Below are 47,473 nucleotides of genomic sequence, written 5' to 3'. Positions count from 1 at the left end.
AACAAATGCGGATTCGGATGCGGGGAGACCTGACGCGCGCAGCGCGTCAGGTCGGACCACGGGACCGTCATGTTTGCACGCGCTTGCAGCACACGCGGCCAAATGAAGTCCCCCTCCATCGCCCAGCGGGGCGAGGGAGGGGCTAGGGGTGGGAGTGGGGAGTTAGACCCTACTGTCCAGAGCAGACCCGAGACGCAGCGTGACGCCGACAGCAGTCACAAGGTATGCGTTCTATCCCCAACCCCAAACCCCATCGCCTGCCACCCCCTCCAGGGGTTGCCAGCGGAGTTCACGGCAAAACCGATCACCTTGAACAGCTCTCCCATCTCGTGCTCATTGACCAGCTTCTGCACCATGGCCCGCTCTGCCAGCGTGGCTTCCTCCATACCATCCAGCAAGCCGCAGTTCAGCAGAAAACGCGCCTGGCTGGTGTAGCCCAGTACCTGCAGACCGGCCTCTTGTGCGGCCAGCGCTATGCCGCTGAAGTTGACATGCGCGGTGATGTCTTTCTCGCCCACATCCCGCAAGGCATCGGTATCCGCCACATGCCCCCGGTGGCACATGAGGGTGCCCATGCTGCGCTGCGGGTGGTAATACTCGTGCTCGGGGAAACCGTAGTCGAGCAGAAACACCGCACCGGCCTGCAAGCGGTCGGCCAGGGTGGCGACAAAACCTTCGGCCTGGGGATGGATTTCGGTCAGGTAGTCGTGCTCTCCGGTCACTTCCAGCGGTGGCCGCAGGGCCGTCGGCTGGTCTGCGTGCACAAAAACACCGTCCTGAACGGCGACACCGCGTTCATGCCAGATGCCATTCACGCGGGCCAGCAGCTGAACCGGCATGGCGTCCAGCACCTCGTTGCCAAGCACGACGCCGTACATCTGCGCCGGCAGTTCACTGACCCAGCGGACCTTGTCGCCCCAGGCCGCCAGGCGTTCGCCTTGCCTGGCCTGCAGCGCGCCGGACAGATCGACGATGGTGTAACGCGTGATCTGCGGCCCCAGGGCTTCGAGCAATTGCCCCGCCAGGGCGCCGGAGCCAGCGCCAAACTCCCAGATCTCCTGGGTATCCGTGGCCTGCAGGGCCTGTGCCACCTGCCGCGACAGCGCCAGGCCAAAACGCGGCGACAGCTCTGGCGCGGTCACAAAATCGCTGCCCGAGCCCGGCATGAGGCCGAATTTGCGCGAATCGTGGGCGTAGTAACCGAGGCCAGGGGTGTAAAGCGCCATCGCCATGAAGCGGTCAAAACCCATCCAGCCGCCTGCGGAGGTGATGGCCTTTTGAATCTGCCCGGCGAGGGCGCTCGTTAAACTAGGGGGTGTCGTCATGCGGGGGTACTCACCTCCGAATTGTCGGCGATTGCCGTGCCGCCAAGCCCCCAACTGTCCAACTCATGCCTGTAGCGTCTCCTGCCCCTGTTGTTCTTGTCACCGGCGCCGCCAAACGGCTGGGCCGTGAGATCGCGCTGGCGCTGGCGGCGGGTGGCTGGCGAGTGGCCGTGCACTACCGCAGTTCAGCCGAAGATGCTACTAAAACAGTAGCTGATTGCGCAATGCTGGCAGGGGCTGCAGCACCTTTTCATTGCGAACTTGACGATGAGGATGCGGTCCGTGAGCTGTTGCCACAGGTCATCAGCCATTTTGGCCAGGTGGATGCGGTGGTCAACAATGCCTCCACCTTTGAACACGACAGCGTGGCCAGCTTCAGTTTTGCAGCGCTTGAAAAACACATGCGCAGCAACACCGGCGCCGCCATTGTGCTGGCCCAGGCATTACACGCGCATGTGCTGGCGCGGCAGGCCACAGGTACGCTGGCCGAGCAAACCGGCCGGTTTGCGGTGATTAACCTGCTGGACCAGAAACTCTGGAACCCCAACCCCGATTTTTTCAGCTACACCCTGTCCAAGGCTGCGCTGGAAGCGGCCAACACCATGCTGGCCATTGCGCTGGCGCCGCAAGTGCGCGTGGTGGGCGTGGCCCCCGGCCTGACGCTGACCAGCCATATGCTGAGCGATGAAAAATTTGAGGCGCTGCATAAACTTTCGCCGCTGGGGCGCTCTTCCAGCCCGCTTGACGTGGTCGCCACCGTCAAATTTGCGCTGGAAAACAGCTCCATTACCGGCACCACGCTGTTGGTCGATGGAGGCCAGCACCTGATGAAATTCGAGCGCGATTTCTCACTGATGTGAGCGCGCATTCCTACACACGTACTGCAGGCCGCTAGCCATCATGTTCAATACCCGGGGTAACCAGATACTGACGCTCACAGGTTTGCGCTTTGACGCGAATCTGGGCATTCTCGACCAGGAGAAAACCGCGCCGCAACCAATTCAGGTTGATGCTGAACTGAATCTGGGCACGCAACCCCTGCTGCCCAGCGACGATGACATTCACCATGTGCTGGACTACCGCAAGGTGCGGCAGATCATCATCAACGAATGCCGGGCCGAACATGTGAACCTGCTGGAGACGTTGATCGGCAAGCTGGCGCACAGGCTGATGCAGTTGCCCGGTGTGCTGGGGGTGCGCGTGAAAATTGCCAAACTTGAAATTTTTGACGACTGCGAAGTGGCGATTCGCGTCGAAACCGGCCAGTGGTGAACCTGATGGATGAAAACTTATGAGTGCTGTATTGAATGACTTGAAGGGCAAGGTCCTGAATGACGCAGAGGCTCCGGCCAAAGGCGGCGTCAAGATCGAGCGTGAAGAACACAAGCTCGAAAAGCGCCTGTGCCGAGAGGTGGGCCGCGCGATTGTGGACTTCAACATGATCGAGGAAGGCGACAAGGTCATGGTCTGCGTCTCGGGCGGCAAGGACAGCTACGCCATGCTGGACATCCTGCTCAAGCTGCAAAAGCGCGCACCCATCAACTTCGAGCTGATTGCCGTCAATCTCGACCAGAAGCAACCGGGTTTTCCTGATCACATCCTGCCGCAGTACCTGGAAAAGCTCGGTGTGCCTTTCCACATCGAAACCCAGGACACCTACAGCATCGTCAAGCGCGTGATTCCCGAGGGCAAGACCATGTGTTCACTTTGCTCGCGGCTGCGCCGCGGCATTTTGTACCGCGTGGCAGAAGAGTTGGGCGCCACCAAGATTGCGCTGGGTCACCACCGCGACGACATGTTGCAGACTTTTTTTCTCAACATGTTTTTTGCCTCGCGTCTGAAAGGAATGCCGCCCAAACTGGTCAGCGACACCGGCAAACATGTGGTGATCCGGCCCATGGCCTATGTGCCCGAAAAAGATCTGATCAAGTGGGCGCAGGTGCGCGACTTTCCCATCATCCCCTGCACCCTGTGCGGCAGCCAGCAAAACCTGCAACGCGTGCAGGTCGGCAACATGCTGCGCGAATGGGACAAAAAATTTCCAGGCCGCCTGGAGAACATGTTCACTTCGCTGCAGAACGTTGTGCCCTCGCACCTGATGGACGGCAAGCAGCACGACTTCAAGGGCATACGCAGCACCGGCATGCCGGACCCGGAGGGCGATAAGGCCTTTGACGCCGAAGAATTTTTTGAGCCAGTGCGGCCTGGCCTGGGTGTCATCACACTTCAGTAATTTCAAGCCATTTATGCCAGGAGTCCCATGAAACGTGCGCTGACAGCTATTGGTTTAATAGCAACATTGATGGGGGTGACCGGTTTGCTGGGCGGTTGTGCCAGCACCCGCGTGGTCGAAAGCGAGGTCAGCAGCTTCGCCCGCTGGTCGCCAGCACCCCCTGTACCTGGCAGCACTTACCGCTTTGAGCGGCTGCTCTCGCAGCAGCAGCCAGACGCACCTCAGGCGCGTCTGGAAAACCTGGCACAGGCCGCGCTGGCCCGAGTCGGTTTGCAGCACAATCCGCAGGCCGCCGCCTTCAGCGTGCAGATCTCGGCCAGTTCACAACCGGTGCCGCGCTCTCGATGGGGCGGCGGTGGCTATCCCTTTGGGGGCCCCAACATCTTTGTGGGTGGCGGCATCGGCAGTGGAGCGGGTGTCGGCTTCGGATTTGGTTTTCCGCTGGGCGGCATGGACACGCCGCTGTACCGGCGCGAGGTCGGTGTGGTGATGCGCGAGTTGCGCAGCAACCAGACGGTGTACGAGACCCGCGCCGTCAGCGAAGAGCCCTGGCTGGACACCGACCCGGTGCTGGCCGCCATGTTTGACGCCGCGCTGCGCGGCTTCCCGGTGCCTCCGGCCGGGCCGCGCCGCGTCAACATCGAGATCAAGCCTTGAGCGAGGCGGCGCGCGTACTGGCGATCCGCCACGGTGAAACCGCCTGGAACGTGGACACCCGCATTCAGGGACAGCTCGATGTGGGCCTGAACGACACCGGGCGCTGGCAGGCCGAGCGGCTGGCGCAGGCACTGGCCGGCGAGCCCATCAGTGCCATCTATGCCAGCGACCTGGGCCGTGCCCATCACACCGCACTGGCCATCAGCCGCGTAGCAGGTGTCACTGTGAATTCTGAGCCGGGCTTGCGCGAGCGCCACTTTGGCGAGTTTCAGGGCAAGACCTACGCCGAGATTGAAACCCTGCTGCCCGAACAAGCCAGGCTGTGGCGCACCCGCGACCCCGCTTTTGCGCCGCCCGGTGGCGAATCCCTGCTGCAGCTGCGTGAGCGCGTGGTCAGCACCGCCGCAAAACTCGCAGCGCGCCACCCCGGCCAGCTGATTGCGCTGGTCGGCCACGGCGGGGTGATGGACGTCTTGTACCGCGCCGCCACCCGGCTGGACATCCAGGCACCGCGTACCTGGGCGCTGGGTAACGCCGCGATCAACCGCCTGCTCTGGACACCCGAAGGTTTCACGCTGGTCGGTTGGGCCGATACCCAGCATCTTCATGCAGACACTCTGGATGAAAGCAGCGCCTGATGTATCTGCTGTCTGACATTCTGGGCCGCCCTGCCGCCGACATCGACACGCCTGCCCTGGTCATCGACCTGGACGCGATGGAGCGCAACCTCGCGCGCATGGCGGCCTTTGCCGCGCAGCATGGCGTGAAGCTGCGACCCCACGCCAAGATGCACAAAAGTGCCGCGCTGGCCAAGCTGCAGATGGCGCATGGCGCCGTGGGCGTTTGTGTGCAGAAGACGGCAGAGGCAGAGGCACTGGCCGCGCTGGGCGTCAGCAACATCTACATCAGCAACGAGGTGGTCTCTCCCTTCAAGCTCAAACGTGTCGCGGCGCTGGCGCGTGAGCTTGAAGCACTGGGTGGGCAACTGGCGATTGCGGTGGACAGCCCGGAAGGCCTGTGGCGGCTGGCGCAGGCCATGCACGGGCAGCATTGCATCGTCCGGGTGTTCATCGAGCTTGATGTGGGCCACGGCCGCTGCGGCCTGGCCCCGGGCGTGGCCGCCGTGCCGCTGGCGGCAGAAATCGCCAGACATGCGGCGCTGAAGTTCGGTGGCCTGCAGGCCTACCATGGCCGCGCCCAGCATTTCCGCACGGTCGTCGAAAGGCGAGAGGGTATTGCCCTAGTCATCGCGCACGTCGAAGCCACCAAAGAGGCGCTGCAGGCGGCAGGCTTTGAAGTGCCACTGGTTACGGGCGCCGGTACCGGCACTTTTGCGCTGGAGGCAGCCAGCGGGGTGTATGGTGAGCTGCAGGCCGGTTCTTACCTCTTTATGGATCGCGATTACGCGGACAACGAAGCCGACCCGGCTCAACCGGTGTTTGAACATGCCTTGTTTGTCAAAAGCCAGGTCATGAGTGTCAGCGCGAGCCACGCGGTGGTGGACGCCGGCCACAAAAGCCACGCGATCGATTCAGGCCTGCCGGCGGTCCACGGCCTCGCGCTGGACTACAGCAACGGCGGCGACGAGCACGGCATTGTGCGCGGCGCGGTGTTGCCGGCGCTGGGTGATACGGTCTGGCTGATTCCCGGCCACTGCGACCCGACCGTCAATTTGCACGACCACCTGCTTGGCGTGCGCGGCGGCCTGCAGCACGGCACGGTAGAGCAAATCATCAAAGTGGATGCCAGAGGCGCGTTGACCTGAACACGCGGGTCTGCAAGCCGGAGCAGGACCCTGCCGTGCAAGAAAATGCGCTTGCTTGGTTCTGCCCTCGGTTTCACGCTTGAAGTACGAACCCCCGCCGCAGCTCAGTGATGGTGCCCATGCTCGCCATGTACATGGCGGTGCGCAATTTCTTCGTCACTGGCTTTACGCACTTCGGTCACGGTCAGGTTGAAGCGCAGGGCCTTGCCGGCCAGCGGGTGGTTGCCGTCCAGCAATACGGTGTCGCCTTTTATTTTGGTGACGGTGAAGGCATGTGTTTGTCCGTCATCGCCGCGCCCCTCGAGTTGCCCGCCGACCTTCACGCCGGGGGGGAACTGTGTTTTGGGGATGGTGCGCACCAGGCCTTCATCGCGCAGGCCAAAGGCATCTGCGGGCTGCAGCTCCAGCGTGGTCTGGTAACCCGCAGTTTTTCCCTCGAGAGCTTCTTCTATCTTGGGCAGCGTGTTGCCATAACCACCATGCAGGTAAACCATGGGCGCCTTGCTTTCTTCCAGCAGCTTGCCTTGCAGGTCGGTCACCTTGAAGCGCAGGGTAACGGCGGTGTCTTTTTCGATGTTCATGGGGGTGGGGATTTGATGGGAAACCAGCATTTTCGCGCAAAGTCGGATCTGCGCCGGGGCGGCGCCCGGTTTCAATTCAGCAGCTTGCCGGCTTCCGACGCCAGAGCCGCCGAGATCGAATCGAGCACGGCGGACTCCAGGTTCCAGCAATGCCAGAACAGCTGCACCGGCAGCACATGTTTTGACGCCACATTGACCAGACGGCCGCTTTTGATAAGGTCGCGTACCAGCAGCTCGGGCAACACACTGACACCCCAGCCGGCCAGGGCGGCGCGCAGTTGGCCTTCCGAACTCGGTACAAACAACTGACACAGCGAGATCCGCTTGAGTCCCACGGCCTTGGCGACAAACTCGCTTTGCATGTCGTCCTTGCGGTTGAAGGCCACGTAGGTCAGGGCGCGAAAATTCGAAGCGTCCAGACCCCCCGGCAGATGGGTTTTGGCGTAGGCCGGTTCAGCCACTGCGACATAGTTCATCGCGCCCAGGTGCGCCACCTTGCAGCCGCGCAGGGCCTGCTTCAGGGTGGTGACGCAGCCCAACACATGGCCTTGGCGCAGCCAGTCGTGCGTGAAATCCTGGTCATCCACAATGATCTCGACTGGCAGGCCTTGCCGGACCAGGCCGGTCAGTGCGTCCAGCGCCCAGCTGGCAATGCTGTCTGCATTGATCGCAATCGAGACACGTTCTTCCTCGCGCACACCACCCGACAAACCTGGCGCCAGCTCTTTCAGGTCACGCTCGAGGTCGGCGCGTATCAGGCGCAGCTGGCGTGTGTGTTTGAGCAGCAACTTGCCGGCCGACGTGGCTTTCAGGGGCCGGCTGCGCACAATCAAAATCGCACCGACCTGTCCTTCCAGCACGCGCAGGCGCTGGGAGATCGCCGACTGGGTGACGTTCAGGCGCTGCGCGGCACGCTCAAACCCGCCTTCTTCAACAATGGCAGCCAGGCATTCGAGGGCAAGGGGGTCGTACATAAAAATATTAGCCCATCTAATGGTTTGCCAAAGAGTTTAACGAGGCTGTTAATTTGCGGCAAGCTCGGCCAAACTCCCGAGCATGAAAATTATTGTCATGGGCGCCGGCATCATTGGCGTCAGTACCGCCTGGCACCTGGTGCAGCAGGGGCACGATGTGACGGTGGTGGATCGTCAAGGCAGTGCCGCCATGGAAACCAGCTTTGCCAATGCGGCGCAGATATCGGTGAGTTACTGCGAGCCCTGGGCGAATCCGCAGGCGCCGGCCAAGCTGCTCAAGTGGATGTTGCGCAACGATGCGCCCCTGCTGTTTCGGCCGCGGCTGGACTGGCGCCAGTGGCGCTGGGGGCTGCAGTTTCTGGGCCAGTGTACGGATGCAGCCTTCAGGCGCAACGTCGAGCAACTGGTGGCCCTGGGCGCCTACAGCCATGAAGCGCTCAAGGATATTGTTCAGGCCACCGGCATTGTGTACGACCGGCTGGAGCGCGGTATTGCGCACTATTACACCGACCAGCAGGCGTTTGATTCGGCCGCAGAAGCAGCGGCGCTGATGCGAAACTTCGGCGTCAACCGCCGCGTGGTCAGCCGCAGCGAACTGTTCCAGATAGAGCCCGCTTACCGCTCTTTTGCGGACCACATTGTGGGCGGTACCTACACCGCCAGCGACGAAAGCGGCGATGCACGTGTGTTCACTCAGGAGTTGGCGCAAAGGTGCGAAGCTGTTGGTGTGCGGTTTGTCTACGGCCATGACATTGTCCGGCTGGAAAAAGCCGGCGATGCCATCACCTCTGTGCAGCTCAGAAAGCGCGACACCGGCGAACAGCTGCCCTGGCAGGCCGACGCCTATGTCGTTGCCTGTGGTTCCTGGTCGGCGCCCTTGCTCCGCACTGCGGGCGTGGACCTGTCCATTTACCCCGGCAAGGGTTACAGCGCGACCTTCAAATTATTGAAACCCGAAATGGCCCCATGGGTCAGCGCCATCGACGATGAGCTCAAATGTGCGATCAGCCGGCTGGGCGACACCTTGCGTGTGGCCGGCACGATTGAAGTGGCAGGCTACGATTTGTCTCTGGATACCCCGCTGGCTCAGGCCCGCTGCCAGATGCTGGCCGATCGCATTGAGCAGGTTCTGCCGGGTGTTTGTGACACGCGCACGGCCGGGGAGGGCGGGCAGCCCAACTTCTGGGCCGGCCTCAGACCCGCCACGCCGACCAACATCCCCTATATCGGCAAAACCCAGGTCGGCAAGCTCTGGGTCAATGCCGGCCATGGCACTCTGGGCTGGACCCACGGCGCCGGCTCGGGCAAGGCGCTGGCTGAACTGATAGGCGGCAACAGTCCCTTGTTGCCGTTCAAGTTTCTCGGCACCGACTGAGTTTTGTCGGGGCTGCTCGCGATCGCGGCATGGAGGCCGCGCTCAGCCGCTGCGTTGATACCAGCCAATCACTTTCAGCCCTTGCCCAGGGGCGGTCGACCAAACAAGGTGGATGCGTTGCTGATAGGGCCGAGCTGCGCGGCCGAGTCCAGCAGCGCAGGCGCGAGTTCGTGTATTCGTTCGGTGCCCAGGCGCGAGCGGGGGCCCGCGATGCTGATGACGCCTATCACTTCCCTGCGCAGAAACACAGGCGCCGCCATCGCGGCCATGCCCGGCGCAAATACCTCGTCGATCATGGCGTAGCCGCGCACACGCGCCGCATGCAGAAAGCCCAGCAAGGCCTTGAGGGTGGTCGGGGCCTTCGGGCCATACGCCGCAGGGGTACCAAATCCCTGGCGCGAGACCAGTTCCAGTGCGCGCTCGTCGCTCAGGGTCATCAGCCAGGCGTGACCTGACGCCGTGCAGGACAGGCGCGCGTCCATGCCCATGTCCGGGTCGTAGCGCAGCCCGGTTTGCCGCATGCCCTGCGACTTGGCCACCCAAGTCAGGCGATCACCATCGACGATGGACAGGCGCACTAGCTCGCCCGAGCTTTGCGCCAGCCGTTCCATCAGCGGCTCGGCGACGTCAACAATCCCTGCGCTGCTCAAAAACCCGAGTCCCAGCGATGCCATCTTGAGGGTCAGCACATAGTCGCCCTGCTTGCGCGCCTGACGCACGTAACCCTGCTGCTGCAGGTCTGCAAGCAAGCGGTGGCAAGCGCTGAGCGGAATATCGAGTTCCGAGGCGATCAGCGAAAGCGGTAGACCTTCGGGGAACCGCGTGAGGTGTTCCAGCAAGGACAAGCCGCGCTCAAGTGCGATGTTCATTTTGAATTATGAAATGTGTTTCCAGTTTGGAAACATTTTCCCATGGGGCTCGCAGAATTGCCACCACCCCAATAGGTCGAAGCAGACTTGGAGACAACAGCGCTATGAGCAACCGTCCTGATTTGACCCGCGCCAAATGACCGGCACCATTTACGTTCTCAACGGCCCCAACCTCAATCTGCTGGGTGTTCGGGAGCCGCAGCTGTATGGCAGCACCACGCTGGCAGAGGTAGAGCAACTGTGCCGGCGCGTGGCTGGCGAACTGGGCCTTGGCTGTGAGTTCCGTCAGACCAACCACGAAGGCGTCATGGTCGACTGGGTGCAGGAAGCGCGCGAAAAAGCCGCCGCTCTCGTGATCAATCCGGCCGGGCTGTCGTTTCGCTCCATCCCCTTGCTGGACGCGCTCAAGGCGGTTGATTTGCCAGTTGCCGAAGTCCACATCACCAACATTCACAGGCGCGACGCGCTGTACCAGCATTCGCTGGTGTCGCTCGCCGCCACCGGGGTCATCTGCGGCTTCGGCGCCTTCGGTTACGAGCTGGCTATCCGCGCCCTGGCCCAGCGCCCGGCGGCTGTCCCGGCAGTCTGAGTTCCCCGTTTTTTCATCACGACCCCACAGGAGACCACCATGAACCATTCGATCGATCGCCGCAAACTGTTGGGTGCCGCAGGCGTGCTTGCTGCCGGCACTGTATTGCCGGCATGGGCCCAGAGCCCGCCCACATTGCGTTTTGCCGCCGTGTTCTCCGACAAGGACATCCGCGCGGAGATGATGAACCAGTTCGCCAAAGAGGTCGCCGCCGACTTCAAGATCGAGCTGCATCTGAACTCCACCCTGTTCCGCCAAGGTACGGAACTGGTGGCCCTGCAGCGCGACAACCTCGAAATGGGCAACATCGCGCCGCAGGACATTTCCAAACAGGTGCCGGCCTGGTCGCTGCTGACCTCGGCCTACCTGTTTCGCGACGCCAACCACTTGAACACTTTCTTTGCCAGCGACATGGGCGCGCAGATGAAGAAGATGGTGGAAGACCAGGTGAAGGTAAAAATTCTCGGCCCGACCTTCTTCGGCACCCGTCACGTGGGTCTGAAGTCGAAAAAGAAAATCAATGTGCCAGCCGACCTGGCCGGGGTCAAGCTGCGCATGCCGCCTGGCGAAACCTGGCAGATGCTGGGCCGCTCGATTGGTGCGAACCCCACGCCGATGGCCTATGCAGAAACCTATACCGGCCTTCAGACCGGCGCCATCGACGGCCAGGACAACCCCTTGCCCAACGTGCAGAACATGAAGTTCTACGAAGTGATGTCGCAGATCGCGCTGACCTCACACCTGGTGGCGTTTGATTTGCTCACGGTCAACATGAAAACCTGGCAGTCCATGACACCGGCCAAACAGCGCAGCTTCCAGGCTGCCGCCGACAAGGCCATCGCCTGGAGCGCAGCGGAACACCAGAAACGCGAGGCTGAACTGGCCGAGACTTTCCGCAAACAGGGGCTGGACGTGTATGTGCCCAACATCAACGCCTTCCGCGACCATGCCCAGAAGATGTACCTGGCGTCCGACGAAGCCAAGACCTGGCCAGCCGGCATGGTCGACAAAATCAACGCCCTGAAGTGAGCCTTGGCGCCATGCTGCAGCGGGTGACGGCCCCGCTGCATCGATTTGCCGAAGGGGTTGCCGCGCTGTTGCTGGCGGTGATTTTTGTCGCCTTCATCGTGCAGATCACCATGCGCTACCTGTTCAACGCGCCGGTGGGCTGGACCACGGAGGTGTCCCTGGCGGCATGGCTGTGGCTGGTGCTGTGGGGGGCGGCGTTTGTCCTGAAGGATGACGAGGAAATCCGGATTGACCTGGTTCCCGCGCGAGCGGGTCGGCGGACCCGCCGGGTGATTGGGGTCATTGCGGCGCTGGCTGTGATCGTGCTGTTTGGCATGTCGCTGCCTGCTTCGTGGTCTTACGTGAGCTTCATGAAGGTGGAGAAGAGCGCCACCCTGGGCATCCGCATGGATGTCATGTATTCCATTTATCTGGTGTTTGTGGTCGCCGTCATCGCACGCGCCCTGCGACATCTGGTCCGCGGTCCTGTAAAGGCCTCTACAGACTTGCCCTCTTCTGGCTCCGCGTCCGCTTTATGAACTTCACCAGTCCGTTCTCACTGGCGGTGGGCGCCATTGTGGCGCTCAGCCTGCTTGGCGTGCCAGTCGGGCAGGCCATGATCGGTGGCTCTGTGCTGTACCTGTACCTCAAGGGCATGGACATGGGTACAGCGGCCGAACAGTTGCTCAATGGCACGTACTCCAGCTTTCTGCTGCTGGCGATTCCGCTGTTCATCCTGGCCGCCACCATCATGAGCACTGGCAGCATCCTGGACCGGCTGCTGCGCTTTTGCAACGCGATCGTCGGGCGCTTCCCCGGCGGTCTGGCCCAGGTCAACGTGTTGCAAAGCGTGGTGTTTGCCAGCATGTCGGGTTCTGCCCTGGCAGACGCAGCAGGCTCAGGCAAGGTGATGCAGGCCATGATGACGAAGAACGGCAAGTACACGCCGGCTTTCGCCGCTGCGCTGAGTGCCGTGTCCGCCGTGATCGGGCCCATCCTGCCGCCATCCATTCCGCTGGTGCTGTACGCCCTGGTGTCCGGGACGTCCATCGGGTATCTGTTCATCGCCGGCGTGCTGCCCGGCTTGCTGCTGGGTGCCGTGCAGATGGTGCTGATCTACCTGCTGGCGAAACGGCGCGGCTTTCCGCTGGAGCCAAAGGTGCCGCTGCGCGAGATGCCCCGCATCACACGCGAGGCCTTTCCCGCGCTGTTGCTGCCGGTCATTCTTCTGGGCTGCCTGTACAGCGGCATCACCACGCCGACCGAAGCTGCGGGCGTCGCCGCCGCGTATGCGCTGCTGATCTCGGTCGGGCTGTACCGCAGCCTGGGTTGGGGCGATCTTTACGACTCCTTGTTGTCCAGCGCCAAGATGAGCATCTCCATCGGCATGCTGATTGCCGGTGCGCTGGTGTTCAATTACGTCATCACGTCGGAGAACATCCCCGCGACCCTCAGCGTGGCCATGAAAGGCCTGGATCTCTCGCCCCTGACCTTTCTCCTGCTGGTCAATCTGGTCCTGCTGGTGGTGGGTGCCTTCCTCGAAGGCTCGACCATCATCCTGATCATCCTGCCCGTGCTGCTGCCCACGGCGGTTGCCTTGGGTGTTGATCCGGTGCATTTCGGGGTAATGGCGGTGCTGAACATCATGATCGGGCTGGTGACGCCGCCCTATGGCCTGCTGTTGTTCATGATGATGAAGATTGCCAATGTCTCGCTGACCGAACTGATGCGCGAGGTCCTGCCCTTCCTGCTGGTGATGCTGGGTGCGCTGGCGCTGGTGACCTTCTGGCCAGGGATGGTGCTGTGGTTGCCCCGGCTAGCGGGCTACACGGGATGAACGCGGGCGCCGGCAGGTTCCTCGTCGGCCTGATAGGCGCCGGCATTCAGCGTTCGCTGACCCCCGCCATGCAGGAGGAAGAAGCGCGCCACCAGGGCCTGCACCTGCATTACCAGCTGATTGACCTGGACCGCACACCGGGCGCACTGGAGCAGTGGCCCTCCTTGCTCAGGGCCGCGCAGGTCATGGGGTTCACCGGCCTGAATATCACTTACCCGTGCAAGCAGGCGGTGCTTCCCTTGCTGGACGAATTGTCGCCCGATGCGCAAGCCATGGGCGCTGTGAACACGGTGCTTTTTAGAGACGGAAAACGGGTGGGGCACAACACCGACGGATCGGGCTGGGCCTGGGGCTTTGGCCGCGCGCTCCCCCACGCCGACCTGGGCTGTGTGGTGCTGCTGGGGGCTGGCGGCGCAGGCTCGGCGATTGCCAACGCAGTGTTGCGGCTGGGCGCAGGGCAGCTGCGCCTGGTGGACAGTGACCATGTGCGTGCGCAGGCCTTGGCCGACGCGCTCAATGCGCGTTTTGGCGGCAGAGCCATGGCCATCCGCGATGCGGCGCAAGCGCTGGACGGCGCCACCGGCCTCGTCCACGCCACGCCAACCGGCATGGAGAAGTTGCCCGGTCTGCCGGTTCCAGCGACCTGCCTGCGGCCATCGATGTGGGTGTCCGAGGCGGTTTATTTCCCGCTCCGGACCGAGCTGTTGGAAGCGGCTGAAGCCATGGGTTGCCTCACGGTCGATGGCGGCACCATGGCTGTGGGGCAAGCGGTGGGTGCCTTCGAGTTGTTCACCGGCCTGAAGGCTGACGCAGGGCGCGTGGAGCGGCATTTTCGAGGTCTTCTGGCCGCCACTCGGGTTGCGGGGCGATAAGCAAGCGCACAAGATGCTATCAAAACAGTAGCTGCCTGCGCATGTCTCGCATGGGATGACGGCCATTTTGGCCTATAAGTTTCGGCCGCGTGCCCGGAGCGTCCAGGATGTCAACGCCCAGTGGTGATGTCTTTGTTCGCCATCTCGCAGGGCGCTGCGCGATTTTTTCGGCGCCTCGCTTATCGCCATGATGGCGTCAAAAGGGAAGCGGGGAGGTGCACGTGGTTTCGTCGAAAGGCCCGCCAAGGCCAGGGACGGGAAAGCCAGCGGCGGTGCGGTCCGCTTTTCGCCAGTATGCTGACTGGGTCTTTCAGTTTTCAGCCTAGCCTTCACATCCATGAATACCCCTGTCTGCCGGCTGTTCATCCCCGGCGCCCAGATTGCCCTGGCGTGCGCGCTGGGTATGCCGGTGGCGGCTCAAACCCTGCCCGCTGTCAACGTGACAGCCACACGCACCGAGTTGCCCCTTTTTGAGGTGCCTGCCTCGGTTGATGTGCTTGATGGCGAATACATCCGCGGCGATGGCCGGGCCCAGGTCAATCTGGCTGAAAGCCTGACGCTGGTGCCCGGCCTCTTGGCGCGCGACCGGCAGAACCAGGCGCAGGACCTGCAACTGTCGATTCGGGGTTTTGGCGCCCGTTCCACCTTCGGGGTGCGCGGCGTGCGGCTGTACGTTGACGGCATTCCGGCGACCATGCCGGATGGCCAGGGACAGCTCTCGCACATCGACCTGGGGTCCGTCGGGAGGCTGGAGGTGTTGCGCGGCCCGTTTTCCGTGCTGTACGGCAATTCGTCGGGCGGGGTCGTGCAGGTGTTCACCGAAGAAGGGCAGGGCAGCCCGGTACTGGGCGCTAGTGTCGCGGCCGGCTCTTACGGATTGCGGCGGGCCGACATCAAGGCCAGCGGATCAGCCGGTCCACTTGGCTATGTGCTGAGCGCGGGGCGCCTGAGCAGCAACGGTTTTCGGGCGCACAGCGCGGCTGAGCGCGAGGGCGCCAATGCGCGTCTCGACTGGGCGCTGGGCGATGACAGCAAGCTGACCCTGCTGGCCAATACGCTGGCGGTAGTGGCCGAAGACCCGCTGGGACTGAGCCGCGCCCAGTTTGATGCCGCGCCGCGCAGTGCCGACGCTGCGGCGATCACCTTCAACACCCGCAAGACCGTCAGCCAGCGGCAGATAGGCGCCATCTACGAGCGAAAAGTCGATGCCGACAACCAGTTGCGGCTGATGCTTTACGGCGGTGAACGCGCCACCACACAGTTCCAGTCGATTCCGGTGGCGGTGCAGGCGGGCGCGCAGCATCCCGGCGGCGTGATCGGCCTGGACCGCAACTACGGCGGGCTGGACGCGCGCTGGACCGCCCGCAGCGCGCTGGCGCAGCGCCCGCTGGAGATCGTCACCGGCCTGGCGTACGACGCCATGAGCGAGCGGCGGCGCGGCTGGCAGAATTTTCAGGGCGCGGCGCTGGGCGTTCAGGGCGCTTTGCGGCGCGACGAAGACAACCGCGTCACCAGTCTCGACCCCTATGTGCAAGCGACCTGGAAGCCTGATGCACGCTGGACCTTGAACGCCGGCGTGCGTCACAGCCTGGTGCGCTTCAGCTCGGCCGACAACTACATCGTCGGTGCCAACGGCAATGACAGCGGCAGCGTGTCTTACAGCGCGATTTTGCCGGCGGCTGGCGTGACCTATGCCCCGGCGGCGCAGTGGCGGGTGTACGCGGCGGCCGGGCGCGGTTTTGAAACGCCGACCTTTAATGAGCTGGCCTACCGTCCCGTGGGCACCGGCGCCGGGCTCAACTTTTCCCTGCGTCCTTCGCGCAGTGACAATTTCGAAACCGGTGTGAAATGGCGTACCGCTCCCGGTGCCGCCACACGCATGGAGGCGACAGCCGCGTTATTTCACACCGCCACCCAGGACGAAATCGTCACGCAGTCCAATGTGGGTGGCCGCAGTACTTTCCAGAACGCAGGTGCCACGCGGCGGCGGGGTCTGGAGCTGGCGACCAGCATCGTGCCCGCGCGCCATTGGCTGGCACAGCTGTCTTACACCCTGCTCGACGCCCGCTACCGCGATGCCTTTGCCTGCCCCGTCAGTGCCAGCATCTGTCCGGCCGGCCAGGTCCCGGCGGGCAATCGCATTCCCGGGACGGCGCGCAAGGCGCTGGCAGCCGAGCTGGGCTGGCGCCCGCCGACCGGCTGGCGGGCGGGTGTTGATGCGCGTTATCTCGGCAGCGTCGCTGTCAACGACATCACCAGCGATGCGGCAGCGTCTTTTGTCACGTTGGGCAGCCATGTGGGTTATGTGGCCGAGATCAATCGCTGGACCTTGTCTGCAAGCGCACGCCTGGACAACCTGACCGACCGCAGATACGCGGGTTCGGTCATCGTCAACGAAGGCAATGGCCGTTACTTTGAACCGGCGGCCGGGCGCAACTACGTGCTGTCGCTGGCGGCCAGTTACCGCTTTTAAGTACCCGGGCACAATAGCCGCTTTGCCCTCGGTCTGATTTTTTCAGCATGCACACCACCGCCCTCGTTTTGTTCTCCGGAGGCCAGGACTCCACCACCTGCCTGGCGCAGGCGCTCTCGAAATATGAGCGCGTCGAAACCGTGGGTTTTGATTATGGCCAGCGCCACAGCGTCGAATTGCAGGCACGGCTGGTGGTGCTGCAGCAAATCCGTCTGCAGTTTCCGCAGTGGGCCCAGCGGCTGGGCGAAGACCATGTGCTGGACCTGGCCGTGCTGGGCCAGGTCAGCGAGACTTCGCTGACGCGCGACACGGCGTTCAAAATGGAAAGCTCGGGCCTGCCCAACACCTTTGTGCCGGGCCGCAACCTGCTGTTTCTGACACTGGCTGCGGCGCTGGCCTACCGGCGCGGCCTGCAGGTGCTGGTGACCGGTGTGTGTGAGACCGACTTTTCAGGCTACCCCGATTGCCGCGACGACAGCATGAAAGCCATGCAACTGGCCTTGTCGCTGGGCATGGACAAGCGCTTTCTGATTGATACGCCGCTGATGTGGATCGACAAGGCCGCCACCTGGGCGCTGGCCGAGGCGCTGGGCGGCCAGGCGCTGGTGGACTTGATCATTGAGCACACCCACACCTGCTACCTTGGCGACCGCGAACACCGCCATGACTGGGGGTATGGCTGCGGTCAATGCCCGGCCTGCGAGCTGCGCGCGCGCGGGTTTGTTGCTTACAGTGCGGGGCTGCCGAAGCCGTAGTCGCGCTCGACTTTGGCGATGCGGGTTTTGTACTGGCTGTACCAGTCGCTGCGCCCGGTTTGCTGCGCCACCAGATGTTCGGTGTTGGCTTTCCAGGCCTTGATGGATTCAAGATCGCGCCAGTAACTCACCGTGATGCCCAGGTCTTCACGCGCCGACTCCACCCCCAGAAAGCCGGGCTGCTGCGCGGCGAGTTCGACCATGCGGTCGGCCATGGCGCCGTAGCCTTCGTCCACCTCGGTGCGCAGGGAAGTGAAGATCACGGCGTAGTAGGGCGCGGGCGGGGTGGCGGCGATCATGCCGAGGTCTCCTTGAGCTGGTACAGCGCTGACGCGCCCTCGGGCAGTTTTTCAAGCTCCCAGCGTTTGTCGTGAAAGGCCGCTACGGCAGGTCGATGCGCTATTGAAACAATTGCCCCTCCCGCTTGCCGGGTCTGGGCCAGCAGCCGTTCATACAGGGTTTTTTCGGCCACCTCGTCGAGCGCGCTGGTGGCCTCGTCGGCAAACAACCAGGCCGGTTTTTTCAAAAATACGCGGGCAATCGCCAGGCGCTGCTGCTCGCCACCCGAGAGTTTCTGACTCCAGGCGTCTTCATCGTCCAGTCGGCCTGTCAGCTTGGGCAGCAGGGCGTCTTCCAGTGCTTGCCGCAGTTGTGCATCACTGTAGCTGCTGGCTGGCTGCGGGTAGGCCAGCGCATCGCGCAGGCTGCCGTTGGGAAAGTAGGGCCGCTGCGGGATAAACATCGCGTTCGCGGGCAGTGCGGTGCGGCCGCGGCTGAAAGGCCAGATACCGGCCAGCGCGCGGAATAGCGTCGATTTGCCGCTGCCCGAAGGCCCCTTGACCAGTACGCTGTCGCCCGGCCCGGCGTGCAGCGAGAGCCCGGCCAGTAACACTGCGCCGGTGGGCAGGGCCAAGCTCAGGTCCTGCGTTTCCAGGTGGCTGGTGGTGCCGCCAGTTGCTACGATATTGATAGCTGCTTGCGCATGTTGCGCATGGGCCAGGGCCATAAAACTCTCATCAAAACTGGTCAGGCGATCGGTCGTGGCACGCCAGGCGGCCAGGCTGCTGTAGTTGTCCACAAACCAGCTCAGCGAGTCCTGCACGCGGCCAAATGCCGACGCGATCTGCATCAACTGCCCGAGCTGGATGGCGCCGCTGAAAAAGCGCGGCGCCGCCACGATGAAGGGGAAAACAACGGCCGCCTGGCCGAAGAAGTTGGTGAACCAGATCAGGTTTTTCTGTTTCTTGATCAGGGACAGGTAGTTGCCCAGCACCGTCGAAAACCGCGTGTCCAGATGCACCCGCTCGACCGCTTCGCCCTTATCCAGTGCAATCGATTCGCTGTACTCACGCACCCGCACCAGATGGTGGCGGAAGTCGGCCTCATAACGCTGTTGCAGAAAGTTGAGCCTGATTTGCGGCCGCCCGATGTAGTGGGTGATCAGACTGCCGACGGCGCAGTACAACACCGCCATCCAGACCATGAAGCCCGGGATGTTGAAGCTGCTGCCGCCGAGCGTGAAGGCAAACGGCCCCGACAGGCCCCACAAGATACCGACAAAACTCAGCAGCGTCACCACTGCATTGAGCAGCCCCATGCTCAGTGAGACCGTGTAGGTGGTGAACAGGTTCAGATCCTCCTGGATACGCTGGTCCGGGTTGTCGGGGGCGGCGGGCTCGTTACCCGACTGCGCATAACGCGCCAGTTCCATCTGGTAGAAGGCATGGTTGGCCAGCCAGCGCTGCAGGTAGTGCGCCGTCATCCAGGCGCGCCAGCGCACCTCCAGCAGCTGCGTCAGGTAAAACCGGTACACCGCGATGATGATGAAGGCAAACGCCAGGTAGGTAAAGCGGCCCAGTTGTTCCCAGAACACCGGCTGGTTCTTGTCCTGCAGCGCGTCGTAGAACACCCGGTTCCATTCATTGAGCAGCACCAGCATGTACACCGCGCCCAGGTTCAGCAGCACGATGGCCAGCAGCAGTCCGCGCGCCCTCCATTTGTCTTCTGACTGGAAGTAGGGCTTGGTCAGTGCCCAGGCTTTGCGGCGGAAGTCCTGGAAGGCGGCAAACTTGCCGGGCGCGGGGGTTGGCAAAGGCGTCGATGGCATGGGTGTCATCCTGAAGAAGGGGAACAAAAGCCAGTGTAGTGCGCTGCCTGTCGCTTGCGCGAATGCCTGAAGGCCGCCACATGGCTAGGATGTCTCCATGAACACCACCCTAGCCCCTGAGTCCGAAGGCAGCATTGAGTGCACGGTGCGAGGCCCGCTGCTGCTGATCGCCATCAACCGCCCGGCCAAACGCAATGGCTTCACGCCGAAGATGTTCCGCGAGCTCGGCGAGGCCTACACGCGGCTGGACGATGACCCGGCCCTGCGTGTCGGTGTGTTGCACGCGCTCGGCGACCACTTCACGGCCGGGCTGGACTTGCCCACGATTGCGCCCCTGATGCAGCGCGGGGAAAAAGCCGTGCCCCTGGGTCTGGTGGATCCGCTGGACGTCGGCATGGAAGGCTATCGCCGCAGGACCAAACCCATGGTGGTCGCGGTGCAGGGCATCACCTACACCCTGGGCATAGAGCTGATGCTGGCGGCAGACATCGTGGTGGCGGCCGATAACTGCCGGTTCTCGCAGCTGGAGGTCAAGCGCGGCATCATGGCGACCGGTGGCGCCACGCTGCGCATGGCCGAGCGCGCCGGTCTGGGCAACGCGCTGCTGCACCTGCTGACCGGTGACGAGTTCGGCAGTGACCAGGCCCTGCGGCTGAACTTTGTGCAAAAGGTGGTGCCTGCCAGCCAGGTGCTGGACGAAGCGCTGCGCATCGCTGAAGTGATTGCCGCGCAGGCGCCGCTGGCGGTGATCGCCACGCGCAAAAACGCCCTCAAGGCGGTGGAGCAGGGCCCGGTCGTGGCCATGCAGGAGTTCATCGCGGTGCAGCAGCGCCTGTCGCGCAGCGAAGACGCGGCCGAAGGTGTGCGCTCGTTTGTGGAGAAGCGGCCAGCCCGGTTTGAGGGGCGTTAGGCTTTGCGAAAAATATCAGGACAGCTGGTTCGACACGCCGCTGACCACATGGCCTGAAGGCACATGCTGCGACGCTGAATCGACGTGGCCGGTCTGGTCGTCAAAGAAAAAGTCGGGCTCAAACTCGCGCAAAAATTCGCCCTTGGCCAGGCCACCCAGAAACATGGCTTCATCGACCTCGATGTTCCAGTCCATCAGCGTGCGGATGGCGCGCTCATGCGCTGGCGCACTGCGCGCGGTGACCAGTGCGGTGCGTATGCGCATGTGGGAGGTGCCGACCTGCTGCAGCCGGTGCAGCGCTTCGAGCAGCGGTTTGAAGGGGCCGGCCAGCAGGGGCTGCGCGGCCTTGTCGCGCTCATGCGCCTGAAAAGCCGACAGGCCGTGCGACTGGAACACACGTTCGGCTTCGTCGGAAAAAATCACCGCGTCGCCGTCGAAGGCAATACGCACTTCATGCGGGTGTTTGTCGCTGGCATGGGCCGACTGCGGGTAGACCTGCGCAGCCGGCACACCGGCCGCCAGTGCGTCGCGCACGTCGCTGAGGTGGGCCGACAAAAACAGGTTGGCGTGCAGCGGTTTCAGGTAGCGCCAGGGCGCTTCGCCGCGGGTGAAGGTGCCGCGCTGGATGTTCAGGCCGTAATGCTGGGCCGAGCGGAACACCCGCATGCCCGAGACCGGGTCGTTGCGCGAGAGGATGACGACCTCGACCCGTTGCGCCAGTTTGGCTGCACCGTCGGCGGGGTCCAGGCTGTCGGGTGCGTCGTTGAAGGCCAGCAGCTTTTTGACCAGCGAAAAAGCCACACCGGGTTTGGCCGGCACATCCAGGCGGTCCAGCTGTAGCTGCATGTAGGCGGCGTCTTTTTTGGCGCCGGGCACAGGCACCTGCGCCAGGCCGTCTTCAAACACGCGGTTTTCTTCCTCAAAGTCAAACAGCGCGCGTGACGAGATCGCCACCACCAGTTGTCCGTCCAGAGTTGCTGCCATGGTCTTGCCTGTGTTGCTTCAGCGGGAAGGGTTGAACGATAGCTCAAGTGTGCGCCATTGGCCGCAGGCTGTCGCGTCCAGCGGCCACTGGTCAGCGCGGGAGACCTGCCTGATGCCCTGGGCCAGCAATTGTGCGGCGCGGATGATGCCGGCGTGGGTCACCCACACCGCGTCGGCATCATGGCGTAATTCGTTGAAAGCCTGGCCCACGCGCGCCATCACGGCCTGCACGGTCTCGCCATGGCCGCCCACCGCATGGCCGGCAAAGTCCGTGGTCCACGCGTCGAACTCGCTTTGGGCAATCGCATCCCAGCGCCGTCCTTCCCAGTTGCCGAAGTTCATTTCGCGCAGCCGTGCATCTGTTTTGATGATCAAATCGGGCCGAAGCCCTTGTAAAGCCTGCGTGAGCTGCTCACATCTTTGTAGCGGAGATGTGCTGACATGCATTCCCTGGGGCAGCAGCATTGACAATTTCTGGGCACATCGCTGCGTGGCCTGGGGTTCGGCAGGCACATCGAGCGCGCCGTAACAACTGCCCGGCGCCAGCAGCACAGGCGCGTGGCGCACCAGCCAGAGTTTCATGCCAGACCGATGGCCAGGCCGAGGTAAAAGGCAACTTCACAAACCTGCTGCGTGGCGCCCAGGCAGTCACCGGTGAAGCCCTGCAGCCGGCGCGAGAACAGCCGCCCCATCCACAGCAGCGCCACCACGGCGAAGCTGCAACCCGCTATCAATGCGATAGCGTCCAGCACATAACTGGCAAGGGCCAGGGCCATAAAACACCATAAAAATGCGGCACCCAGACTGGCCAGGCTGATCTGGTCGGCCAGCGGCTTGGACTTGGAGGTCGCGGTGTCGCCTACATGCGGCAGCACACGAATCAGCAGCAGGGGCAGGCCGCGCGAAACGACGTGAGCCGCAAACAATGCGGCGGGCACCAGCCAGGGGTTGAGGGCCAGCTCGGCTTCCTCGCTGTCGCCAAGCAAGGTTTCGACAGAACCCAACAGGGCGATCAGCGCCAGCTTGCAGGCCAGCACAAGCACCAGCGCGAGCGCTCCGAATGCGCCTACGCGCGAGTCCTTCATGATCTCCAGCGCGCGCGGGGCATCGCTGCTGCCGCCGAGGCCGTCGCTGACATCGGCCAGCCCGTCTTCGTGGAAGGCGCCCGTCAGCAGCGCGGTCGCCACCGTGGACAGTGCCGCAGCCACCAGCGGGGTAAACAGAGTCAGCGGCAACACGGCCATGAACAGGGCATACGTGCCCGCAGCCGCGGCGCCGACCAGCCAGCCGATGCCCGGAAAATGCGCGGCGCTGGCGCGCAGCATCGCCGGGCTGTAACCGGTCCACGCGGCCAGCGCGCCGGTCACCGGGATGCGGGTGAAGAACTGTACGGCGAGCAGGTAGTGACGAATGAACTGGACCATGGCTAGTTTTTACCGCTGACCCCAGCGGAATCAAAACTTGCCATCTCCGCCATGAACAGCGCGGCAGATTGCAGCAGCGGCCAGGCGAGCAGGGCGCCGGTGCCTTCGCCGAGGCGCATGTCCAGGTCCAGCAGCGGTGTGGCCTGCAGATGCGCCAGAAGCAGGTGGTGGCCGCGCTCGGCCGAGCGGTGGCAAAACACCAGGTAGTCATGCGCTTGCGGCGCCAACGCGCACGCCACCAGAGCCGCGGCACCGGCAATAAAACCATCGACCAGCACCACGCGGCGCTCGCTGGCGGCTTGCAACATGGCGCCAGTCATCATGGCGATCTCAAAGCCGCCCATTGCGGCCAGCACAGCCAGTGGCTCGCGCACATCGGCGTGGCGCGCCAGCGCCCGCGTCAGAACCGCTTGTTTGTGCGCCAGTTGTGCATCGTCCAGACCGGTGCCGCGCCCGACCACCGCGCTGATCGGCAGATCGGCCAGCCGGGCCAGCAGCAGCGCCGCTGCCGAGGTGTTGGCAATACCCATTTCGCCAAAGGCGACCACATTGCCGGGCAGGCCCTGCACCACGTCCATACCGGCCTGCAGCGCCTGGCCCGCTTCTGCCAGTGACATGGCCGGGCCGACGCAGATGTTGTGGGTGCCGGCGGCGATTTTCCGCTTCAGCAATTGCGGGTGGTCGGCCAGGTCGGCGGCAACACCGGCGTCCACCACCTGCAAGGCAAAGCTGTGCTGGCGCGCAAACACGTTGATAGCAGCGCCGCCCGCCAGCATGTTGCCCACCATCTGCACGGTGACGGCCTGCGGAAAGGCGGAGACTCCCTCAACAGCGATGCCGTGGTCCGCAGCAAACACCACCATCTGTGGCGCGTCGAATCTCAAGCTGTCGCTGCGCTGTATCAGTCCGATCTGCAGCGCCAGACGCTCCAGCTGGCCCAGCGCGCCCTGCGGTTTGGTTTTCTGATCGATCTTGTGCTGCAAACGGGCTGCCAGCGCGGTATCCGCAGTGGCTTCAATTTCGGGCAGGCGGAGTTTTGTGTGGACGGTCATCGGTGATTTTTTGGAGACAGGCGGGGCAGAAGCAGGAGGCTCCCGTGGTGCTGGGTGTTGTTGGGGAGCTGGCGGGCACCGGCATCACATGGGGCAGCTTGACGCACCAGCATTGCGCGTCTGCACCGACCATGCCGCAGCGAAAAGCCGCACCGCAGGCTGGGCAGGCTGAATTGGACGATGCTGTAGTCATGCAGGGCCGGCCTCAGGCCTGCAAAAACAGGCGGTACACCGGGTTGTCGGTTTCTTCCACATGCGGGTAGCCCAGGGTGTCCAGAAAGGCCTTGAAGGCCTTGTTGTCGGCCTTGGGCACCTGCAAGCCGACCAGTATGCGGCCGTAGTCGGCGCCCTGGTTGCGGTAGTGAAAGAGGCTGATGTTCCAGCCCGGCTTCATCGTGGACAAAAACTTCATCAGCGCGCCGGGCCGCTCGGGGAACACAAAACGTAGCAGACGCTCGTCTTTGGACAGCGCGGTGTGACCACCCACCATGTGGCGAATGTGCTCCTTGGCCAGGTCGTCGTGCGTCAGGTCAAGTGTCTTGAAACCGTGTTTGCCGAAGTTGTTGGCGATTTTTGTGCTTTCGCCCTTGCCGTGTGTGGTCAGACCGACAAACACATGCGCCTGACTGGCGTCGCTGATGCGGTAGTTGAACTCGGTCACGCTGCGCGGTCCGCCGGGCAACTCGCCAATCAGCTCGCAAAAACGGCGAAAGCTGCCGCGCTCCTCGGGAATCGTCACCGCAAACAGCGCCTCGCGCTCTTCGCCGACCTCGGCGCGTTCGGCAACAAAACGCAGGCGGTCGAAATTCATGTTGGCACCGCACAAAATGGCGGCGTAGGTTTCGCCTTTGGTTTTGTGGGTGGCCACGTATTGCTTGATGGCCGCCACGCTCATGGCGCCGGAAGGCTCCACGATGCTGCGCGTGTCAATGAACACGTCCTTGATGGCGGCACAGACGGCGTCGGTGTCCACGGTGATGAATTCATCAACCAGCTCGCGGCTGATGCGGAAGGTTTCCTCGCCCACCAGCTTGACCGCCGTGCCGTCGGCAAACAGACCCACATCGGGCAGCGTGATACGTTTTCCGGCGCCGACCGACTGGGCCATCGCGTTCGAATCGTTCATCTGCACACCAATGACCTTGACCTCGGGCCGTACCGCCTTGATGTAGTTGGCCACACCCGATATCAGGCCACCGCCGCCGATGGCGACAAACACCGCGTCCAGCGAGCCTTTGCCTATGGTCTGGATCTGGCGCAGGATTTCCATGGCGATCGTGCCCTGGCCGGCAATCACGTCCGGGTCGTCAAATGGGTGCACAAAGGTCAGGCCCTTTTTTTTCTCCAGCGTGACGGCGTGCAGGTAGGCGTCAGAGTAGCTGTCGCCGTGCAAAATCACGTCGCCGCCCAAAGCCCTGACCGCATCGACCTTGACCTGCGGCGTGGTCACCGGCATCACGATCAACGCGGGCGCGCCCAGCTTGTGTGCGCCCAGCGCCACGCCTTGCGCATGGTTGCCGGCCGAGGCGCAGATCACGCCTTTTTTGAGCTGCGCCGCACTCAGATGCGCCATTTTGTTGTACGCCCCGCGTAGCTTGAAGCTGAACACCGCCTGCTGGTCCTCCCGCTTGAGCAGCACGGTGTTGTGCACACGTTTGCTCAGGTTTTTTGCGGGCTCCAGGGCAGATTCCACCGCCACGTCATACACGCGCGCCGTCAGAATTTTCTTCAGGTAATCGGCAGGGCTCAAGCCTGCGGCTGAGGACGCGCGTGAGGTCACGCGGGACGTACGGGAGGCGGGTTTGTGGGGGGTGGGCATGTGTTTTTCTCGCAACCCGACATCATAGTGGGCGAGAAAAAAGGCCCAGACCTCGCGATCTGGGCCTGTAAATCCACCCTTTCAGGGATGGAGGAGACAAGCGGTGGCATGAAGCAAAGCAGTGTTCATGCGATGATTTCAGTATAGCGGAGGCATGCTGCACCGCAACAATGTTTTGTTGCGAAAAATAAACAGCTGCCTCTAATTTTCGACAACGATCTTGGGTTCGAGGGGTGATTGATGGAATGCACAGTGAGCTGGACGGGCGCCCAGGCAAGCGCGGGCAATGCCGCATCGGGTTCGCCCATGGGTTTTATGGCCACCACGGGCAGCGGGCACACCCTGTTGATGGATGGTGCGCCGGACGCCGCCAAACCTGAAAACGGTGGCGCCAACCTGGCGCCGCGCCCCATGGAAACGGTGCTGGCCGGCACCGGCGGTTGCACGGCCTATGATGTGGTGCTGATCCTGAAACGGGGCCGCCATGATGTGCGTGGCTGCACGGTCAAGCTGACCTCAGAGCGGGCAGAGACCGACCCCAAGGTATTCACCAAAATCCATATGCATTTCACCGTGACCGGACGCGGCATTGCCGCCAGTGCGGTGGAGCGGGCGATTGCCATGAGCCATGACAAATACTGCTCGGCCACCATCATGCTCGGAAAAACCGCCGACATCACCACCAGTTTTGAGCTGATCGAAGCCTGATTCGGGGTAACTACTCAGACCCCCACACCGTTCGGGCTGAGCTCGTCGAAGCCATGCTGCTCATCACCAAGCCCTTCGACAAGCTCAGGGCGAACGGGAGTTGGTAGTTACGATTCAAGTGCTGAATAGGGCTGCAGCCCTTATGTGACATGCGCAAGCAGCTATTAAAAAAATAGCAAACTAGATGTAGTGCGCAGTCGTGGTCATGACTTTGGCAGAGGCCCGCATCAGCGCCTTGACCGGGCCCGGCAGCGCCAAAGCCCCAGCGCCTTGCGCCTCCTGCGCATGCCTTGCCTCGTCATCCTTCATTTGCGCCACGATGGCGCGCGAGGCATGGTCGCCTTCGGGCAGGCGTTCCAGGTGGCTGGCCAGATGCGCCTCGACCTGGCGCTCGGTTTCCACCACAAAGCCCAGGCTGGCCCGGTCACCCAGACGGCCTGCCAGCAGGCCCAGCCCGAAAGCGCCGGCGTACCACAGCGGGTTTAACAGCGAGGGCCGCGCGCCCAGCTCGTCCAGCCGCTCCCGCGTCCAGGCGAGGTGGTCGCCTTCCTCCTTGCTGGCTGCCAGAAACTGCTCCCGCAGCACCGGATTGCGGGTACTGAGGGCTTGCGAGGCATACAGCGCCTGGGCGCAAACCTCACCGACGTGGTTGACCCGCATCAGCGCCCCCGCCAGCGCCTTGTCCGCAGCGCTCAGCTCGGTGCGTTGCCCGGCCACGGTAGGGCAGCTGCGGCTGGCGTGTGGCTTTGCAAACAAGGTGCGCAGGGCGCTGTCGGCCGCGTTGAGAAAGGTGTCCATGAGAGTAGTGACCGGTGGATTGGCGAAAATGCAGGAAAGATCCGAGTTTACCCAGCGGGACCAAGGGCACGCAGAGGGGGGTACTTGCAGATTCCCCCAGCGAATCGCCTTTTGCGGTCGCGGGCCGAACGTCATCCCGGTCGGGACCTGAATCGTGATTTGTTGCAGTGGTGCAACGGAAATGGATTTATCAGGCTATTTCCTTTGCGAAAGCTCTCAGCCTCTGGTGCAATACATACAACTTCCTAAATGGAGGTTGGCCCGGGGATCCAAATCCTGGAGCCCTATGTTTAACCTTGGAGAAACTCGCAATGAAAAAATCCCTAGTCGCTTTGGCTATTCTGGCTGCTGCCGGCGTGGCTTCGGCCCAGTCTTCTGTGACCCTGTTCGGTGTTGTTGACGCAACTTACGCGCACGGCTCCGGCTCTGGCGTTGGTTCTTCCAGCAAGAGCCAGATCACCAACTCCGGTTACAACTCCAGCCGTCTGGGCTTCCGCGGTACGGAAGACCTCGGCGGCGGCATGTCTGCTTCGTTCTGGCTCGAGGCTGGTGTCAACAACGACAACGGTTCCGGCGCTAACACCAGCACCAACAACCAAACAACTGGCGCAACCGGCGGCGGCGGCTTGACCTTCAACCGTCGTTCGACCGTCAGCCTGGCCAGCGGCATGGGTGAACTGCGTCTGGGCCGTGACTACACGCCACAGTTCTGGAACCAGACCGTGTTTGATCCGTTCGGCACCAACGGTGTTGGCACGACTCAGACCCTCCTTTCCGGTCTCGGCGGTACAACTGCTGTTCGCGCTTCCAACAGCGTTGGTTACTTCCTGCCAGGCAACCTGGGCGGCTTCTACGGCCAGTTCCAGCATTACCTCGGTGAGAACAACCAGACCGGTGTTGCCACTGAAGACGACGGCAAAGGTTCTGCCATTCGCCTCGGTTACGCCAACGGCCCTGTGAACGTTGCTATCGCAACTTCGCGTACGAAGTTTGCTACCACTGCTACCACTGGTGACATCAAGTCCACCAACCTCGGCGGTTCGTACAACTTCGGCGTGGCTCAATTGATGGCTTTGGTTACCCGCGACAAAGTTGAGCAGACTGCCAACGTGTCCGGCAAAGGCGCTTTGATCGGTGCTCTTGTTCCGCTGGGCGCTGGCCAGATCCGTGTGGCTTACTCCACCTACAAGACCAACGCTGCTTTGACTCCCAAATCCAAAAAATGGGCTTTGGGTTATGTGCACAACCTGTCCAAGCGTACGGCTCTGTACACCACGATTGCTCGCGTGACCAACAGCGGCGGCGCAAGCCAGGCTCTGAACGGTGCCGTGACTGCAGCGAACGCACGTTCGACCGGTTACGACTTCGGTATCAAGCACTCCTTCTGATCGGTGGCTGGCCTAGTGTCAGCTTCTGTGAAGAAAGTCTAAAAGCCGCCTTCGGGCGGCTTTTTTTTATGGAGAAGAGACAAATGAGACAGGCCGCTGTATGCAAAATTCAATAAACAGACTCTGCGGGTCGGCCGTGCTGGCCATGTTGACGCTGATGCAGTTGGTGGGTTGTTCCGCGTTGCTACCCGCGCCGGGGGATTCTGGCGCTGACTCTGCGATATCCAGCACCCCTTGGGCCCAGGCACCGGTGAGTGGCCATGCACCTGTATGGCGGCATTACAAATTGCCAGGCAAGCAGCCCAGCCTGTTCAACTACATGCGTCAGGATGGCCGCAACGCCATGGTGGTCACGTCAAAATCTTCTGCCAGCATGCTTCGCCAGGTGGTACGTATGGAACCCGCCGAGCTGACCAGCGTGCGGTTCTCGTGGAAGGTGCCTGAATTGATCGCACAGGCCGACATGGCCCTGCGCGAAGCCGATGATTCCCCGGTACGCGTCGTGCTGATTTTTGAAGGTGACCGCGGCAAGTTTTCCGCCAAAAATGCCATGTTGTCCGAGCTGGCCCGCTCCCTGACCGGCGAAGAACTGCCCTACGCCACCTTGATGTACGTGTGGTGCAATACCCGCCCAGCGGGCAGCGTGATTGTCAACCCGCGCACCGACCGGGTTCGAAAGCTGGTGGTCGAATCGGGCGCTGGCAAACTCAAGCAGTGGGTCGACTATGAGCGCAACATCCGCGCAGATTACGAAGCCGCTTTTGGTGAAGCCCCTGGCGCGCTGGTGGGCATCGGCATCATGACCGACAGCGACAACACCCGCTCCAATACAAAGGCCTGGTACGGGCCTGTCACGCTGGGGTCTTTGGCGCAAGGAAGATAGCCACCGCTTGGCCCAGGAGTTGCTCACCAGCGTGTGCCTCCCGGCCAAAGGGCCTGCTTTGTGCGTCCAGCTCTTTCTTTTCAGGGGAAACCCCTTGTTGGTGCGTCGGGGGCAAGTTGTATATTGGGCGCTTCCTTTTCTGAGAAAAAACCATGAAATTTCATCCCGTTTTGATCGCCGCTGCGGCGGCCGCAGCTTTCACCCTGGTGCCCGCCGCGCAGGCCAAGACCTTCAAATGGTCCAGCGCAAGCGATATCCCGACTTTTGACATCCACTCGCAGAACAATGCCCTGGGCAATGGCGTGCATGCCGCAGTGTATGACTCGCTGGTGTACTACAACAGCCGCACTTTCAAGGTTGAGCCGCAATTGGCGACGGCCTGGCGTGACGTTTCCCCTACGCAGATTCGCTTTACCCTTCGCTCCGGTGTGAAGTTCAGCGACGGTTCGGCGCTGACCGCTGACGACGTGGTTTTTTCGCTCACGCGCGCGACCGCCAAAACCTCCAACTATGCGGTTTACACCCAGGGCATCGACAAGGTGGTCAAGGTCAATGATTCCACCGTGGACATCATGATGAAAGGCCCGAACCCGGTACTGCTCAACCAGCTGACCGAACTGCGCATCATGAGCAAAGCCTGGGCCGAGAAGAACAAATCGACAGAGCCGAAAGACATCCGCGCCAAGGATGAAACCTTTGCGCACCGCAACGCCATGGGTACCGGGCCTTTCATGGTCAAGGAGTGGCAGCCTGACCAGAAGCTGGTTCTTGTGGCCAACCCCAATTACTGGGGCAAGAACGAGTCCAACGTGACCGAAGTCGTCTACACGCCGATCAAATCGGAAGCCACCCGGGTTGCTGCCCTGTTGTCGGGTGAGGTCGATTTTGTTCTTGACCCCAGCATCCAGGACCTGGGTCGCCTGCGCAGCACCGCCAACCTGAAGGTGATCGACGGTATCGAGAACCGCACCATTTTCTTTGGCATGGACCAGTTCCGTGATGAACTGCCCGGCTCCAATATCAAGGGAAAAAACCCGCTGAAAGACCAGCGTGTACGCATGGCCCTCTACCAGGCCATCGATATCGCTGCGATTAACCGTGTGACCATGCGTGGCCTGAGCCAACCAACCGGTGCACTGGTGGCGCCGCAGGTCAACGGCTGGACCGAAGCGGTGCACAAGCGCCATCCCTACGACCCGGAGGCTTCCAAGAAATTGCTGGCCCAGGCAGGTTACCCCAATGGTTTTGAGGTGGACTTCGCTTGCCCCAACAACCGCTACATCAACGACGAGGAAATCTGCCAGGCGGTCACTGCGATGTGGGCGCGCGCCGGTGTCAAGGCCAAGCTGCGGACCCTGCCACTGGTGACTTATTTTCCGATGATCCAGCGTTTCGAGGCAAGCATCTACATGCTGGGCTGGGGTGTGCCAACCTTTGATGCGCTGTACAGCCTGCAGTCGCTCACCCGCAGCGTCGGCACCGGCGGCGACGGCAATTACAACGTGGGCCGCTACAGCAACCAGCGCATGGACTACATCGTGGACCGCGTGAAGGCAGAGACCGATTTGCCGGTGCGCAACCGCTTGCTGACCGAAGCCTTGCAACTGTCCAACGACACCGTGTCGCACATTCCGCTGCACAACCAGATCATTCCGTGGGCCATGAAGAAAAACATCGACGTGATTCACCGTGCCGACAACCGGCTTGACTGGCGGCTGATCAAGGTCAACTGACAGCCAGCGCTGCTCGCGGCTTATCCATGCATTCCAACAGGGGCCCTCTGCGGCCCCTGTTTGCTGGGACTTTCTTTAAGTCTAAAGGAAACCCCGGTGTCGGCATGGTGCTTGCTCTGCTAGCATGGTCCGTCCCCTAAAAAATCCAATCGATGCTTGCATTTATTCTCCGTCGCCTGTTTCAGGCGGTGATCGTGATGGTCACCGTGGCCTTTATCGCTTTCATGCTTTTTCAGTATGTGGGCGACCCGGTCGTTTTTCTTCTTGGCCAGGATGCGCGGCCTGAGCAAATTGCGGAGTTGCGCGCCGATCTGGGGCTGGACAAACCCTTTTTTGTGCAGTTTGGCTACTTTCTGGTCAACGCCGTACAGGGCGAGTTTGGCCTGAGCTTGCGCCAGGGTGCCAAGGTTTCGCGCCTGATTGCAGAACGTTTTCCGGCTACCCTGGAGCTTGCTCTGGTGGCTGGGTTGGTCGCCCTCTTGGTGGGGGTGCCAATGGGTGTGTATGCGGCTTTGCGGCGTGGCACTTTCATGAGCCAGATCTTGATGACAGTCTCGCTGGTGGGCGTTTCCCTGCCGACGTTTCTCATCGGCATTTTGCTGATTCTGTTGTTCGCGGTGGTTTTGGGCTGGTTTCCAAGTTTCGGTCGTGGCGACGTGGTCCAGATGGGTTGGTGGAGCAGCGGCTTGCTGACGGCCAAGGGCTGGCACCACATTGTGTTGCCGGCCGTCACGCTGGCCATCTTCCAGCTCACGCTGATCATGCGGCTGGTACGTGCCGAGATGCTGGAAGTGCTGCGGACCGACTACATCAAATTTGCACGCGCTCGCGGCCTGAGCAACCGCGTCATTCATTTCGGGCATGCGCTCAAAAACACACTGGTGCCCGTGATGACCATCACCGGTCTGCAACTCGGCGGCCTGATCGCGTTTGCCATCATCACCGAAACGGTCTTTCAGTGGCCGGGCATGGGCTTGCTGTTTATCCAGGCCGTGACGTTTGCGGACATTCCGGTGATGGCCGCTTATCTGTGCCTGATTGCGCTGATTTTTGTTGTGATCAATCTGGTGGTTGATTTGCTGTATTTTGTGGTCGATCCGCGCTTGCGCGTGGGCAAGGCCGGGGGCCATTGATGCTGGCGCCCCGTTCTGCTCCGCTACTCAAGGCCAGGGGCCGCGCTTTCGCGCAGATCAGCGAGTTTCATCCCGAGCTGACCGCCTTTCGCCGCGACCTGCATGCACACCCCGAGCTTGGCTTTGAAGAGGTCTACACCGCTGCGCGTGTCAAGGAAGCGCTGCAGCGCTGCGGTGTGGATGAGGTGCACACGGGCATCGGCAAGACCGGGCTGGTCGCTGTTATCAAGGGTCGGAAAAACGGCAGCGGCAAGATGATTGGCTTGCGCGCCGACATGGATGCCCTGCCGATGACCGAGCACAACGAATTTGCGTGGAAGTCGTCCAAAACCGGCCTGATGCATGGCTGCGGCCACGACGGCCATACTGCGATGCTGGTGGGCGCGGCCCGTTACCTGGCGGCAAGCCGGCAGTTTGATGGCACGGCGGTGCTGATCTTTCAGCCGGGTGAAGAGGGTTTTGCCGGCGCCCGCGTGATGATCGAAGAGGGCTTGTTTGATCGCTTTCCGGTGCAGGCGGTGTACGGTATGCACAACTGGCCTTCGATGAGGCCGGGTGCGGTGGGCATCAACCCCGGCCCGATGATGGCAGCGGCTGACCGCATCACCATCGAAATCGCCGGGCGCGGCGGCCATGGCGCGCACGCCTACATGACGGTGGACCCGGTGCTGGTGGCGGCGCATATCATCACTGCGGTGCAAAGTATTGTGTCGCGCAACGTCAAGCCGATTGACAGTGCGGTGATCAGCTTGTGTGCCATGCAAGCAGGTGACATGGGAGCCTTCAGTGTGGTGCCCGGCAAGGCTACGCTGGTGGGCACGGTCCGTACTTTCAACCCTGACGTGCAGGACCTGATAGAGCGCCGGCTCCATGAGCTGTGTAGCGCCGTCGCTCTGGGTTTTGGCGCCACGGCCTCGGTGCACTACGAGCGCATATACCCGGCCACCATCAATTCGTACGACGAAGCCATGTTCGCGGCCGATGTGGCTGAATCGCTGGTTGGCAGCGACCATGTGGTGCGCGACATGGAGCCCAGCATGGGTGCTGAAGATTTCTCGTTCATGCTACAGGTCAAGCCCGGCGCTTACATGCGCATCGGGCAGGGTGCCGAAAACGGCGTAGGGAGCTGTTTCCTGCACAACACCCGTTACGACTTCAATGACGACATCTTGCCGATGGGTGCAGCCCTGCACGCCGGCCTGGTGGAGCAGTCCATGCCTTTATCCGTGTAAAACCAAGACATCCCACCAACAGGAGAATTCCATGAATTTCAAGAAAAAATCGACTGTAGCCCTTATGGGTTGTGCGCTGGCTGCTACTAGTTTTGTAGCGTCTGCGGTCACGTTGCGGGTCGGCAATCAGGGGGATGCGTTGTCTCTTGATCCGCATTCCCTCAATGAATCGCTGCAACTGACTGTGGTGGGCAATGTGTACGAACCGCTGGTCACACGCGACCGCAGCTACAAGCTGGCACCTTCACTGGCCACGGACTGGAAGCAGACCTCGCCGACGGTCTGGCGCTTCAACTTGCGCAAGGGCGTGCAGTTCCATGACGGCACGCCGTTTACCGCAGACGACGTCATCTTCAGCTACGAGCGTGCCAAGGGCGACGGCTCTGACATGAAAAGTTATGTCGGCCAGATCAAGGAAGTCAAAAAAATTGACGACCACACGATCGACTTCGTGTTGAACAACCCCTTTCCCATCTTGCCCGAGCTGTTCACGCAGTGGCACATGATGAGCAAAAAGTGGTCTGAGACCAACCAGGCCACGAAACCGGTAGACCGCCGCAAAGGCATTGAAAACGCAGCGTCTTTCCGTGCCAACGGCACTGGCCCTTACCGGGTGCGTGAGCGCCAGCCCAATGTCCGCACCACGTTCTCGCGCAACGGCAACTACTGGGGCAAGATTGAAGGCAATGTCGATGAGGTGGTTTTCAACGTCATTGGCAACAACAGCACCCGCGTGGCAGCGCTGTTGTCCGGCGAGATCGATGTGATGGAGCCGGTGCCCGTGCAGGACGTGGCCCGCATTCAGGGCAATGCAGGCCTCAAGGTACTGCAGGGCCCGGAGCTGAGGATCATCTTTCTGGGCATGGACCAAAAGCGCGATGAGCTGCAATTTTCCAGCGTCAAGGGCAAAAATCCTTTCAAGGACAAACGTGTTCGCCAGGCTTTTTATCAGGCGATTGATATTGAGGCCATCAAAAACCGCGTAATGCGCGGCGCGGCCACGCCGGTTGCGACACTGCTGGCGCCGGAGATCAAGGGTTATGCGCCAGACCTCGCCAAGCGCCTGCCATTTGACGTGGAAGCAGCCAAAAAACTGATGGCTGATGCCGGTTATGGTGCGGGCTTTGAGCTCAAGATGAATTGCCCCAATGACCGTTATGTGAATGACGGCGAAATCTGCCAGGCGGTGGCCGCCAACCTGTCGCGCATTGGCGTGAAGATCAATCTGGAGGCTGAAACCAAAGGAACGTATTTCCCGAAAATCCTGCGCCGCGACACCAGTTTCTACATGCTGGGCTGGACTCCCAGCACAGTGGATGCCCACAACGTGCTTTACCCCATCATGTCCACGCCGGGTGACGGCGGTCGTGGTCAGTTCAACCTCGGTGCCTACAGCAATGCCCGTATTGATGAGCTGACCAACCTGGTGGCATCTGAAACCGACGACAAAAAGCGCAATGAGATGATCCGCGAAGCCCTGAAAATCCACCAGGATGAAGTTGCGCACCTGCCGCTGCACCAGCAGGCGCTGAACTGGGCCTCCAAAAAGAACATCGAGATGGTTCAGTGGCCCGATAACGGCATGCCCTGGAAGTACGTCAAAGTCAACAAGTAAGCGGGTGCCATGACAAACGCGCTATCCCGGATGTGGGACGGCGATATCGGCTACAGCTTTCGCACCTCCCCGGTGGCGATGGCTGCAGCTGCGGTCGCCCTGATCTGTATTTTTTGTTCGGTGTTTGCGGGCTTTGTGGCCCCGCACAACCCCTTCGACCTGACGACGCTCGAACTGAGCGATGCCCGCCTGCCACCGGCCTGGTCGGCCGAGGGTTCAAGCAAGTACCTGCTGGGCACTGACGACCAGGGGCGGGACATTCTGTCTGCCCTGATGTATGGCGCCCGCGTGTCCCTGGCGGTGGGTTTTGCCTCGGTGATCCTCTCTGTCGTGTTCGGTGTCGGCATGGGTTTGCTGGCCGGGTTCTACGGTGGCTGGATTGACTCGACCCTGATGCGCCTTTGCGACGTGATGCTTTCTTTTCCGGCCATTTTGGTGGCGCTGCTGATTGCCGGGGTTGGGCGGGCGCTTTTTCCCAACGCGCAGGATTCGCTGGCGCTGGGGGTGCTGATCATTTCCATCACACTCACGGGCTGGGTCCAGTACGCCAGAACCGTGCGCGGCTCCACCCTGGTGGAACGCAACAAGGAGTATGTCCAGGCCGCACGCGTCACCGGGGTCACGCCGCTGCGCATCATGCGCCGCCATGTGTTGCCCAATGTGATGGGCCCAGTGCTGGTGTTGGCCACCATTCAGGTGGCGACAGCGATCATCACCGAGGCGACCTTGTCCTTTCTGGGTGTGGGCGCGCCGCCCACTTCGCCTTCGCTGGGCACGCTGATCCGCATCGGCAACGATTACCTGTTTTCCGGTGAATGGTGGATAACGGTGTTTCCGGGCGCCATGCTGGTGACAATTTCGCTGAGCGTCAATTTACTTGGCGACTGGCTGCGCGATGCGCTTAATCCGCGCTTGCGCTGAAGAGATGGCCCCGCCCGTGTCACTGTGTGTACTTCGCTGCCCCTCGAGAGGGTGCATGTCCCCTTGGGGCCGCCCAGCGAAAAAAACCTGTCCGTACGCTTTTGCCTCGGTGATTGAGATACCCCAATGAGTCTTTTACAAGTCAAGAATCTGATCGTCGAGTTCCCTGGCCGCCGCGGTACCCTGCGCGCGCTGGACGATATTTCATTTGAGATTGCGCCCGGTGAAATTCTCGGGGTGGTCGGTGAATCGGGGGCCGGCAAATCGCTGACCGGCGCTGCCATCATCGGTTTGCTCGAGCCACCGGGGCGGATAGGCGGCGGGGAAATTTTGCTTGAGGGTCAGCGCATCGACAACCTGGCCTATGAAGAAATGCGGCATATCCGCGGACGCAAGATTGGCGCCATTTTCCAGGACCCGCTGACATCTCTGAACCCGCTGTATTCGGTAGGCCGGCAATTGATGGAGACCATCCAGGCGCATTTGCCAGTGAGCAACGCTGAAGCGCGCCAGCGCGCCATTTCCTTGCTGGAGGACACCGGCATTCCGGCTGCCGAGCAGCGTATGGAGCACTTTCCGCACCAGTTCTCCGGGGGTATGCGCCAGCGTGTGGTGATTGCCCTGGCGCTGGCCGCCGAGCCCAAACTGATTGTGGCGGACGAGCCAACGACCGCGCTCGATGTGTCAATCCAGGCGCAGATCATCATGCTGCTGAAAAACATCTGCAAAAAACGCGGCGCCGCCGTGATGCTGATCACCCACGACATGGGCGTGATCGCCGAGACCTGTGACCGTGTGGCTGTGATGTATGCAGGACGTATTGCCGAGATCGGCCCGGTGCATGAAGTGATCAATCATCCCGCGCACCCCTACACCGCAGGCCTGATGGCCGCGATTCCGGACATCACCATGGACCGTGAGCGGCTCAACCAGATCGACGGCGCGATGCCGCGCCTGAACGCCATTCCGACCGGCTGCGCCTACAACCCGCGCTGCCCCCAGGTGTTTGACCGCTGCCGTCATGAAAGACCTGGTCTGCTGCCTGCGGGCGCGACCCGCGCCGCATGCTGGCTGCACGATCTTCCAGTGGGAGTCGCCGCATGATCGCCGCCGGCCCTCTGGTTCAGGCACACGACCTGGCCAAAACTTTTGATGTTTCCCCACCCTGGCTCAACCGGGTCATTGAAGGCAAGCCGCGGTTGATGCTGAACGCTGTCGATGGCGTGAGCTTCGAGATCGAAAAAGGCAAGACCCTGGCGTTGGTTGGCGAGTCTGGCTGCGGTAAAAGCACGGTGGCGCGCCTGTTGGTGGGTTTGTACGAACCAACGCGTGGCGGCCTGACCTTTGACGGGCAGGACGCACACGCCGCATTCAAGACGCCGCAAGGCCGCAAGCTGCGGCGTCGGATTCAGATGATTTTCCAGGATCCGTACGCCAGCCTGAACCCGCGCTGGATAGTGGAAGACATTGTGGGCGAGCCGCTGCGCGAGCATGGCCTGATTACCGACGAAGTTGAACTCAAGGCGCGCGTGGGCGAGCTGCTGAAGTCGGTCGGCCTGAGCCCGCTGGACGGGCCAAAATACCCGCACCAGTTTTCGGGCGGCCAGCGCCAGCGAATCTCGATTGCCCGCGCGCTGGCCACAGAGCCCGAGTTTCTGGTGTGTGACGAGCCCACCTCGGCGCTGGACGTGAGCGTGCAGGCACAGGTGCTCAACATCATGAAGGATCTGCAGCAAGAGCGCGGCCTGACTTACCTGTTCATCTCGCACAATCTGGCAGTAGTGCGTCACGTCAGCGACCAGGTGGGCGTGATGTACCTGGGCCGTCTGGTTGAGCTGGCCGACAAACAAACCTTGTTTTCCAGCCCGTTGCACCCCTACACGCGCATGCTGCTGGACGCAATTCCGAAGATGCACGACACCGGCCGTGACCGCACACCGGTGCAGGGCGAGGTGCCCAACCCCTTGAGCCCCCCGACGGGTTGCACCTTCCACCCGCGCTGCCCGCACGTCAACGACCGCTGCCGCGCCGAGCGCCCGCAACTGCTCAACATCCGGGGCGTGAAGATTGCATGCCATGCGGTGGAAGAGGGCAGAATCTAGTTGCTATTGTTTTTATAGCTACTTGCTCAATCTGCATAAGGGCTGGAGGCTTATTCTATTGTCAGGTGATGGGCGGCGGAGATCACCATCGCCTCCCGCGCCCGTACTCATGCCCCAGCCGTCGGGCTGGGGCCGGGAACACCGCCAGGCAGTTCAAGCGTACCGCTTGCTCCGCAAATTGTTCTTCATCTCCTTGAGCAGTGGCTGCACCTTGTCACCGCCAATGCGCAAGGCTACCGTCGTCGCCAGGATGTCGATCACCATCAGGTGCAGCAATCGCGAGACCATGGGGCTGTATCGGTCATAACCTTCGGGGTGGTCGGCGGCCAGATGGATGTGCCCTGCGGAAGCCAGTGGTGAGCCGCTGGCTGTAATCACGATGGTGGTGGCACCGTTTTTGCGCGCAATGCCTTCCGCATCCAGCAGGTCGCGCGTGCGCCCCGAGTTGGAGATGATCACCACGCAATCACCCGGCCTGAGCAGGGAAGCGCTCATGACTTGCATGTGCCCGTCGCTGTAGGCGATGGCATGCACGCCGAGGCGAAAAAATTTGTGCTGCGCATCCTGCGCAACGATGCCGGAGTTGCCGACCCCGAAAAACTCGATACGTCGGCCCTGGTTGCAGGCCGCCACCAGAGCCAGCGCAGCTTTTTCGATCAGCGCCGAGCTCGCGTCATTGCGGTACTTCAGAAAGGCGGCCACCGTGTTGTCGATCACCTTGACCATGACATCGGCGGTTTTGTCATCTGCATCCACACTGCGGTGAATGAAAGGCACACCTTCGCTGACATTGCCAGCCAGCTTGAGTTTGAAGTCCGACAAGCCGTCGTAACCGACACTGCGACAAAAACGGATAACAGTGGGTTTGCTGACATGCGCCCGCGCCGCCAGCTCGGTCACCGGCAGACTGGCAAAAGCCCGCGCGTCGCTCAGCAGCAGCAGTGCCACGCGTTGCTCGGCCGGTGCCAGTGAGGGCAGGCAGGCCTTGATGCGGTCTAACACTCCTCGCTCCAGCAGTAGCCGTCTTTGGCAATCATGCCGCTCGATGCACTGGGCCCCCAGGTTCCCGCCGTATACGGCCTGGGACCGGCGGTATCGTGTTGCCATGCGTCGAGGATGGGTTCGACCCAGCGCCATGCTTCTTCCTGTTCGTCGCTGCGCACAAACAGATTCAGGCGCCCGTCAATCACGTCGAGCAGCAGGCGCTCATAGGCGCCCACGCGTTCGGTACCAAAACGTTTGTCAAAGTCCAGATCAAGCTGCACCGGCGCCAGCGTCTGGCTGGCCGTGCGCGGCCCGGTGCGCTTGTCCTGACCCTGGGCCAGGAGGTGCAGTTCCAGGCCGTCTTTCGGCTGAAGGTTGATCACCAGCCGGTTGCCTGCACCCTGAGGCGACTTGAAAATGGCATGCGGTGTGGGGCGAAAGTTCACCTCGATGTGTGCATCGCGGTCGGCCAGCCGTTTGCCGGTGCGTATGTAAAAAGGCACGCCGGCCCAGCGCCAGTTGGCAATCTCGGCGCGCAGCGCTACAAAGGTTTCGGTCCGGCTATGGGGGTCGACGCCGCTTTCCTGCAGGTAAGCCGGCACTGCTTCGCCATTGATGTTGCCGGCGGCGTACTGACCGCGAATCACATGTTGCTTGAGCGTCTCTGGTGTCCATGGCTTGAGCGATCGCAGCACCTTGAGCTTTTCGTCGCGGATGGCATCGGCGTGGGCGTTGATCGGTGGCTCCATGCCAATCGCACACAGCAATTGGAGCGCGTGGTTTTGTACCATGTCGCGCAGTGCACCGGTGCTGTCGTAGAAGGCGCCGCGTTTCTCAACACCCAGTTCTTCGGAAATCGTGATCTGGATGTTGGCAATGGTTTCACGCCGCCACAGCGGTTCAAACAGCGAGTTGCCAAAACGCATTGCAAACAGGTTTTGCACCGAGGGTTTGCCGAGGTAGTGGTCGATGCGGAAAATCTGGTTTTCCGGGAGCACACGAAGCACCGCTTCATTGATGGCCCGGTTGGACGCGAGATCGTGGCCCAGCGGTTTTTCCAGTACCACGCGGGTTTGTGGGCCATTGAGCCCGACGGCGGCCATGTTTTCGCAAATTCCCTGAAACAGACCGGGCGCAGTGGCCAGGTACATCACGACGGTGTCTGCCTGACGGGATTGCAGGGTTTCGGCCAGCCGGGCGTAGTCGTCCGGCCGGGCCAGATCCATTTTCAGGTAGTGCAACAAGGCGGCGAACCGCTCAAATTCATCCCCGGTGGGACGTTTGGCCAGTTCCACGCCGTCAAAACGTGAACGGATCAACTCACGGTATTGGGCATCTGTCATGGCGTCCCGGCCAACACCCACAATCCGGCCATCACCGGGTAGCGAGCCGTGCCGGAAGGCCTGGAACAAGGCGGGCAGCAGCTTGCGCCAGGTGAGGTCGCCAGTACCGCCAAACAGAACCAGGTCAAAGCTCATGTTTCCCAATCATTGAAGCTGCTGTGTAATAAAGTTTCATACTTTATTGACATAATGGTAACTCAATCGGCCCCTGATCTGACAGTGCACGCGCTGCGCTCACCTTACACTCGCGCAATGAACCAACTCGAAGCGCTCAAACAGTTCACCACGGTGGTTGCCGACACTGGCGACTTCAAACAACTCGATGCCTTCAAGCCGCAGGACGCGACCACCAACCCTTCGCTGATCCTCAAGGCGGTGCAAAAGCCCGAGTACCGGCCGCTGCTGGCGGAAACCATGGCCGAATTCCGCGGCCGGGCGCTGGACGAAACCATGGACCGCCTGCTGGTACGTTTCGGTTGCGAAATCCTGTCCATCATTCCTGGTCGCGTATCGACCGAAGTCGACGCGCGACTGAGTTTTGACAGTAACGGGACTTTCACGCGCGGCGAGCGCATCATCGAGCTGTACGAGGCCGAGGGCATCCACATCGACCGCGTGCTGATCAAGGTGGCCGCGACCTGGGAAGGCATTGAAGCAGCCCGCCGGCTGGAAGACCGTGGTATCCACACCAACCTGACCCTGCTGTTTTCGTTTTGCCAGGCGGTGGCCTGCGGGCAGGCGAAGGTGCAGCTGATTTCGCCTTTTGTCGGCCGCATATACGACTGGTACAAAAAATCATCCGGTTCGGCTTGGGACGAAGCTGGGAAAACTGGCGCCAACGATCCCGGTGTTCAGTCGGTGCACCAGATCTACAACCATTACAAACATTTCGGCATCGCCACCGAGGTCATGGGGGCGAGTTTTCGCAACATCGGCCAGATCACTGCACTGGCCGGTTGCGACCTGCTGACCATCAGCCCGGAGCTGCTGGCCCAGCTGGCCGCCAGCGACGCGCCGCTGCAGCCGGCGCTGAACGCGAAAGCCGCCCAGGCGCTGCAGCTGCCGGCCGCCAATTTTGACGAAGTGACCTTCCGCTACGCCCTGAATGAAGATGCGATGGCCACCGAGAAACTGGCAGAGGGCATACGCGCGTTTGCAGCGGACGCCGTCAAGCTTGAAAAGCTGATGCTGGCCGCATGAACGCCGAACGCAGCGACGGGCCGCCCCGAGCAAGTTCAGCCCCCTCGGGGGGCAGCGCAGCACACGCAGTGGCAAGCGTGGGGGCTTCAGGACCCCGCTGTGACCGCACACCTGCCTGGGCCGCGTTGCGCACACAGTACGCCACAGCTGGCAAAAAGCTGGATTTGCGCGAAGCCTTTGCGGCCAACCCCCACCGGTTTGCAGACTTCAGCCAGGACGCGCCCCATGTGTTTGCCGACCTGTCGAAAAATCTGATCGACGCGGCCACCGAGACCCTGTTGCTGGACCTGGCGCGCCAGTGCGGACTGGAGGGCCGGCGCGACGCGATGTTTGCCGGAGACGCCATCAACCGCACCGAAAACCGTGCCGTCATGCACTTTCTATTGCGAAATCCGGCTCCCGCCCTTATGCAGCAGGCGCAAACAGCTCCTGAAAACATAGCAAATGAACTCGTCCAGGTGCATGAAACGCTGGACGCGATGCTGGCTTTTGCGGAGCGGGTGCGTGCCGATGCGGCCATCACCGATATCGTGAACATCGGCATCGGCGGTTCCGACCTCGGCCCGCAGATGGCGGTGCTGGCGCTGGAGGCTTTCCGGCAGCCAGGCAAACGCCTGCACTTTGTCTCCAACATCGACGGCCAGGAGCTGGCGGGTGTGCTGGAAGATCTCAAACCGCAAAACACGCTGTTTGTGATTGCTTCCAAAACCTTCGCCACCATCGAGACCATGACCAACGCCGCTTCGGCGAAACAGTGGTTCGAGGCGCACGGCGGCACGGACATCGCGCGGCATTTTGCTGCGTTGACGACCAATGTGGCCGCGGCCAACGCCTTCGGGGTCAGCACGAATTTCGGCTTTTGGGACTGGGTCGGTGGGCGTTATTCACTGTGGTCGGCGATTGGCCTGCCGCTGGCCATCGCCATTGGCGCGCAGGGCTTTCGGAACTTCCTGGCCGGTGCCCACGCCATGGACCAACACTTTCGCGCCACGCCGCTGGCGCAGAACCTGCCGGTTCGTCTGGGCCTGCTGGATGTCTGGTACCGCAACTTCCACGGCTTCAGCAGCCGCAGCATTGCGCCCTACAGCACGGCGCTGCGCCGACTGCCGGCCTACTTGCAGCAGCTGGAGATGGAGAGCAACGGCAAACGTGTTGATCTGGACGGCCAGGCCTTGCCGTTTGCCACGGCGCCGGTGCTTTGGGGGGAACCGGGCACCAACGGCCAGCACGCCTACTTCCAGATGCTGCACCAGGGCACCGAGGTGGTGCCGGTCGAGTTTGTCGCCATCAAGCGGGTGGCGCGCAGCCTGCCGGGGCACAACGACAAATTGCTGGCCAATGTGCTGGCCCAGGCGCAGGCGCTGATGCAGGGAAAGGACGATGGGGGCGGCCACAAACATTTCCCCGGCAACCGTCCCAGTACCTTCTTGTTGCTGGAAGAGCTGACTCCGGCCAGCCTGGGCGCGCTGATTACGCTGCAGGAGCACCGCGTGTTTGTCAGTGGCGCCATCTGGGGCATCAACAGTTTTGACCAGTGGGGCGTCGAACTTGGCAAGGTGCTGGCGAGGGACATTGAACCCCGGCTGCAAAGCGGCGATACCGCCGGCCTCGATGGATCGACGGCAGGCCTGCTGCAGCGACTGCGCTAGAACCGGGCGTCATTGCGGTCGAATATCATGACGCGGGGAATTCGCCCTGCACACTCCTGAGGAGGAGAACACATGAACTTCGGTCAAGCCATCTCGACCTGCTTTTCCAAATACGCCACTTTCTCCGGCCGCGCCTCGCGGCCCGAGTTCTGGTGGTTTTTCCTGTTTCAGATCCTGGTCTCGATTGCCGCCTCGATGCTGGGCGACATCGTGGCTGGCCTGGTGTCCCTGGCCTTGCTGTTGCCTGCGCTCGCGGTCGGCGCCCGCCGCCTGCACGACATCGGCAAAAGCGGCTGGTGGCAGTTGATCATGCTGACCGTTATCGGTTTTCTGTTGCTGATCTACTGGTGGGCTCAGCCCGGCAGCAGCGACGCTTCCGATTAGTTCGAGCGCGCATGAAAAAACCCGCAGGGCTCGCGCCCTGCGGGTTTTTTGTTTGTTGTCCGGAAGCCATTCAGCCGCCGGACGCAGCATGAGGGCTTAGCGCAAGGCGCGGGGTCGCAGGCAGTACCAAAGGTACGACAAGACCCCGCAACGCGGCGATCAGCCCTCAGGCAAGGATACTTACATGCCCATGCCGCCCATGCCGCCCATGTCACCCATACCACCACCCATGCCGCCAGGGCCGCCGGCGCCGGACTCGTCTTTCGGAGCCTCGGCAACCATGCACTCGGTCGTCAGCATCAGCGACGACACGGACGCTGCGTTCTGCAGTGCAGTGCGGGTCACCTTGGTGGGGTCCAGGATACCCATGTCGATCATGTCGCCATAAGTACCGTTCTGGGCGTTGTAGCCGTAGTTGCCTTTGCCGGCCAGCACAGCGTTCACGACAACGCTTGGCTCTTCGCCGGCGTTGGACACGATGATGCGCAGTGGCTCTTCGATGGCACGCAGGATCAGCTTGATGCCGGCGTCCTGGTCAGCGTTGTCACCCTTGATGGCGCCAGCCGATTGCTTGGCGCGCAGCAGGGCCACGCCGCCGCCGGCCACAATGCCTTCTTCCACAGCAGCGCGGGTAGCGTGCAGGGCGTCTTCCACGCGGGCTTTTTTCTCTTTCATCTCAACTTCGGTGGCAGCGCCAACCTTGATCACGGCAACACCGCCGGCCAGCTTGGCCACGCGCTCTTGCAGTTTTTCGCGGTCGTAGTCGGAAGTTGCTTCTTCGATCTGGACACGAACCTGCTTGACGCGGGCTTCGATGTCAGCAGCCGCGCCGGCGCCGTCGATGATGATGGTGTTTTCCTTGCCCACTTCGATGCGTTTGGCTTGGCCGAGGTCAGCCAGCGTCACTTTTTCGAGGGTCAGGCCGACTTCTTCAGCAATCACCTTGCCGCCGGTCAGGGTGGCGATGTCTTCCAGCATGGCTTTGCGGCGATCGCCGAAACCAGGGGCCTTCACGGCCACAACCTTCAGGATGCCGCGGATGGTGTTGACCACCAGCGTGGCCAGGGCCTCGCCTTCGACGTCTTCCGAGATGATCAGCAGCGGACGGCTGGACTTGGCGACTTGCTCCAGCGTAGGCAGCAGGTCACGGATGTTGCTGATCTTCTTGTCGTAGAGCAGTACAAACGGGTTGTCCAGAATCGCGGATTGCTTTTCAGGGTTATTGATGAAGTAAGGCGACAGGTAGCCGCGGTCAAACTGCATGCCTTCAACCACGTCGAGTTCGCTGTTCAGTGACTTGCCGTCTTCAACGGTAATGACGCCTTCTTTGCCGACTTTGTCCATCGCTTCAGCGATGATCTTGCCGACTTCTTCGTCGCTGTTGGCAGAAATGGTACCGACCTGGGCAATTTCCTTGCTGGTGGTGGTGGGCTTGGAAGCTTTTTTCAGCTCTTCGACCAGGGCCGTCACAGCCTTGTCGATGCCGCGCTTCAGGTCCATCGGGTTCATGCCGGCGGCGACATATTTCATGCCTTCGCGGACGATGGCTTGTGCCAGAACGGTAGCGGTCGTGGTGCCGTCACCAGCGATGTCAGAAGTCTTGGAAGCAACTTCCTTGACCATCTGCGCGCCCATGTTCTGCAGCTTGTCTTTCAGTTCGATTTCCTTGGCGACGGACACACCGTCCTTGGTCACGGTCGGGGCGCCGAAAGAGCGCTCCAGCACCACGTTGCGGCCTTTAGGGCCCAGGGTGACCTTGACTGCGTTGGCCAGGATGTTCACACCCTCGACCATGCGTGCGCGGGCTTCGCCGCCGAAAATGACGTCTTTTGCTGCCATGTTTAATTCTCCAGAATATTCAAAAAAGTTTTACGGGACCGTTGTTGGGAAAGAAAGCGTAGCTATTATTTTTGTCTTCGGCCGGGCCCTTGGCCCTTAACTTGGCTGTGCCAAGTTAGCCTGCGAAGAAAGTAAGTCGCTGGCGCAATTTACTTTTCGACAACAGCGAAGAGGTCGTCTTCTTTCATGACCAGCAATTCGTCGCCATCGACCTTGACAGTCTGGCCGCTGTATTTGCCGAACAAAACGCGGTCGCCGACCTTGACGGCCATGGCGCTGATTTCGCCCTTGTCGTTCTTCTTGCCAGGGCCGACGGCCAGGACTTCGCCCTGATCAGGCTTTTCAGCGGCGCTGTCAGGAATGACGATGCCGGAGGCGGTTTTGGTTTCGTTTTCAACACGTTTGACGATCACGCGGTCGTGCAGGGGACGAAGTTTCATGGGGGCTCCTGATTGTGAAACAGTGGTTTTTGAATCAAAAAGCAGCCGTGCTGGGCGCGGCTACAGTGATAGGGCTGGATTAAGTGGCTGCTAGCACTCAATACCATCGAGTGCTAATCATAAGGCTGTTTGCAAGTAGTTTCAAGCTCAGAGGCCAAAAAAACCGGGTTCCGATTCCATTTGCTGAGCCCGGGTATGCGGTCTCCCTCGCGTCTGTCCTACAAAAGTTTCGCCGGGGTCTGACATCCGGGAATCGATTCCCACTCTAAAGTGACACCAACATCACTCAGCAGTCAAAAGCCGCCTTTTGGGGGAACTTATGAACCAGTTTGCCATTGATCTACCAGCTAATCAGCGAGGCCTGCGTGCCGCCTATCCCGTCTCTGGCGAGGGACGCTTGCCCACAGGGGGGGGTGTCGGGTCGTCACGGTCCGCCTGGCCGTTTTTGGTTAACGCCATCCCCAGGGTGGATGAATTGGCGCGTGGGCAAGATTCCAGCTCCCCATCCAGCTTTGCAAGTTGATTCGGGCTTTGCCTTGAACTGCATTTAGCCGGGAGAGCAGCTATGGGCCAAGCAAGCATCGGGCAGGGCAAGCCTGGGGACAGCAATGAAAACAAGGTCGACAAGAACACGACCCCCAAGAAAACGTTCGGCGAAGAGGGCACCAATAAAACGCAGCCCAAGCCAGACCCCAACGCAAAGCCCTCCCATGTGGGGGCAGGCGGAAAATTCATCGAATCAACGCCGTTTACGCGCTGAAGGCAGTCTTAAGAAAGCCACCCGCTGCGGTGGTTTTTTGCTTTCTGCCAGCTTTGGCACTTTGTTTGTCGCCTGGCGCGGAGGCAATGGTCATCGGTGTCGCCTCTGCAAGTCTGGTGATATCGAATCGGCATTTATTCCTACACCAGTCCGCGGATGAAAAACTGGCTTTCTTGAAAACTGCTGGGTAATATTTTCCAAAGTTCGATAAACGGCTCTGATCCTGGATAGTGTTGCTGCTTGTCCTGCTTGTCCTGCTTGACGCCATTTGGCAGATAACTTAGTTCATTCACAGACATGAAGATTCAGGAAAATCTCAATTCAACTCTCCTGTCCACCGGAATTTCGGGCCTCGACAAAATTCTGGGCGGCGGTCTGACCAAAGACCGTATTTACTTGATCGAAGGCGAGCCCGGAACGGGCAAAACCACCACGGGCCTGCAATTCCTGATCGACGGCGCCAGGCAGGGTGAGTCGGTGGTGTACATCACGCTTGCCGAAACCAGTGGTGAACTGCGGGATGTTGGTGAGTCCCACGGCTGGGACATGGACGGTATCCATATCCAGGAAGTGCTGCCTTCCGAAAACCTGCTGCAGCCCGAGGCGCAGTACACCATGTTTCATGCGTCCGAGGTGGAAATGGGTACCACCATGCAGGCGATTCTTGCCGTGATCGAAGAGCGCAAGCCCACGCGCGTGGTGATCGACTCCCTGTCAGAGTTGCAGCTGTTGGCCGATACGCCCCTGCGTTA

Annotated in this window: 47 protein-coding genes (1 of these 47 cut by a window edge); 30 read left to right on the top strand and 17 right to left on the bottom strand. The window is 61.5% G+C overall.

All coding sequences use genetic code 11. From position 1 onward, the window contains the following. Positions 1-215: 215 nt before the first annotated feature. Positions 216-1,325: a class I SAM-dependent methyltransferase gene (locus tag Q8L50_RS12855; RefSeq protein WP_305349025.1), complete on the bottom strand. Its 1,110-nt coding sequence runs from the start codon at positions 1,323-1,325 to the stop codon at positions 216-218. A 65-nt stretch (positions 1,326-1,390) separates the two neighbouring features. Between Q8L50_RS12855 and Q8L50_RS12850 the strand changes: the two genes are divergently transcribed. Genes Q8L50_RS12850 through Q8L50_RS12825 form a run of 6 tightly spaced genes read left to right on the top strand, consistent with a single transcriptional unit; the run spans position 1,391 to position 5,980 of the window. Next, complete coding sequence (locus Q8L50_RS12850) at positions 1,391-2,185, top strand: SDR family oxidoreductase (RefSeq protein WP_305349024.1); 795 nt, start codon at positions 1,391-1,393, stop codon at positions 2,183-2,185. A 40-nt stretch (positions 2,186-2,225) separates the two neighbouring features. Further along, positions 2,226-2,597 carry a dihydroneopterin aldolase gene (locus Q8L50_RS12845; RefSeq protein WP_305349023.1) on the top strand — a complete coding sequence of 124 codons (372 nt, stop codon included), beginning with the start codon at positions 2,226-2,228 and terminating at the stop codon, positions 2,595-2,597. Between the two features lie 19 nt (positions 2,598-2,616). After that, positions 2,617-3,558, top strand: coding sequence for a tRNA 2-thiocytidine(32) synthetase TtcA (ttcA, locus tag Q8L50_RS12840; protein ID WP_305349022.1), 942 nt, complete (start codon positions 2,617-2,619; stop codon positions 3,556-3,558). A gap of 27 nt (positions 3,559-3,585) precedes the next feature. Beyond that, complete coding sequence (locus Q8L50_RS12835) at positions 3,586-4,215, top strand: DUF4136 domain-containing protein (protein ID WP_305349021.1); 630 nt, start codon at positions 3,586-3,588, stop codon at positions 4,213-4,215. Next, complete coding sequence (locus Q8L50_RS12830; protein ID WP_305349020.1) at positions 4,212-4,853, top strand: histidine phosphatase family protein; 642 nt, start codon at positions 4,212-4,214, stop codon at positions 4,851-4,853. Before Q8L50_RS12835 ends, Q8L50_RS12830 begins: the two co-directional genes overlap by 4 nt. Further along, positions 4,853-5,980 (top strand): DSD1 family PLP-dependent enzyme, encoded by a 1,128-nt coding sequence (locus Q8L50_RS12825; protein ID WP_305349019.1) that lies wholly within the window; start codon positions 4,853-4,855, stop codon positions 5,978-5,980. Before Q8L50_RS12830 ends, Q8L50_RS12825 begins: the two co-directional genes overlap by 1 nt. A 104-nt stretch (positions 5,981-6,084) precedes the next feature. On the opposite strand, the gene Q8L50_RS12820 is transcribed toward Q8L50_RS12825, so the two are convergent. Together Q8L50_RS12820 and Q8L50_RS12815 are read right to left on the bottom strand one after the other, a co-directional pair. Then, positions 6,085-6,561 carry a peptidylprolyl isomerase gene (locus Q8L50_RS12820; RefSeq protein WP_305349018.1) on the bottom strand — a complete coding sequence of 159 codons (477 nt, stop codon included), beginning with the start codon at positions 6,559-6,561 and terminating at the stop codon, positions 6,085-6,087. 71 nt (positions 6,562-6,632) lie between these two features. Continuing rightward, the gene (locus Q8L50_RS12815; RefSeq protein ID WP_370869795.1) at positions 6,633-7,535 is read right to left on the bottom strand and encodes a LysR family transcriptional regulator ArgP; all 903 of its coding nucleotides are present in this window, start codon (positions 7,533-7,535) and stop codon (positions 6,633-6,635) included. 82 nt (positions 7,536-7,617) lie between these two features. On the opposite strand from Q8L50_RS12815, the gene Q8L50_RS12810 reads away from it, so the two are divergent. Then, positions 7,618-8,910 (top strand): D-amino acid dehydrogenase, encoded by a 1,293-nt coding sequence (locus tag Q8L50_RS12810; RefSeq protein ID WP_305349017.1) that lies wholly within the window; start codon positions 7,618-7,620, stop codon positions 8,908-8,910. A 74-nt stretch (positions 8,911-8,984) separates the two neighbouring features. Here the strand turns inward: Q8L50_RS12810 and Q8L50_RS12805 are convergent, their stop codons facing one another. Further along, on the bottom strand, positions 8,985-9,779 hold the full coding sequence (locus Q8L50_RS12805) for an IclR family transcriptional regulator (RefSeq protein WP_305349016.1): 795 nt from the start codon (positions 9,777-9,779) through the stop codon (positions 8,985-8,987). A 136-nt stretch (positions 9,780-9,915) separates the two neighbouring features. Between Q8L50_RS12805 and Q8L50_RS12800 the strand changes: the two genes are divergently transcribed. The 7 genes from Q8L50_RS12800 (at position 9,916) to queC (ending at position 17,313) form a co-directional block, all read left to right on the top strand. Next, positions 9,916-10,368 carry a type II 3-dehydroquinate dehydratase gene (locus Q8L50_RS12800; RefSeq protein ID WP_305349015.1) on the top strand — a complete coding sequence of 151 codons (453 nt, stop codon included), beginning with the start codon at positions 9,916-9,918 and terminating at the stop codon, positions 10,366-10,368. A 39-nt stretch (positions 10,369-10,407) separates the two neighbouring features. Next, on the top strand, positions 10,408-11,397 hold the full coding sequence (dctP, locus tag Q8L50_RS12795; RefSeq protein WP_305349014.1) for a TRAP transporter substrate-binding protein DctP: 990 nt from the start codon (positions 10,408-10,410) through the stop codon (positions 11,395-11,397). After that, a complete protein-coding gene (locus tag Q8L50_RS12790; RefSeq protein ID WP_305349013.1) occupies positions 11,394-11,915 on the top strand; it encodes a TRAP transporter small permease in 522 nt (173 codons plus the stop codon). Before dctP ends, Q8L50_RS12790 begins: the two co-directional genes overlap by 4 nt. Continuing rightward, positions 11,912-13,213, top strand: coding sequence for a TRAP transporter large permease (locus Q8L50_RS12785; protein WP_305349012.1), 1,302 nt, complete (start codon positions 11,912-11,914; stop codon positions 13,211-13,213). The genes Q8L50_RS12790 and Q8L50_RS12785 overlap by 4 nt, the downstream gene beginning before the upstream one ends. Then, positions 13,210-14,085 carry a shikimate dehydrogenase gene (locus Q8L50_RS12780; RefSeq protein WP_305349011.1) on the top strand — a complete coding sequence of 292 codons (876 nt, stop codon included), beginning with the start codon at positions 13,210-13,212 and terminating at the stop codon, positions 14,083-14,085. Before Q8L50_RS12785 ends, Q8L50_RS12780 begins: the two co-directional genes overlap by 4 nt. 337 nt (positions 14,086-14,422) lie before the next feature. After that, on the top strand, positions 14,423-16,558 hold the full coding sequence (locus Q8L50_RS12775) for a TonB-dependent receptor (protein WP_305349010.1): 2,136 nt from the start codon (positions 14,423-14,425) through the stop codon (positions 16,556-16,558). 47 nt (positions 16,559-16,605) lie between these two features. Beyond that, positions 16,606-17,313: a 7-cyano-7-deazaguanine synthase QueC gene (gene queC, locus Q8L50_RS12770; RefSeq protein WP_305349009.1), complete on the top strand. Its 708-nt coding sequence runs from the start codon at positions 16,606-16,608 to the stop codon at positions 17,311-17,313. Here queC and Q8L50_RS12765 read toward each other — a convergent pair. Together Q8L50_RS12765 and Q8L50_RS12760 are read right to left on the bottom strand one after the other, a co-directional pair. Then, complete coding sequence (locus tag Q8L50_RS12765) at positions 17,286-17,612, bottom strand: antibiotic biosynthesis monooxygenase (protein WP_305349008.1); 327 nt, start codon at positions 17,610-17,612, stop codon at positions 17,286-17,288. The genes queC and Q8L50_RS12765 overlap by 28 nt on opposite strands. Then, positions 17,609-19,420, bottom strand: coding sequence for an ABC transporter ATP-binding protein/permease (locus tag Q8L50_RS12760; RefSeq protein WP_305349007.1), 1,812 nt, complete (start codon positions 19,418-19,420; stop codon positions 17,609-17,611). Before Q8L50_RS12760 ends, Q8L50_RS12765 begins: the two co-directional genes overlap by 4 nt. A gap of 97 nt (positions 19,421-19,517) precedes the next feature. Here Q8L50_RS12760 and Q8L50_RS12755 point away from each other — a divergent pair, with 97 nt between their 5' ends. After that, positions 19,518-20,330 carry a crotonase/enoyl-CoA hydratase family protein gene (locus tag Q8L50_RS12755; protein ID WP_305349006.1) on the top strand — a complete coding sequence of 271 codons (813 nt, stop codon included), beginning with the start codon at positions 19,518-19,520 and terminating at the stop codon, positions 20,328-20,330. A gap of 15 nt (positions 20,331-20,345) precedes the next feature. Here Q8L50_RS12755 and Q8L50_RS12750 read toward each other — a convergent pair whose 3' ends face one another. From Q8L50_RS12750 to ilvA, 6 genes are all read right to left on the bottom strand, one after another. Continuing rightward, complete coding sequence (locus Q8L50_RS12750) at positions 20,346-21,314, bottom strand: 5'-nucleotidase (protein ID WP_305349005.1); 969 nt, start codon at positions 21,312-21,314, stop codon at positions 20,346-20,348. A gap of 18 nt (positions 21,315-21,332) precedes the next feature. Then, positions 21,333-21,896: a histidine phosphatase family protein gene (locus tag Q8L50_RS12745; RefSeq protein WP_305349004.1), complete on the bottom strand. Its 564-nt coding sequence runs from the start codon at positions 21,894-21,896 to the stop codon at positions 21,333-21,335. Beyond that, positions 21,893-22,738, bottom strand: a complete 846-nt coding sequence (locus Q8L50_RS12740) for an adenosylcobinamide-GDP ribazoletransferase (RefSeq protein WP_305349003.1) — start codon at positions 22,736-22,738, stop codon at positions 21,893-21,895. The genes Q8L50_RS12745 and Q8L50_RS12740 overlap by 4 nt, the downstream gene beginning before the upstream one ends. A 2-nt stretch (positions 22,739-22,740) precedes the next feature. Continuing rightward, complete coding sequence (gene cobT, locus Q8L50_RS12735) at positions 22,741-23,790, bottom strand: nicotinate-nucleotide--dimethylbenzimidazole phosphoribosyltransferase (RefSeq protein ID WP_305349002.1); 1,050 nt, start codon at positions 23,788-23,790, stop codon at positions 22,741-22,743. After that, complete coding sequence (locus tag Q8L50_RS12730; protein ID WP_370869797.1) at positions 23,753-23,923, bottom strand: cysteine-rich CWC family protein; 171 nt, start codon at positions 23,921-23,923, stop codon at positions 23,753-23,755. Before Q8L50_RS12730 ends, cobT begins: the two co-directional genes overlap by 38 nt. A 72-nt stretch (positions 23,924-23,995) precedes the next feature. After that, positions 23,996-25,609 carry a threonine ammonia-lyase, biosynthetic gene (gene ilvA / locus Q8L50_RS12725; RefSeq protein ID WP_305349000.1) on the bottom strand — a complete coding sequence of 538 codons (1,614 nt, stop codon included), beginning with the start codon at positions 25,607-25,609 and terminating at the stop codon, positions 23,996-23,998. Positions 25,610-25,849: 240 nt separating this feature from the next. Between ilvA and Q8L50_RS12720 the strand changes: the two genes are divergently transcribed. Beyond that, complete coding sequence (locus tag Q8L50_RS12720; RefSeq protein WP_305348999.1) at positions 25,850-26,317, top strand: OsmC family protein; 468 nt, start codon at positions 25,850-25,852, stop codon at positions 26,315-26,317. 180 nt (positions 26,318-26,497) lie between these two features. Here the strand turns inward: Q8L50_RS12720 and coq7 are convergent, their stop codons facing one another. Further along, positions 26,498-27,115, bottom strand: coding sequence for a 2-polyprenyl-3-methyl-6-methoxy-1,4-benzoquinone monooxygenase (gene coq7 / locus Q8L50_RS12715; RefSeq protein ID WP_305348998.1), 618 nt, complete (start codon positions 27,113-27,115; stop codon positions 26,498-26,500). A gap of 311 nt (positions 27,116-27,426) precedes the next feature. Between coq7 and Q8L50_RS12710 the strand changes: the two genes are divergently transcribed. The 9 genes from Q8L50_RS12710 (at position 27,427) to Q8L50_RS12670 (ending at position 38,122) form a co-directional block, all read left to right on the top strand. After that, a complete protein-coding gene (locus Q8L50_RS12710; RefSeq protein WP_305348997.1) occupies positions 27,427-28,503 on the top strand; it encodes a porin in 1,077 nt (358 codons plus the stop codon). A 100-nt stretch (positions 28,504-28,603) separates the two neighbouring features. After that, positions 28,604-29,386 (top strand): DUF3047 domain-containing protein, encoded by a 783-nt coding sequence (locus Q8L50_RS12705; RefSeq protein ID WP_305348996.1) that lies wholly within the window; start codon positions 28,604-28,606, stop codon positions 29,384-29,386. 152 nt (positions 29,387-29,538) lie between these two features. Beyond that, on the top strand, positions 29,539-31,119 hold the full coding sequence (locus tag Q8L50_RS12700) for an ABC transporter substrate-binding protein (RefSeq protein WP_305348995.1): 1,581 nt from the start codon (positions 29,539-29,541) through the stop codon (positions 31,117-31,119). A gap of 152 nt (positions 31,120-31,271) precedes the next feature. Next, positions 31,272-32,252 (top strand): ABC transporter permease, encoded by a 981-nt coding sequence (locus tag Q8L50_RS12695; protein WP_305348994.1) that lies wholly within the window; start codon positions 31,272-31,274, stop codon positions 32,250-32,252. Further along, positions 32,252-33,484, top strand: a complete 1,233-nt coding sequence (locus Q8L50_RS12690; protein ID WP_305348993.1) for a M20 aminoacylase family protein — start codon at positions 32,252-32,254, stop codon at positions 33,482-33,484. Before Q8L50_RS12695 ends, Q8L50_RS12690 begins: the two co-directional genes overlap by 1 nt. Positions 33,485-33,515: 31 nt before the next feature. Continuing rightward, entirely contained in the window at positions 33,516-35,099 is a 1,584-nt protein-coding gene (locus Q8L50_RS12685; protein ID WP_305348992.1) for an ABC transporter substrate-binding protein, read from the top strand. 9 nt (positions 35,100-35,108) lie between these two features. After that, the gene (locus Q8L50_RS12680) at positions 35,109-36,020 is read left to right on the top strand and encodes an ABC transporter permease (RefSeq protein WP_305348991.1); all 912 of its coding nucleotides are present in this window, start codon (positions 35,109-35,111) and stop codon (positions 36,018-36,020) included. Positions 36,021-36,146: 126 nt separating this feature from the next. Further along, entirely contained in the window at positions 36,147-37,124 is a 978-nt protein-coding gene (locus tag Q8L50_RS12675) for an ABC transporter ATP-binding protein (protein WP_305348990.1), read from the top strand. Continuing rightward, positions 37,121-38,122 carry an ABC transporter ATP-binding protein gene (locus Q8L50_RS12670; protein ID WP_370869794.1) on the top strand — a complete coding sequence of 334 codons (1,002 nt, stop codon included), beginning with the start codon at positions 37,121-37,123 and terminating at the stop codon, positions 38,120-38,122. Before Q8L50_RS12675 ends, Q8L50_RS12670 begins: the two co-directional genes overlap by 4 nt. Positions 38,123-38,275: 153 nt before the next feature. On the opposite strand, the gene Q8L50_RS12665 is transcribed toward Q8L50_RS12670, so the two are convergent. Continuing rightward, on the bottom strand, positions 38,276-39,124 hold the full coding sequence (locus tag Q8L50_RS12665; protein ID WP_305348988.1) for a MurR/RpiR family transcriptional regulator: 849 nt from the start codon (positions 39,122-39,124) through the stop codon (positions 38,276-38,278). After that, the gene (gene zwf / locus Q8L50_RS12660) at positions 39,118-40,584 is read right to left on the bottom strand and encodes a glucose-6-phosphate dehydrogenase (protein ID WP_305348987.1); all 1,467 of its coding nucleotides are present in this window, start codon (positions 40,582-40,584) and stop codon (positions 39,118-39,120) included. Before zwf ends, Q8L50_RS12665 begins: the two co-directional genes overlap by 7 nt. A gap of 117 nt (positions 40,585-40,701) precedes the next feature. On the opposite strand from zwf, the gene tal reads away from it, so the two are divergent. The 3 genes from tal to Q8L50_RS12645 all read left to right on the top strand — a co-directional run bounded on the left by tal (position 40,702) and on the right by Q8L50_RS12645 (position 43,682). Continuing rightward, complete coding sequence (gene tal / locus Q8L50_RS12655) at positions 40,702-41,649, top strand: transaldolase (RefSeq protein WP_305348986.1); 948 nt, start codon at positions 40,702-40,704, stop codon at positions 41,647-41,649. After that, positions 41,646-43,298 carry a glucose-6-phosphate isomerase gene (gene pgi / locus Q8L50_RS12650; protein WP_305348985.1) on the top strand — a complete coding sequence of 551 codons (1,653 nt, stop codon included), beginning with the start codon at positions 41,646-41,648 and terminating at the stop codon, positions 43,296-43,298. The genes tal and pgi overlap by 4 nt, the downstream gene beginning before the upstream one ends. Before the next feature lie 72 nt (positions 43,299-43,370). Further along, positions 43,371-43,682, top strand: a complete 312-nt coding sequence (locus Q8L50_RS12645) for a DUF805 domain-containing protein (protein ID WP_305348984.1) — start codon at positions 43,371-43,373, stop codon at positions 43,680-43,682. Positions 43,683-43,862: 180 nt separating this feature from the next. Here Q8L50_RS12645 and groL read toward each other — a convergent pair whose 3' ends face one another. Together groL and groES are read right to left on the bottom strand one after the other, a co-directional pair. Then, positions 43,863-45,521, bottom strand: a complete 1,659-nt coding sequence (gene groL, locus Q8L50_RS12640; RefSeq protein ID WP_305348983.1) for a chaperonin GroEL — start codon at positions 45,519-45,521, stop codon at positions 43,863-43,865. A gap of 149 nt (positions 45,522-45,670) precedes the next feature. Continuing rightward, on the bottom strand, positions 45,671-45,961 hold the full coding sequence (gene groES, locus Q8L50_RS12635; RefSeq protein WP_096667046.1) for a co-chaperone GroES: 291 nt from the start codon (positions 45,959-45,961) through the stop codon (positions 45,671-45,673). A gap of 565 nt (positions 45,962-46,526) precedes the next feature. On the opposite strand from groES, the gene Q8L50_RS12630 reads away from it, so the two are divergent. Beyond that, a complete protein-coding gene (locus tag Q8L50_RS12630; RefSeq protein WP_305348982.1) occupies positions 46,527-46,721 on the top strand; it encodes a hypothetical protein in 195 nt (64 codons plus the stop codon). 297 nt (positions 46,722-47,018) lie between these two features. Further along, a protein-coding gene (locus Q8L50_RS12625) for an ATPase domain-containing protein (protein ID WP_305348981.1) crosses the window boundary here: on the top strand, positions 47,019-47,473 show its 5' portion. Its footprint extends 1,048 nt past the window's final position; only the first 455 of its 1,503 coding nucleotides appear in the window; it begins with the start codon at positions 47,019-47,021; the stop codon falls past the right edge of the window.

It is taken from the genome of Polaromonas sp., from assembly GCF_030680935.1.
Lineage (GTDB): Bacteria > Pseudomonadota > Gammaproteobacteria > Burkholderiales > Burkholderiaceae_C > Polaromonas.
Note: the sequence above shows the minus strand (reverse complement) of the source record. Positions and strands in the feature narration are given on the sequence as shown.

Excerpts from the sequence above, each read along its gene's own strand:
- ttcA (WP_305349022.1), top strand. The coding sequence starts at position 2,617 with ATGAGTGCTGTATTGAATGACTTGAAGGGCAAGGTCCTGAATGACGCA.
- groES (WP_096667046.1), bottom strand. The coding sequence starts at position 45,961 with ATGAAACTTCGTCCCCTGCACGACCGCGTGATCGTCAAACGTGTTGAA.
- Q8L50_RS12775 (WP_305349010.1), top strand. The coding sequence starts at position 14,423 with ATGAATACCCCTGTCTGCCGGCTGTTCATCCCCGGCGCCCAGATTGCC.
- Q8L50_RS12720 (WP_305348999.1), top strand. The coding sequence starts at position 25,850 with ATGGAATGCACAGTGAGCTGGACGGGCGCCCAGGCAAGCGCGGGCAAT.
- Q8L50_RS12700 (WP_305348995.1), top strand. The coding sequence starts at position 29,539 with ATGAAATTTCATCCCGTTTTGATCGCCGCTGCGGCGGCCGCAGCTTTC.
- Q8L50_RS12850 (WP_305349024.1), top strand. The coding sequence starts at position 1,391 with ATGCCTGTAGCGTCTCCTGCCCCTGTTGTTCTTGTCACCGGCGCCGCC.
- Q8L50_RS12675 (WP_305348990.1), top strand. The coding sequence starts at position 36,147 with ATGAGTCTTTTACAAGTCAAGAATCTGATCGTCGAGTTCCCTGGCCGC.
- Q8L50_RS12690 (WP_305348993.1), top strand. The coding sequence starts at position 32,252 with ATGCTGGCGCCCCGTTCTGCTCCGCTACTCAAGGCCAGGGGCCGCGCT.
- tal (WP_305348986.1), top strand. The coding sequence starts at position 40,702 with ATGAACCAACTCGAAGCGCTCAAACAGTTCACCACGGTGGTTGCCGAC.
- Q8L50_RS12740 (WP_305349003.1), bottom strand. The coding sequence starts at position 22,738 with ATGGTCCAGTTCATTCGTCACTACCTGCTCGCCGTACAGTTCTTCACC.
- Q8L50_RS12785 (WP_305349012.1), top strand. The coding sequence starts at position 11,912 with ATGAACTTCACCAGTCCGTTCTCACTGGCGGTGGGCGCCATTGTGGCG.
- Q8L50_RS12835 (WP_305349021.1), top strand. The coding sequence starts at position 3,586 with ATGAAACGTGCGCTGACAGCTATTGGTTTAATAGCAACATTGATGGGG.
- Q8L50_RS12825 (WP_305349019.1), top strand. The coding sequence starts at position 4,853 with ATGTATCTGCTGTCTGACATTCTGGGCCGCCCTGCCGCCGACATCGAC.
- Q8L50_RS12705 (WP_305348996.1), top strand. The coding sequence starts at position 28,604 with ATGCAAAATTCAATAAACAGACTCTGCGGGTCGGCCGTGCTGGCCATG.
- Q8L50_RS12855 (WP_305349025.1), bottom strand. The coding sequence starts at position 1,325 with ATGACGACACCCCCTAGTTTAACGAGCGCCCTCGCCGGGCAGATTCAA.
- Q8L50_RS12680 (WP_305348991.1), top strand. The coding sequence starts at position 35,109 with ATGACAAACGCGCTATCCCGGATGTGGGACGGCGATATCGGCTACAGC.
- cobT (WP_305349002.1), bottom strand. The coding sequence starts at position 23,790 with ATGACCGTCCACACAAAACTCCGCCTGCCCGAAATTGAAGCCACTGCG.
- Q8L50_RS12800 (WP_305349015.1), top strand. The coding sequence starts at position 9,916 with ATGACCGGCACCATTTACGTTCTCAACGGCCCCAACCTCAATCTGCTG.
- ilvA (WP_305349000.1), bottom strand. The coding sequence starts at position 25,609 with ATGCCCACCCCCCACAAACCCGCCTCCCGTACGTCCCGCGTGACCTCA.
- Q8L50_RS12685 (WP_305348992.1), top strand. The coding sequence starts at position 33,516 with ATGAATTTCAAGAAAAAATCGACTGTAGCCCTTATGGGTTGTGCGCTG.
- Q8L50_RS12755 (WP_305349006.1), top strand. The coding sequence starts at position 19,518 with ATGAACACCACCCTAGCCCCTGAGTCCGAAGGCAGCATTGAGTGCACG.
- Q8L50_RS12730 (WP_370869797.1), bottom strand. The coding sequence starts at position 23,923 with ATGGTCGGTGCAGACGCGCAATGCTGGTGCGTCAAGCTGCCCCATGTG.
- Q8L50_RS12695 (WP_305348994.1), top strand. The coding sequence starts at position 31,272 with ATGCTTGCATTTATTCTCCGTCGCCTGTTTCAGGCGGTGATCGTGATG.
- Q8L50_RS12750 (WP_305349005.1), bottom strand. The coding sequence starts at position 21,314 with ATGGCAGCAACTCTGGACGGACAACTGGTGGTGGCGATCTCGTCACGC.
- Q8L50_RS12805 (WP_305349016.1), bottom strand. The coding sequence starts at position 9,779 with ATGAACATCGCACTTGAGCGCGGCTTGTCCTTGCTGGAACACCTCACG.
- coq7 (WP_305348998.1), bottom strand. The coding sequence starts at position 27,115 with ATGGACACCTTTCTCAACGCGGCCGACAGCGCCCTGCGCACCTTGTTT.
- Q8L50_RS12745 (WP_305349004.1), bottom strand. The coding sequence starts at position 21,896 with ATGAAACTCTGGCTGGTGCGCCACGCGCCTGTGCTGCTGGCGCCGGGC.
- Q8L50_RS12780 (WP_305349011.1), top strand. The coding sequence starts at position 13,210 with ATGAACGCGGGCGCCGGCAGGTTCCTCGTCGGCCTGATAGGCGCCGGC.
- Q8L50_RS12810 (WP_305349017.1), top strand. The coding sequence starts at position 7,618 with ATGAAAATTATTGTCATGGGCGCCGGCATCATTGGCGTCAGTACCGCC.
- Q8L50_RS12820 (WP_305349018.1), bottom strand. The coding sequence starts at position 6,561 with ATGAACATCGAAAAAGACACCGCCGTTACCCTGCGCTTCAAGGTGACC.
- Q8L50_RS12815 (WP_370869795.1), bottom strand. The coding sequence starts at position 7,535 with ATGTACGACCCCCTTGCCCTCGAATGCCTGGCTGCCATTGTTGAAGAA.
- zwf (WP_305348987.1), bottom strand. The coding sequence starts at position 40,584 with ATGAGCTTTGACCTGGTTCTGTTTGGCGGTACTGGCGACCTCACCTGG.
- Q8L50_RS12765 (WP_305349008.1), bottom strand. The coding sequence starts at position 17,612 with ATGATCGCCGCCACCCCGCCCGCGCCCTACTACGCCGTGATCTTCACT.
- pgi (WP_305348985.1), top strand. The coding sequence starts at position 41,646 with ATGAACGCCGAACGCAGCGACGGGCCGCCCCGAGCAAGTTCAGCCCCC.
- Q8L50_RS12645 (WP_305348984.1), top strand. The coding sequence starts at position 43,371 with ATGAACTTCGGTCAAGCCATCTCGACCTGCTTTTCCAAATACGCCACT.
- Q8L50_RS12710 (WP_305348997.1), top strand. The coding sequence starts at position 27,427 with ATGAAAAAATCCCTAGTCGCTTTGGCTATTCTGGCTGCTGCCGGCGTG.
- Q8L50_RS12630 (WP_305348982.1), top strand. The coding sequence starts at position 46,527 with ATGGGCCAAGCAAGCATCGGGCAGGGCAAGCCTGGGGACAGCAATGAA.
- Q8L50_RS12845 (WP_305349023.1), top strand. The coding sequence starts at position 2,226 with ATGTTCAATACCCGGGGTAACCAGATACTGACGCTCACAGGTTTGCGC.
- dctP (WP_305349014.1), top strand. The coding sequence starts at position 10,408 with ATGAACCATTCGATCGATCGCCGCAAACTGTTGGGTGCCGCAGGCGTG.
- Q8L50_RS12760 (WP_305349007.1), bottom strand. The coding sequence starts at position 19,420 with ATGCCATCGACGCCTTTGCCAACCCCCGCGCCCGGCAAGTTTGCCGCC.
- groL (WP_305348983.1), bottom strand. The coding sequence starts at position 45,521 with ATGGCAGCAAAAGACGTCATTTTCGGCGGCGAAGCCCGCGCACGCATG.
- Q8L50_RS12670 (WP_370869794.1), top strand. The coding sequence starts at position 37,121 with ATGATCGCCGCCGGCCCTCTGGTTCAGGCACACGACCTGGCCAAAACT.
- queC (WP_305349009.1), top strand. The coding sequence starts at position 16,606 with ATGCACACCACCGCCCTCGTTTTGTTCTCCGGAGGCCAGGACTCCACC.